Annotated in this window: 50 protein-coding genes, 1 pseudogene and 1 riboswitch (2 of these 52 running past the window's edge); of the genes and pseudogenes, 17 read left to right on the forward strand and 34 right to left on the reverse strand. The window is 42.3% G+C overall.

Going from position 1 to position 57,671, the window contains the following annotated elements; genetic code table 11:
• Positions 1–170 carry the 5' portion of a DUF2062 domain-containing protein gene (locus tag F612_RS0101585; RefSeq protein ID WP_019555989.1) on the reverse strand. 358 nt of this gene lie to the left of the window's left edge, so only the first 170 of its 528 coding nucleotides appear in the window; its start codon is at positions 168–170; its stop codon lies beyond the left edge, outside the window.
• Between F612_RS0101585 and F612_RS0101590 the strand changes: the two genes are divergently transcribed.
• Genes F612_RS0101590 through F612_RS0101610 form a run of 5 tightly spaced genes read left to right on the forward strand, consistent with a single transcriptional unit; the run spans position 169 to position 5,106 of the window.
• Positions 169–2,784: a DNA internalization-related competence protein ComEC/Rec2 gene (locus F612_RS0101590; protein WP_019555990.1), complete on the forward strand. Its 2,616-nt coding sequence runs from the start codon at positions 169–171 to the stop codon at positions 2,782–2,784. The genes F612_RS0101585 and F612_RS0101590 overlap by 2 nt on opposite strands.
• Positions 2,781–3,881, forward strand: a complete 1,101-nt coding sequence (gene lpxK, locus F612_RS0101595; RefSeq protein WP_019555991.1) for a tetraacyldisaccharide 4'-kinase — start codon at positions 2,781–2,783, stop codon at positions 3,879–3,881. The genes F612_RS0101590 and lpxK overlap by 4 nt, the downstream gene beginning before the upstream one ends.
• The gene (locus tag F612_RS0101600; RefSeq protein WP_019555992.1) at positions 3,882–4,079 is read left to right on the forward strand and encodes a Trm112 family protein; all 198 of its coding nucleotides are present in this window, start codon (positions 3,882–3,884) and stop codon (positions 4,077–4,079) included.
• A gap of 46 nt (positions 4,080–4,125) precedes the next feature.
• Positions 4,126–4,899, forward strand: coding sequence for a 3-deoxy-manno-octulosonate cytidylyltransferase (gene kdsB, locus F612_RS0101605; protein WP_019555993.1), 774 nt, complete (start codon positions 4,126–4,128; stop codon positions 4,897–4,899).
• Entirely contained in the window at positions 4,900–5,106 is a 207-nt protein-coding gene (locus F612_RS0101610; RefSeq protein ID WP_019555994.1) for a hypothetical protein, read from the forward strand. It abuts the gene before it with no gap.
• A 158-nt stretch (positions 5,107–5,264) separates the two neighbouring features.
• On the opposite strand, the gene F612_RS11955 is transcribed toward F612_RS0101610, so the two are convergent.
• The 10 genes and pseudogenes from F612_RS11955 to F612_RS0101655 all read right to left on the reverse strand — a co-directional run bounded on the left by F612_RS11955 (position 5,265) and on the right by F612_RS0101655 (position 16,439).
• On the reverse strand, positions 5,265–6,218 hold the full coding sequence (locus F612_RS11955; RefSeq protein ID WP_019555995.1) for a cobalamin-binding protein: 954 nt from the start codon (positions 6,216–6,218) through the stop codon (positions 5,265–5,267).
• Positions 6,211–7,173 carry an adenosylcobinamide-phosphate synthase CbiB gene (cbiB, locus tag F612_RS0101620; protein WP_019555996.1) on the reverse strand — a complete coding sequence of 321 codons (963 nt, stop codon included), beginning with the start codon at positions 7,171–7,173 and terminating at the stop codon, positions 6,211–6,213. The genes F612_RS11955 and cbiB overlap by 8 nt, the downstream gene beginning before the upstream one ends.
• On the reverse strand, positions 7,173–8,288 hold the full coding sequence (locus F612_RS0101625; protein WP_019555997.1) for a pyridoxal phosphate-dependent aminotransferase: 1,116 nt from the start codon (positions 8,286–8,288) through the stop codon (positions 7,173–7,175). Before F612_RS0101625 ends, cbiB begins: the two co-directional genes overlap by 1 nt.
• Positions 8,281–8,964, reverse strand: a complete 684-nt coding sequence (locus tag F612_RS0101630; RefSeq protein WP_019555998.1) for a Dph6-related ATP pyrophosphatase — start codon at positions 8,962–8,964, stop codon at positions 8,281–8,283. The genes F612_RS0101625 and F612_RS0101630 overlap by 8 nt, the downstream gene beginning before the upstream one ends.
• A 35-nt stretch (positions 8,965–8,999) precedes the next feature.
• Positions 9,000–9,644, reverse strand: coding sequence for a cob(I)yrinic acid a,c-diamide adenosyltransferase (cobO, locus tag F612_RS0101635; RefSeq protein ID WP_019555999.1), 645 nt, complete (start codon positions 9,642–9,644; stop codon positions 9,000–9,002).
• Positions 9,645–9,746: 102 nt separating this feature from the next.
• Complete coding sequence (locus F612_RS11960) at positions 9,747–11,990, reverse strand: cobyric acid synthase (protein ID WP_157760443.1); 2,244 nt, start codon at positions 11,988–11,990, stop codon at positions 9,747–9,749.
• A 3-nt stretch (positions 11,991–11,993) separates the two neighbouring features.
• Complete coding sequence (locus F612_RS0101645) at positions 11,994–13,835, reverse strand: TonB-dependent receptor plug domain-containing protein (RefSeq protein ID WP_019556001.1); 1,842 nt, start codon at positions 13,833–13,835, stop codon at positions 11,994–11,996.
• A gap of 152 nt (positions 13,836–13,987) precedes the next feature.
• A riboswitch (cobalamin riboswitch) is annotated at positions 13,988–14,212 on the reverse strand.
• Positions 14,213–14,322: 110 nt separating this feature from the next.
• Entirely contained in the window at positions 14,323–14,685 is a 363-nt protein-coding gene (locus tag F612_RS13305) for a pentapeptide repeat-containing protein (RefSeq protein WP_245539507.1), read from the reverse strand.
• 66 nt (positions 14,686–14,751) lie between these two features.
• Positions 14,752–14,868: pseudogene (locus F612_RS13425) on the reverse strand (pentapeptide repeat-containing protein); the annotation flags it as partial.
• A gap of 185 nt (positions 14,869–15,053) precedes the next feature.
• Entirely contained in the window at positions 15,054–16,439 is a 1,386-nt protein-coding gene (locus F612_RS0101655) for a leucine-rich repeat-containing protein kinase family protein (protein WP_019556003.1), read from the reverse strand.
• 283 nt (positions 16,440–16,722) lie between these two features.
• On the opposite strand from F612_RS0101655, the gene F612_RS11965 reads away from it, so the two are divergent.
• Complete coding sequence (locus F612_RS11965; protein WP_019556004.1) at positions 16,723–17,964, forward strand: GAF domain-containing sensor histidine kinase; 1,242 nt, start codon at positions 16,723–16,725, stop codon at positions 17,962–17,964.
• A 61-nt stretch (positions 17,965–18,025) separates the two neighbouring features.
• On the opposite strand, the gene F612_RS0101665 is transcribed toward F612_RS11965, so the two are convergent.
• The 3 genes from F612_RS0101665 to F612_RS0101675 all read right to left on the reverse strand — a co-directional run bounded on the left by F612_RS0101665 (position 18,026) and on the right by F612_RS0101675 (position 19,668).
• The gene (locus F612_RS0101665; RefSeq protein ID WP_019556005.1) at positions 18,026–18,721 is read right to left on the reverse strand and encodes a class I SAM-dependent methyltransferase; all 696 of its coding nucleotides are present in this window, start codon (positions 18,719–18,721) and stop codon (positions 18,026–18,028) included.
• A gap of 113 nt (positions 18,722–18,834) precedes the next feature.
• Positions 18,835–19,176 (reverse strand): DUF6172 family protein, encoded by a 342-nt coding sequence (locus tag F612_RS0101670; RefSeq protein ID WP_026329569.1) that lies wholly within the window; start codon positions 19,174–19,176, stop codon positions 18,835–18,837.
• 213 nt (positions 19,177–19,389) lie between these two features.
• Positions 19,390–19,668, reverse strand: coding sequence for a peptidylprolyl isomerase (locus F612_RS0101675; RefSeq protein WP_019556007.1), 279 nt, complete (start codon positions 19,666–19,668; stop codon positions 19,390–19,392).
• A 94-nt stretch (positions 19,669–19,762) separates the two neighbouring features.
• On the opposite strand from F612_RS0101675, the gene F612_RS0101680 reads away from it, so the two are divergent.
• Entirely contained in the window at positions 19,763–20,443 is a 681-nt protein-coding gene (locus tag F612_RS0101680; protein WP_019556008.1) for a lysophospholipid acyltransferase family protein, read from the forward strand.
• Positions 20,444–20,508: 65 nt separating this feature from the next.
• On the opposite strand, the gene F612_RS0101685 is transcribed toward F612_RS0101680, so the two are convergent.
• From F612_RS0101685 to F612_RS0101700, 4 genes are all read right to left on the reverse strand, one after another.
• Positions 20,509–23,451: a bifunctional diguanylate cyclase/phosphodiesterase gene (locus tag F612_RS0101685; RefSeq protein WP_033394394.1), complete on the reverse strand. Its 2,943-nt coding sequence runs from the start codon at positions 23,449–23,451 to the stop codon at positions 20,509–20,511.
• Positions 23,452–23,690: 239 nt separating this feature from the next.
• Entirely contained in the window at positions 23,691–25,229 is a 1,539-nt protein-coding gene (locus F612_RS0101690) for a sensor domain-containing diguanylate cyclase (protein ID WP_019556010.1), read from the reverse strand.
• Between the two features lie 272 nt (positions 25,230–25,501).
• Entirely contained in the window at positions 25,502–28,114 is a 2,613-nt protein-coding gene (locus tag F612_RS0101695; protein ID WP_083917264.1) for a CHASE domain-containing protein, read from the reverse strand.
• A gap of 92 nt (positions 28,115–28,206) precedes the next feature.
• On the reverse strand, positions 28,207–29,895 hold the full coding sequence (locus F612_RS0101700; RefSeq protein ID WP_019556012.1) for an ATP-binding protein: 1,689 nt from the start codon (positions 29,893–29,895) through the stop codon (positions 28,207–28,209).
• A gap of 387 nt (positions 29,896–30,282) precedes the next feature.
• Between F612_RS0101700 and F612_RS0101705 the strand changes: the two genes are divergently transcribed.
• Entirely contained in the window at positions 30,283–31,173 is an 891-nt protein-coding gene (locus F612_RS0101705) for a DUF808 domain-containing protein (protein WP_019556013.1), read from the forward strand.
• Positions 31,174–31,304: 131 nt separating this feature from the next.
• On the opposite strand, the gene F612_RS0101715 is transcribed toward F612_RS0101705, so the two are convergent.
• The 3 genes from F612_RS0101715 to F612_RS0101725 all read right to left on the reverse strand — a co-directional run bounded on the left by F612_RS0101715 (position 31,305) and on the right by F612_RS0101725 (position 32,957).
• Complete coding sequence (locus tag F612_RS0101715) at positions 31,305–31,619, reverse strand: peptidylprolyl isomerase (protein WP_019556015.1); 315 nt, start codon at positions 31,617–31,619, stop codon at positions 31,305–31,307.
• A 33-nt stretch (positions 31,620–31,652) separates the two neighbouring features.
• Positions 31,653–31,967 (reverse strand): hypothetical protein, encoded by a 315-nt coding sequence (locus F612_RS0101720; RefSeq protein ID WP_019556016.1) that lies wholly within the window; start codon positions 31,965–31,967, stop codon positions 31,653–31,655.
• Between the two features lie 519 nt (positions 31,968–32,486).
• The gene (locus F612_RS0101725; RefSeq protein WP_019556017.1) at positions 32,487–32,957 is read right to left on the reverse strand and encodes a hypothetical protein; all 471 of its coding nucleotides are present in this window, start codon (positions 32,955–32,957) and stop codon (positions 32,487–32,489) included.
• Between the two features lie 500 nt (positions 32,958–33,457).
• Here F612_RS0101725 and glnS point away from each other — a divergent pair, with 500 nt between their 5' ends.
• From glnS to dbpA, 3 genes are all read left to right on the forward strand, one after another.
• Positions 33,458–35,128 (forward strand): glutamine--tRNA ligase, encoded by a 1,671-nt coding sequence (gene glnS / locus F612_RS0101730; protein ID WP_019556018.1) that lies wholly within the window; start codon positions 33,458–33,460, stop codon positions 35,126–35,128.
• On the forward strand, positions 35,125–35,577 hold the full coding sequence (locus tag F612_RS0101735; protein ID WP_019556019.1) for a DUF3010 family protein: 453 nt from the start codon (positions 35,125–35,127) through the stop codon (positions 35,575–35,577). Before glnS ends, F612_RS0101735 begins: the two co-directional genes overlap by 4 nt.
• Positions 35,578–35,672: 95 nt before the next feature.
• Entirely contained in the window at positions 35,673–37,103 is a 1,431-nt protein-coding gene (gene dbpA, locus F612_RS0101740; RefSeq protein WP_019556020.1) for an ATP-dependent RNA helicase DbpA, read from the forward strand.
• A gap of 184 nt (positions 37,104–37,287) precedes the next feature.
• Here the strand turns inward: dbpA and F612_RS0101745 are convergent, their stop codons facing one another.
• Complete coding sequence (locus F612_RS0101745) at positions 37,288–37,752, reverse strand: peroxiredoxin (protein WP_019556021.1); 465 nt, start codon at positions 37,750–37,752, stop codon at positions 37,288–37,290.
• 251 nt (positions 37,753–38,003) lie between these two features.
• Here F612_RS0101745 and F612_RS12820 point away from each other — a divergent pair, with 251 nt between their 5' ends.
• Both F612_RS12820 and F612_RS0101755 read left to right on the forward strand, forming a co-directional pair.
• On the forward strand, positions 38,004–40,607 hold the full coding sequence (locus tag F612_RS12820) for a sensor histidine kinase (protein WP_019556022.1): 2,604 nt from the start codon (positions 38,004–38,006) through the stop codon (positions 40,605–40,607).
• Complete coding sequence (locus F612_RS0101755) at positions 40,604–41,746, forward strand: PP2C family protein-serine/threonine phosphatase (protein ID WP_019556023.1); 1,143 nt, start codon at positions 40,604–40,606, stop codon at positions 41,744–41,746. The genes F612_RS12820 and F612_RS0101755 overlap by 4 nt, the downstream gene beginning before the upstream one ends.
• A gap of 67 nt (positions 41,747–41,813) precedes the next feature.
• On the opposite strand, the gene F612_RS0101760 is transcribed toward F612_RS0101755, so the two are convergent.
• The 11 genes from F612_RS0101760 to metG all read right to left on the reverse strand — a co-directional run bounded on the left by F612_RS0101760 (position 41,814) and on the right by metG (position 52,496).
• A complete protein-coding gene (locus tag F612_RS0101760; RefSeq protein WP_019556024.1) occupies positions 41,814–42,323 on the reverse strand; it encodes a ribonuclease H family protein in 510 nt (169 codons plus the stop codon).
• Positions 42,323–43,240, reverse strand: a complete 918-nt coding sequence (locus tag F612_RS0101765; RefSeq protein WP_019556025.1) for a sulfurtransferase — start codon at positions 43,238–43,240, stop codon at positions 42,323–42,325. The genes F612_RS0101760 and F612_RS0101765 overlap by 1 nt, the downstream gene beginning before the upstream one ends.
• Positions 43,241–43,256: 16 nt before the next feature.
• Entirely contained in the window at positions 43,257–43,688 is a 432-nt protein-coding gene (locus tag F612_RS0101770; protein ID WP_019556026.1) for a DUF1841 family protein, read from the reverse strand.
• A gap of 215 nt (positions 43,689–43,903) precedes the next feature.
• Positions 43,904–44,539 carry an endonuclease III gene (gene nth / locus F612_RS0101775; protein WP_019556027.1) on the reverse strand — a complete coding sequence of 212 codons (636 nt, stop codon included), beginning with the start codon at positions 44,537–44,539 and terminating at the stop codon, positions 43,904–43,906.
• A 32-nt stretch (positions 44,540–44,571) separates the two neighbouring features.
• Positions 44,572–45,357, reverse strand: a complete 786-nt coding sequence (locus tag F612_RS0101780) for an electron transport complex subunit E (RefSeq protein WP_019556028.1) — start codon at positions 45,355–45,357, stop codon at positions 44,572–44,574.
• Positions 45,350–46,009 (reverse strand): electron transport complex subunit RsxG, encoded by a 660-nt coding sequence (gene rsxG / locus F612_RS0101785; RefSeq protein WP_019556029.1) that lies wholly within the window; start codon positions 46,007–46,009, stop codon positions 45,350–45,352. The genes F612_RS0101780 and rsxG overlap by 8 nt, the downstream gene beginning before the upstream one ends.
• A gap of 11 nt (positions 46,010–46,020) precedes the next feature.
• Positions 46,021–47,073 (reverse strand): RnfABCDGE type electron transport complex subunit D, encoded by a 1,053-nt coding sequence (locus tag F612_RS0101790; protein WP_019556030.1) that lies wholly within the window; start codon positions 47,071–47,073, stop codon positions 46,021–46,023.
• Positions 47,074–49,173: an electron transport complex subunit RsxC gene (gene rsxC / locus F612_RS11975; RefSeq protein ID WP_019556031.1), complete on the reverse strand. Its 2,100-nt coding sequence runs from the start codon at positions 49,171–49,173 to the stop codon at positions 47,074–47,076. It abuts the gene before it with no gap.
• Positions 49,170–49,745 carry an electron transport complex subunit RsxB gene (rsxB, locus tag F612_RS0101800; protein WP_019556032.1) on the reverse strand — a complete coding sequence of 192 codons (576 nt, stop codon included), beginning with the start codon at positions 49,743–49,745 and terminating at the stop codon, positions 49,170–49,172. The genes rsxC and rsxB overlap by 4 nt, the downstream gene beginning before the upstream one ends.
• A gap of 18 nt (positions 49,746–49,763) precedes the next feature.
• Entirely contained in the window at positions 49,764–50,339 is a 576-nt protein-coding gene (gene rsxA / locus F612_RS0101805; RefSeq protein WP_019556033.1) for an electron transport complex subunit RsxA, read from the reverse strand.
• Positions 50,340–50,408: 69 nt separating this feature from the next.
• Entirely contained in the window at positions 50,409–52,496 is a 2,088-nt protein-coding gene (gene metG, locus F612_RS0101810) for a methionine--tRNA ligase (RefSeq protein ID WP_019556034.1), read from the reverse strand.
• 283 nt (positions 52,497–52,779) lie between these two features.
• Here metG and F612_RS0101815 point away from each other — a divergent pair, with 283 nt between their 5' ends.
• Positions 52,780–53,088, forward strand: coding sequence for an STAS domain-containing protein (locus tag F612_RS0101815; protein ID WP_019556035.1), 309 nt, complete (start codon positions 52,780–52,782; stop codon positions 53,086–53,088).
• Positions 53,089–53,157: 69 nt separating this feature from the next.
• Here the strand turns inward: F612_RS0101815 and apbC are convergent, their stop codons facing one another.
• Positions 53,158–54,282 (reverse strand): iron-sulfur cluster carrier protein ApbC, encoded by a 1,125-nt coding sequence (gene apbC / locus F612_RS0101820; protein ID WP_019556036.1) that lies wholly within the window; start codon positions 54,280–54,282, stop codon positions 53,158–53,160.
• Positions 54,283–54,574: 292 nt separating this feature from the next.
• Between apbC and zntB the strand changes: the two genes are divergently transcribed.
• From zntB to mutL, 3 genes are all read left to right on the forward strand, one after another.
• Positions 54,575–55,561, forward strand: coding sequence for a zinc transporter ZntB (zntB, locus tag F612_RS0101825; protein WP_019556037.1), 987 nt, complete (start codon positions 54,575–54,577; stop codon positions 55,559–55,561).
• A 128-nt stretch (positions 55,562–55,689) separates the two neighbouring features.
• Positions 55,690–56,250: a mechanosensitive ion channel domain-containing protein gene (locus F612_RS0101830; RefSeq protein ID WP_019556038.1), complete on the forward strand. Its 561-nt coding sequence runs from the start codon at positions 55,690–55,692 to the stop codon at positions 56,248–56,250.
• 198 nt (positions 56,251–56,448) lie between these two features.
• On the forward strand, positions 56,449–57,671 hold the 5' portion of the coding sequence (mutL, locus tag F612_RS0101835; protein ID WP_019556039.1) for a DNA mismatch repair endonuclease MutL. The gene runs 706 nt beyond the window's last position; the window shows 1,223 of its 1,929 coding nt (coding positions 1–1,223); the start codon lies at positions 56,449–56,451; the stop codon falls past the right edge of the window.

Consider the following 57,671-nt stretch of genomic DNA (forward strand, 5'->3'; position numbering starts at 1 on the left):
ATGGGGATCGCCATCCAAAAAAGTCCAATAACAAAGGCTTTAGAGACAGAGTGACGGTGCAGGTGCCAAATGCCTGGGTCGTGTAATAAAGTCCCCAAAAAGCCTAAGCCCTTCATGTTTTTGATTTTATCGGGTGTGGGAATGTAACGTTTAATGAGTTTTTTTGGCATGTTTCTTCATTTTGTTTTGGCATTTCTGTTTGCCGTGTTGATATTCTATCAACTCGTTACGTTTCCACCTTTATGGTGTGGAGTTGCCGCCGTGTGTCTGGCAATAACGATGGCTTTGATAGTGCGCTTTAGCCCATTGCTGGCAAAATTGAGCCAGAAAAAAAGAGGCTTTCAACAGCGTGTTCATGCCGTATTAAATATTCTATTTGGACTTATTATAGGCTTGAGCTGGGCGTTTTGGCACTCTTTTTTTATGCCTGTCATTCCTGAGAACCTTTTAAATCAGCCCGTATGGATCTCTGGACAAATCATTGAATCTTCATCGCAACCTTCCTTCGCTAAAAAATCTAGATTTACTTATAAAATTCAAGTCAATAGAATTCAAACTGACCCTGATGGAGAAACCGCACCCATCAGAGATGAACTTTTACATGATGATAATGTCACAAATGAGATAAATTACCAGGCCTGGTCAAAACCTATTGTTGCTATTAATTGGTATCTTTCTAAATCAGAGCGTTTAGCTTTTGAATCTCTGCCAGCATTAGGGGAGGTGTGGAAAATGCGCGTTAAACTTAAAGCGAATCACTACTCTCAAAACCCTGGAGGTTTGGATTACGAAGCTTGGTTATTTCAGCAGCATATCGTCGCTAAAGGTTATGTCAAAAATAACAGACAAAAAAGTCGATATTCTGCAAATAATTCTCAAAATACTGTTTTACAAAGGCTCAACGAGCCTTCAGTATTTGGCATTTATGCGTGGCAAATATGGGTTTCAGCACGTTTAAAAGCGGTGTTTTCACACAGTGCGTTTAGCCCTTTCTATAAGGCTTTAACACTGGGCGACAAGTCGGCCGTGTCAACTGAAGAGTGGTCGTTGTTACAGAATACGGGCACGATTCATCTATTGGCTATATCGGGCTTACATATGGGCATTGTAGCCACTTTAGGTTATCTGATTTTCAAAGTGTTGTGGTGGCTGGGTGTTTACCGTATTGAGAAGATAAATCTACCAAGTTTAGCAGCGTGGGGTGCATTATTGTTTGCCTCTTTGTATTTAATGCTGTCAGGTTTTTCAATTCCCACGCAAAGAGCGTGGCTCATGGTTGTAGCCGTATTGGGTTTTGTCTTCATTAGACGAACCTTTCAACCTTGGTCAGCATTAGGGTTTGCAGCACTGTTAGTTGTGGTGTGGGATAGTCGCTCGGTATTGAGTCTGGGCTTTTGGTTATCGTTCATAGCGGTGGCTTTGATTTTCGCCACAATGCCGTATCTACGTAACCGTCCAAAATGGCAACAGTTATTGTGGCTTCAAGGTGTGCTAACGTTGGGATTGGCGCCATTTTTGATTTGGGCGTTCCATAGTTTGCCGCTCTATAGTTTTATCGCCAATTTAGTGGCCGTACCTTTTGTCAGCTTCATTGGCTTGCCGTTGCTATTTTTGAGTTCGCTTATAGGCATGATGTCCATTGAATTGGGGCAGCTTATGATTGCGTGGCTCGATGAACTATGGGGCCTATTTTGGCAGTATCTACAGTGGTTAGGAAGCTTGCCACAAAGTACCGTTGGATTTACAGGCACTTCTTTGGTTTGGTTACTCTCAATGTATACCTTTATCTTTGCCTTACTCATTTTTAAGTCCAGAAGACACAAGACAATCGCTTTTTTTGGGCTTTTACTGACAATAATGAGTTTAGGTTTGGCTGTCAATCATCGCCCGCAATCTGACCAGGCCTGGTTGACCGTATTAGATGTCGGTCAGGGACAGGCCGTTGTGGTCGAAACGAAAAACCATGTTTTAGTTTATGATACGGGTCCAAAAATAGGATCAAGGATGGATGGCGCAAAGTTGGCAGTTCTCCCTTATTTGAAATCTCAGGGTTGGGATAGAATTGATACTTTGGTGGTTAGCCACAGTGATTCCGATCATGCAGGGGGCACTTTAAGTCTTATACAAAACATGCCTGTAAAGGAAGCTCTCAGTGGTCAGCCCGAGATTATGAATCAACGCTTACAAGGCCAACTTTACAAGCGGTATGACAAGGAGGCGAAAAACAGCCCACTTTTTTCACTGTGTCAATCAGGGCAGTCTTGGCAGGTCGATGGGGTTTTGTTTGAGATCCTCTCACCAGACGTGGCTGAAATAGGGAATATACTAACCTCTGATAATGATTTGTCCTGTGTCTTAAAAATCACTGCCGGTCAGCAATCGGTTTTAATGACGGGTGATTTAAGTCAAAAAGGCGAAGCTCTGTTAATCAAGCAGTTTGCCAAAAATCCACAAAAAATAAGGAGTGATTTGTTGATTGCAGGCCATCATGGTAGCAAATCATCCACTAGCCAGGCCTGGCTAAATCAGGTTGCACCAAATAAAGTTGTATTTTCTGCAGGCTATTTAAATCGTTATCACTTTCCCAATAAAGCGGTGTTAAAACGTATTGAAGATAAGAGCGAGTCTAGGCCGATTCATTGGTGGAACACGGCTTGTTCTGGTGCACTGCAATTTGAGGTAACGAAATCCGCTATTAATTTGCGGGAAGAAGCACGCAAAAGTCAGCGTAAATGGTATCATCATGCCTGTTTACACTCTCAGCAAGGACATCTATTTCAATGAGTTGGCCCACCTTTTGGACACAGAATACCTGGCAGACTAAATTACTTTCACCTCTGGCTAAATTAGTCTGTTGGGAAGCGTCTCGGCGCCTGCAAAGATTTCAGCAACAACCACCGCTGCGCCAAACTCAAGCGAGGGTGATTGTGGTCGGCAATATCGTCGTCGGCGGCAGTGGTAAAACGCCGTTTATTATCTGGCTAACGTTGCAACTGCAAGCCCAGGGGTTAAAGGTCGGCATTATCAGTCGGGGGTATGGCGGTTGTTCTAAAAGCTGGCCACTGTTGGTGACCCCAGAGAGTGATCCTCGATTAGTGGGGGATGAGCCTGTTTTATTGGCTAAGCAACTGGGTTGCCTTATCGCGGTTTCCCCTAAACGGCCGCAAGCCATTGAACTGCTCAATCAGCAAGTGATATTAGATAGCCAAGCTAAGTTAGATGTCATTATCAGTGATGATGGTTTACAGCATTTTGCAATGGCGCGTGATATTGAAGTGGTTCTGATTGATGCACAGCGCCAGTTTGGTAATCAACGTTGTCTGCCAGCTGGCCCCTTAAGAGAGCCGATGAACCGTCTTAATCAAGTTGACTTCTGTATTTGGAATGGCTTAAAGGCCGATGAAGAGTATCCATTGATCTCGGTTAAGCCTGTTATGCAAGCCTCTCAGTTTAAAATGTACTTATCTCCGCTCTGCTTTAGACAAGTTATGAATGCCAGTGAAATCCGTTCGCTAGAAAGTTTTGCGAAGCAACCGGCTTATGCCATTGCGGGGATTGGTAACCCTCAACGGTTTTTTGAAACCTTGCAAACATTGGATATTTCAATCACGTCACAGCCCTTTGCTGACCATTACGCTTATCGTTTGACCGATTTTGAAAGTTTTGATGATGAAAAACCCTTACTTATGACAGCAAAAGATGCGGTAAAATGTAGTGAAATTGCTCAAACCCATCAAAAAACGAACTGGTGGTATTTAGACGTTACCCCCATCTGTGATGCGGGAGATAACCAGCTGTTAACACAGCTATTGCAGCAATTAAAGCCAGAATTTGATGGCACCCAACTCATAAACTCGACCAGCCTAAATAAAGAGAATTAAATGGATCCTAAATTATTAGAAATTCTAGTTTGCCCAGTGAGTAAAACGAAATTAATTTACGACAAAAATAGCCAAGAACTCATCTCTACGGCCGCTAATTTAGCGTATCCGGTAAGAGATGGGATTCCTATTTTGTTAGAAGATGAAGCACGCGTTTTATCCGCAGAAGACACTGAAGCTTACCGTAAGCAGAAGTAAATTAACGTCAAACAATGTAAACGTTCGCAAGAGAATACAGCCCATTATGTCATTTACCGTCATTATCCCAGCCCGTTTTGAATCCAGTCGTTTGCTAGGCAAACCATTGAAGGATATTCATGGCAAACCTATGATTCAGTGGACTTGGTTACAAGCCAAAAAATCCGGCGCAGAGCGTATTATCATTGCCACCGAATCTGCGGAGGTTAAAGCCATCTGTGAAGCCTTTGGTGCTGAGGTTTGCTTAACCGCAGAACATCACCAATCTGGTACGGAACGGATTGCAGAAGTCATTGAGCTGTCAGGATTGCCGGACGATGAGATTATTGTCAATGTGCAAGGTGATGAACCCATGTTGCCACCGGACTTGATTCACCAAGTTGCGCAAGGCTTAGAAGCACATCCACATATTCAAATGGCGACCCTGTGTGAACCGATTGATGACGTTGAAACGGTATTTGATCCGCATGCCGTTAAAGTCAGTAGAGATGCCAAGAATTGTGCGATTAATTTCAGTCGTGCGCCGCTCCCTTGGTCGAGGGATACCTTCTTGAAAAACAGTCAAACCCTCCCTGAAAACTGGGCGTATAAACGCCATATTGGTTTATACGCTTATCGTGCCGGTTTTGTAAAACAGTATGTGGCCTGGCCAGCGTGCGATTTAGAGTATGTCGAAAAACTCGAGCAATTACGGGTGTTGTGGCATGGCGAAAAAATCCTGGTATTGGACGCCTTGTGCCATGCGGGCGTAGGGGTCGATACTCCAGAAGATTTGACTCGAGTTCGTCAGCTCTTGTTGGCCAGTTTAGGTCAGATATAGATGTTAAAGTTCTTAACGTTATTGGCTGTCATCTATTTGCTTTACTACATTGTTAAGCAGAAAATCCGTAATCGTAAGTTGGCGCAACAGGGCATTGTTGTTGAGCAGAAAGGTCTGCGGCCGATTACGCTGATGTCGATAGTGATGGTCGTTATGTACGGTGGTTACATGATTTATTTTTTCTTAAGCGGTTCATCCATTCCGTAAGCAGGTTCATATCTGCGATAAGAACGCTCGAGTACTCTTCGTACACTCCCTTGTTTTGTCTTGAATAGGCAAACTTAAGAACTTCAAAACTCACTTAATCTACAATTCCAAACCCCGTTAATTCTGCTTCATAAATAATTTTTAAGTGTTCTTAAAGTCTATTTAAGTACTTGCGTTTGATAGTGCTTTCTAGCCATTTCTATCTTTTGACATAAGTCTGGTAAGGCATTGATTAACCTGGCGGTTGGGCGTTGGTAAAGGTTGTTGTCGAGTAAGTAGATCTGTTGGTGTTTCACCGCTTGCAAACTGGAGTACTTTTGCCATTGTTTTAACCAAGCCTTCTGAAAGGCTTGTTGACCACCCAGCAAAAAAACTTGAGCGTTACGTTGTAAAACACTTTCTAAACTGACTTCGGCTGTTAGAGGTTTTAGGTCGGCATATACATTCGTTGCACCACAGATGTTTACAGCCTGACTGATAAACTGGGAGCCATTCATGGAGATAATCGGTTGATTCCAAATTTGATAAAAGCTGGTGATGGGACGTGCATGTTGATAGTGTTGACGGATCTCACTCAACTTTTTTCGTAACGTATCTGCAATGGCCATTGCATGACGTTGTGTACCTGCTAATTGACCTAAGCGTTCAATCTCATTGGGAATGTCATCAAGTGTTGTGACATCACTTTGCAAAACCTTAAAGCCGAGTTCTTTTAGGCGTTGAATGTCTTGTAAGCGGTTGCCTGATTGCCAGCCGAGTATTAAATCGGGATTGAGTTGAATGATTTCTTCTAAATTAATGGCATTGTAACTACCGATAATGGGCAGGTTTAAGGCGGCTTTGGGGAAATCTGAATAAGACACTACGCCGACAATTTTATGCCCTGCACCTGCTGAATAAAGCATCTCCGTAATATGAGGTGCTAACGAGATAATACGTTGCGCAGAAGCCGCCGAAGCGGTATTTACCGCGTTAGTTTCACTGGATATAATAGCGTTATAAGCAAGCGGTTGTGGATTTGACCAGGCCTGGTGAAAGGCCAAAAAGCAAAAGAGCAAACTCGACTGAATGCTGAACAGATAAACCTGCTTTGTTTGAAAGCATTTAAACATGATGGGATCCAATAAAAGCAAAGATGTTGCCTATGATTATGCTAAAAATAAGCAGACCATAAAGCAGATTGTCGATTCGTGTACGATTTGATAAACAGTCTATAACATGGGCTTTCTGAATGACTTTTGAGGAGGTCTCATCACCAAAGAAAGCTTTTCGTTTGAGTTTGCCAAAGTAGATGGTATCGCCTCCCAATTGACAGTTTATATTGAGTGCCATCGCGGTAATCGGGTGGCCTGCATTCGGGCTGTCGTGGCGTTTACCTTGTTTATAAAAGCCCCATAACGGCCACTTAACATTCACCAACATAATCAATAGGGCGGTCATACGGGCGGGTACCCAGTTAACCAGATCGTCCAATTTTGCAGATACTTTTCCATAATGTTCATAACGTTCGGTTCGATAACCGACCATTGAATCTAAGGTGTTAATCGCTTTGTAAACTAGAATTCCTGGCAGACCGAACAATAGTAGATAAAACAATGGGGCTATGACACCATCACTGAGATTTTCGGCATAGGTTTCTATGCCCGCTTTATAACAGTCGCTTTGACTAAGGTTTTCGGTGTCACGACTGACCAACATTTGCAGTGCTTGTTGAGGCCGATCTGTATGCAATAAATTCAACACACTGTCGTGTAACATTCGATGCGCTAATAAGGTGGACGCCAACACGGCTGTAATAATCAGTGTGACCAGACCGGGTAGGTTGCCTAATGACCACTGTAAAAACCACTGGATCGCTAACCCAATGAGTCCGGCGCTCCCAACAATAAAGAGCGTGAGTAAAGCTCCTCGCAGAATAGAGGGCTGGTAGAGGTGCTTTTCAAAAGCGTTAATGGCATCACCAATCAGGATGACTGGGTGACGTATGTAAGCAAACTCACCGACTAAGCGGTCAATCAATAGTGCCATAAGCGCAATCAATACAATATCCGTCCCTGAAAATAGCATTATTTAGACTCACTTAATAATGGTTCAGTCGTCATTAACCATCGATTTTGATGCAGGGCTTGAACAAGTTGATGGTTGTTTTCTGTAGACTGAATGGCGATGCGGCAGGTGTACTGACCCAGGCCAAAATTTTCACAATCACGAATTAAAATATTGGTGCTCGCTAAGCATTCGACTAATCTATAGGCTTTAATGCGGGTTCTTACCAAGACAAAATTAGTCATTGAATCTTCGACAGATTCAATCAGGTCACAAGTGCTCAGAGCGGTGATAAATCGCGGTCGTTCAGTTTGCAGAAAGTCACGCGTGTTCCCCTCGTGTCGTGGGTCGGTCAGTGCCTGCAAAACAAATTGTTCATCCAATACGGAAAGTGGCCAACTTGGCCAAGTCATTTTATCTAAGGCATGAGCAGCGGTAAACAGAGCACCAATACGAATGCCCGGACAGGCATAATATTTTGTTAATGATTGCAAAATAACCATCTTAGGATGGTGCTTTAATTGGCGACGAACACTGTAATGTTCAGAAAAACCAATAAACGGCAGAAAGGATTCATCCACTAAAACCCAACAATTTTTATGGCGTAATAGCTCCAGTAGCGGCTCTAAGGCTTCTGGTGACTGATAGTGCCCCTGCGGCGTATTTGGGTTGACTAACACCGCAACGCTGTTCTCAGTCAGGCCATGAATCTGCTGCAACAGGCTTTCAGAAAGTCCCTCTTCGAAACCATGTATGACCTCAATGGTGTTGTCAGAATAGCGTTTAGCGGCACGTCGATATTCGCTGTAAATCGGCGTAAAGAGCAGGGTGGTATCCGGTTTGAGTTCATTGAATAAGCTGATGATGGCACTTGAAATACCGTTCGTTAACGTAATCTGCTCAAGCGGCAGTTGAAAACGATGACCAATAGCCTCTTTAAGCACCTGTTGTTGTGAATCGGGGTAGTGTTGCACTGCAATTTGAGCGTGTCGGATAATGGCTTGCCAATCCACATCTGGCTGAATCGGATTAATGCTGGCGGAAAAGTCCAAAATATGGGCCAATGCATCTGCAATCGGTGTATTTTGCTCTCTAGCAAATTGATAGATCTGGCCACCGTGCGAAAAATCAGACATCTTTTGAAAAATCCAAATAATGATAGCCGTAGTCACCCGTGGTACATAATTTAGCATTGCATAAATCAAGTTCAATCGGCTGAGAAAACAGTGGGCCATCTGTGACCACTGTATGAAATTCACCGCCTTCGGCACACACATCAATTCCTAATGACTCCAATTGCGTCATCGTTTCTAAGTTTAAAGATTTGCCTAAAAAATCACTCGGCACTTTATCTGGCAAAATGGCGATAATCGTCGCTTTAAAGCCAGCCTCAATGAACTGTTCAACCAGCCCTTTATGGTTTTGGAGCCACAAAGGAAACAGTACCGTGATCGCTGTCTCTTGGCCTTGTTGCATTTGCCAATCTCGATGCGCTTGTAAATCAATATCGCCTAACACCAGATAATCAATGCCTTGCTGTTTACAGTCCTGCAAGGCCGACTGGTAGTGAGTTTGATAGGCTGATTTTGTGGTTGCCTGAGTCACGCAGTGTAGGCCTAATGCGTGCGCTTGTTGTTCAATAAAGGATTTAGGCAAATGATGCGCACGCGACAGGGTTCCAGTTTCATTCATCATCGTCAGCAAACCTTGTGGCGTATGGCCTTGCTGAACCATTATATAGAGTGCCAGGCAAGCGTCTTTACCGCCACTCCATGAGCAGTAGAAATCGACTGGTTGTGTCAGTGTGTGCATAAAGATTCCCTAAAAACCATCTGGGGGTTAAATAATTATAAATCGAAGCCTTTCTGAGCTTTGATGCCACTTTGATACGCGTGTTTTTCATCCTTTATTTCGGAGACGGTATCGGCTAAATCACGCAGTTCGGCAATGGCCGATCGGCCGGTGACGACGACGTGCTGCATCTCTGGGCGCTCACTAAGGGTGTTGAGAACCACATCTTTATCTAGATAGTCGTAGCTAAGCAGATAAGTTAGTTCGTCCAAAATCACTAAATCAAAACTTGGGTCGGTAAGCATTTTAGTGGCTATATCCCAGCCTTTTTTAGACGTCGTGATATCCGCTTCTCGGTTTTGTGTGTCCCAGGTAAAGCCATCACCTAATACATGCCATTCGCAGTTGGGTTGTGCGTTAAAAAAGGCTTCTTCACCCGTATCGGTACGGCTTTTAATAAATTGGCAAACCCCCACTTTTTGGCCATGACCTAAGGCGCGCGCCACCATGCCAAATGCAGAGGTTGACTTGCCTTTACCATTACCGGTAATGACCAACAGCAAGCCTTTTTGGTTGTCGGCTCGTGTAATCGCCGCATCAATTTGGGCTTTTTTGCGTTCCATGCGCACTTTGTGATAATGGTTTTTTCGTTGCTCATCAGACATCTGTTGAATCATTTTCTTGGTTATCGTTTGCGTCATGGTATGAGTCCTTTTAAGCGTCAGTATAGATTTGTGTGCAATTTGTCCTGATCGAGTAGGACAATTCACGACAGTGAACGTGTATTATAAAGATTTGGTGTTTCATAAATTTTTGTTAATTTCAGGGGTATGATTTTCGGATGTATCGCCCTGGCGCCATTGATTAAAAAATATGACCTGTTCTTTGGGCAAGGGATGACGCCAATTTTCTTGTTCCAACATCGGTTTTTTATAAAATTCCGCGACATGACCAATGCATAGAATGGCAATGGGTTTACCACCATCATACCCGCTTGGAATCTTTAGGCAATCTGCGACCTCTTGTGGATCAAAAAGGGAGACCCAGCCGACCCCAATCCCTTCGGAACGCGCGGCCAGAGACAAGTTTTGAATGGCACAGCCAACAGAGGCGATGTCCATTTCAGGCAGTGTTCGGCGACCAAAGATATGCTGATCTCTTCGGTCAGTGAGTGAGACCACTAAGAGTTCTGCACACTCCAACATCCCTTCAACCTTAAGTGTCATAAACTCGTCTTCACGCTCGTTTAAGGCTTTGGCGGTTAATAGGCGTTCCTTCTCGACGATTGTATGCAACGTTTGTTTAAGCGCAGGATCGGTAATGCGGATAAAACGCCACGGCTGCATCAGCCCAACACTCGGTGCATGGTGCGCTGCTGACAAGAGTCGATCAAACACCAACGGATCAATTGGCGCATCGATAAAGTGGCGCATATCTCGTCGTTGTTCAATCGTTTGATAAACCGCTTCGATTTGATGTGGTAAGAATGCATGATGAGAAGGTTTAATTGTGGCGCATTCTAATGGTAAGGCGGAGACTTCAGAGGCCTGCAGTATCTCAAAGAGTGAGTCCATATCAAGATGTGATTCAAACGTATCGGCTAAACGCTCAAGCTGAATTTCTCTTATCTGATCGATATCAATGAGGGTTTTAGAACACAGTCCCGACCAGTTTAACAGAGCTTGTAATGCAGGTGCCTGGTCAAACAGACCGTGTAAATAACTGACAAGCAGCTGATTGTCACCGGATATGGCTCCATCGGTTTGCCCGTTATCCAGGTGAATAGCCGCCTGAGTAGGAAAACCTGTCGTTTCACCGGCGTGGATTTCATAACCGCCAACCGTTATGACCATTTGTTTATCTATGGCATTAATGGCTAACTGCCCGCTCACGTTAGTGAGTGTTTTATGCGGTTTTAGAGTGGTTTCATAATCAAACAGACCCAGGCCTGCTTGTTTGGTGACTTGACCTTCGATACCGTCAGGATCATGAATCCATTGCCCCAACATTTGCAGTCCACCACAAATGCCAATGACTTTACCCCCATAACGCAGATGTTTTTGTATGGCTTGTGGCCAACCTTGGCTTTTTAACCACTGCAAATCGCTAATGACATTTTTACTGCCGGGTAAAATAATCAGGTCGGCATCGGGAATAAAAGAAGGGGTATCTTGCTGATACTGGATGTATTGAACATCAACCTCAGGATGCAATCTCAATGGTTCAAAATCAGTGTGGTTACTCATATGTGGCAGCAGTGGAATAATGACCTTGAACTTCGGTCGAAGGTCGGTTTGTGATTCCGCCTTCTCAGATTGAGACAGCGCATCTTCAGCATCCAGATGCAGTCCATGGAGATAGGGTAAAACGCCTAATACCGGTTTGCCAGTTTTCGATTCTAACCAAGATAGTCCATCTTTCAACAGTTTAATGTCACCACGAAAACGATTGATGACAAAGCCTTTAATGCGGGCTTGTTCAGATTCTGTTAGGCAGGCCAGTGTGCCGATAATGTGAGCAAATACGCCGCCTTTGTCAATATCGGCAATGAGAATGACCGGGCAATCCACTTGCTCGGCAAAGCCCATATTGGCGATATCATTTTCTCTTAAATTGACTTCGGCTGGGCTACCAGCACCTTCCACCAAAATGGTGTGAAACTGCTGAGAGAGAATATCGAAAGATTCCAGTACCGCCTGATTGGCGAGCGGTTTGTAATGATGATAGTCCATCGCGTTTAAATTGCCCACGCTATGGCCTTGTAGAATAACTTGTGCGCCGGTATCACTATTGGGTTTAAGTAAGACTGGATTCATATGCACAGAAAGGGGCACTTTGGCGGCCATGGCTTGCAGGGCTTGTGCTCGTCCAATTTCGCCGCCATCGGCCGTTACGGCACTGTTGAGTGCCATGTTTTGTGGTTTGAACGGCGCTACCGAAAGGCCGCGCCGATAAAATAGGCGACACAATCCTGCTACTAAAGTACTCTTGCCTGCATCTGAGGTGCAGCCTTGAATCATTAGGCACTGAGCAAGTGATTTATTCATCGGTTAGAGTTGGCCACGAAGACCGATAAAAAACTGTCGTCCACCATTAGAATAGACATAGTTTGCAGTGGAGCCCGTTGCATTCGCAACATTATCGGTATATTGATCATCCATTAAATTAGTCACTTTCGCATAGAATGTAAGGGTTTTACTCATCTCGTAATCGGCTTTTAGATCCGTTACAAAATACTCACCAAGTTGCACGCCTGCATTATGATCAGCAGAATATTGTCTGCCAATATAACGCGTTTCTAAACCAAGGTGAGTTTTAGATAAACCATAGTAATCAACGTTAAGATTCGCAGTATGTTCTGGTCTATATTTTAAGGACTCACCATTTTCATTTCTGGCTGATAGCCATGTAAAATTTAAACCTAGATCTGTCTGAATCGTCTTAATAGATCGTTTATAACTGGCTTCTATACCATCCGTAAGAACTTCTTGTGCTGCATTCTCATAGTAATAAGGTGTAGGATAAGGCTGAGGAACGTATTCAATTAAGTCTTTCGTTTTATTATAAAAATAGGTTAATTCAAGTCCATATGCACCCAGGGTCATATCGTAGCTTTGCGTTTTTTCAGGAACGAGTGCGACAGGATTTGGACGCGCCAGTTGCGATAGTAAAGGTGCATTGTATGCAGTGCCGTAATTGGCACTGGCAAATACATCTGAATTGAGATAGTGTTTAACGCCTATTTTTCCGGTAACGACATTATCAAACTTATCAAAGTCGTCATAACGTAACGATTCAGTGACGATTAAATTATGGGTAATATTATTTGTATTGCTAATGGCAAACCCGTGGTTCGTGTAATTGTTGGATGAGCTGTCAAACACTTTGCGATTGGTTAACACACTAATATTATCGGTACCTCGATAGTCATAACCTAACTGAGCACCTATCTCTCTTACGTTTCCATTATATAGGCTGGAGTAGCTTGGATATTCACGTTCTACCAGGTTATCTCTGATAAAGACTCTTGTCTTTATGGGACCCTTAGAATAACGGTATTGAAGGCTTTTAATTATATTAGTATATTGATTGGTTGCTTTGTTATCATCAGGTGCAGGCAAATAAAGTGGGGAACCTGTTGTGCCATCGAATTCGTTGTCTGCGGATGAGGTTTTAATGAACGTTTCAATTCTGTGGTGTTTGGCAAGATTTATTCCAAACTTTAAAGAGATATCTGTTTGTTTAAAACCGTCATCTTCAAAGTTTGTATGCGAGATATTGGCGGCTCTAACCGCTGAAAAACCATCGGTATTTAATGTTGAAAAGTGAACAACAAAGTCACCTTGTTTATTGCTATCTCCTAATGTTGTCGAAATTTTACGCGTATTATTAGAGCCTATTTGGAGGTTAACAGAGGCTTGGTGTCCGCCTTTTTTGGTAATGATGTTAATCACACCTGCGGTTGCATTCGCACCCCAAACACCGGACTGAGAACCCTTGATGATTTCAATACGTTCGACATCAGATAATTGAATGTTCTCAATGCGAGCTCCACCAAGGCCTGCGGCATCTGTTAAATCGACACCATCTTGCAATATTAAAATATGAGCTTGCGTATCGCCGCGCATATACATTGAGGTCGTTTTTCCTAAACCGCCTGAACCTTTAAGCATAATGCCAGGAACGGTTCTAAGTGCATCCGCTAAGGTTTGGTACTGTTTTTCTTCGATTTGTTCAGCGGTAATAACCGTCATGTTAGAGGTCACTGAACGAGCGGATTGTTCTGTATTGTTTGCGGTCACAATAACTTGGTCTAACGAGGTGTTCTCTGCAAATACGCCAGAAGAGGTGGTTGCAGCTAAAAGTGCTGCGGATAGTGTTGAAAGTTTCATGATTTTCCTTCGTAATTAAGTACATTACAAAGGCAAGACGGACTTGAGGGATGCTGTGGTTGACACAGGCATGTGCAAGCAAAGATAAAATTTGAGATTTACCTTCCGTATTACCCACCGTAATCGGTTGCGAGGGAGTGTTCCAGGTAAACACTCACTCAACTTTTCAGGCCGGTATCCGGGCTTAAGAGCAATTCACAAACGCCTTCTCAGAACACAGTTCCAATGGCTTTCTTGCTTGATTTTCTCTATCACCGTTGCGGGGGCAGCGTTGGATTTAAAACATGAATCGTTTTTTTACCAAACTTCCCGTTTAACTTCGATCGCTTTTAAAATTCATTAAAAGGAGTCAAAGCACCTGAAAGGATGGAATTCTACTGTGTTGAACTGAAATGGCAAGTATTAAATGTTCTAGGATTAAAATAACCAGGCCTGGTTATTTTGATTCAATTGAGTTTTTTGAGAGCACTGCTCAGTGGCATGGTGATCAATCAACCAGTTCAATATCCAAACTATTGAGCAGCCTGCTTGCTTCATACCGGCTGAATTTTGCCTTGCTGATTTTGTTATTAAAAATATCAATATCGTAATGAACAGCTTCTGAAAAATCAGCACTGCTCAGGTCCGTTTTACCAAAGAGACTGCGCGTAAAGTCGGTTGCTGTGAAAATGGCTCGACAGACGTTTGCCTCTCTGAAATCAACATCATGCGCTTTACATTCTTCAAGTACCATTTCATTCAAAGTGAGCCCCAAAAATGAGGAGCCATTTAGAATGCATTGATGAAAGTGTAAGGCGGTGGAAAATGTTAATGGGGGCCAGGCTGCGTGGCTCCAATCAATACCAATCATTTTACATTCAAAAAAAGCAGTATGAGTGAACTGACTTTGCGGTACTTTAATGATGCTTAAATTGCATTGGTTGAAGGTACAGTTTATGAAGGTGCACTTTTTAAAAATAGCCCCCGTAAAATCGCAGTTTTGAAACTCACAGTTTTCAAACTCGATATTACATAGTTCACGATTCGGTTCCACTAAGTGGCTAAATGTTTTGTCGCAATGCTCTTTTTGATGGTTAAGTGAAGTCAAAAGATCACCTCATTCTCCTCATTCTGTTATATAGAAGGGTTTAATTGATTTTGCTTTAGGTGAGCAGAACAGAACGTCGTTAATGAGTACATCTTAAAACTGATTGTATGTGATCTACTTCATCAATAACCTTACCAGAGATTACAGTAACTCCAAGCTTTCCAACCAGCCAATAGTTGGGACTTTAATTCAGAAAGAGTCAGTTTTGGTTCACGTTGACTATTTGAATTAACCAATTGAAGATGAATTTTGCGAAGCGCCTTAACGACTCTGGGAGCGTTATAGGTATCGTTACAGACCGTTAATAAGTCTTCCAGAAGGTGTCCCAACGCGCGTTGTTCGATTACTTGTAGGGCAGTCTGTTGGTGTTGTGCCAGGTGTCCAAAATGTGACGCTGCGCCAAAATCACTCAGCAATACGGAGGCGTCATGATCGATCAATATATTGTGAGCATACAAATCACCATGACAGAGTTGTTTTTCATGGAGGTGTTGCAGAGCATCCGTTACTTTCAGTAGAATTTGAACCAGGTGTGTTAACGACAAACTCAATTGGCTATCAAAATGATCTCGAGTGCAGCTTTCCAAAGTGGGCGGTTGACCTAGATTGAAAAAGTGATTCGGAATTAAGTTCATCACCAAGCCTTTTTGCGAGACATTCTGCTCATTCAAGCCATCCACTTCTGCCATGATGCTGACTAGGTTTGGATGAAACCCCGCCGTAATACAGGCGTTTAATTCGTCTTGTGGATAGCCATCACTGGTGACTTCGCCTTTAAACAACTTGACGGCCACTTCAGAATTGAATGTATTGTCTGGCAGGGCACTGTCTAGCATCGTTGCTTTATAGATAAGCCCAGATGCACCTTGCCCTAATAATTCACCTAATACATAATCCTTCAAGGAGACTTTAGGTAGGGAAGACTGAGCCGTATTCAATGTGGCTGTCTTTCCTAAATTACACAGGGGATTACCAGAAAACGCCAACCACGAAAGCTTAGGCAGATACAGCAACCAGTCGGGCAAGCAGGTTAATTGATTGGCAGAAAGACGAACCAATTGCAGGTTCTCGCATTGCGTCATGCTCTTAGGCAGTGTTTGGAGTTGATTACCCGCTAACATCAATTTTTGCAGACGGCTCAATTCCCCCATACTCTCAGGCAAACGGGTGAGCTTGTTATCAGTCAGAATCAACCACCGGGTCTTCTTAGGTAAGGCATTTTCGGCGATGGTGGCAATTTGATTGGCTTTAAAACCAATCATCTCTAAGTTGGGGCATAGACTTAATACTTCAGGCAGATACTCAAATAGGTTATTGGAGGCAAAAAATATCTTGAGCTTATGTAATCGACTAAAGTCATCAGGTAAGGTCACAAGTTGATTGTTGGATAAATCCAATACCTCTAAACTGTCGGCAAGCGTGTAAAGTTCCGTGGGAAAGACCGTTAGGTCTTCGGCAATCTTCACATGATTCGCATGTTTGAGTTCACCTGATTGTAGTTGCGCCAAAGTATGCAAAAGAGAGTCCTAAGTAGATCCAGTTAAAGATTCATATCATATTACAAATTGACAATGCATTGATACCCCATTGACCTTATCAGGAAAGAGAGTTGGCATAAAACTGTGGGTAACACTCATTATGAGTATTCTTTATCTTAATAATGCCGTAATATCATAGTAAAGTGCAATCGTGGAATAACAGCTCAATGGTCATAACGTCATTATTCAGTGGTTGTTAACAAATGCTCACGTACAGGTGATTGTCTATAAAAATTTAAGGTAAATAGAAGAGAAGGTAACAATGATTAAGGCCGCTATTCCTGAAAACGAAGTAGAACGTTTAAGTAAACTTGTCGAATTGAATATTCTGGATACCCTGGAAGAACAAGCTTATGATGATTTGACAGCACTGGCCGCAGAGATTTGTCACACACCTATTTCATTAGTCAGTCTGATTGATGATAATCGGCAATGGTTTAAGTCTCATCATGGTCTGGATGCTAGAGAAACTCCTCGTGATTTAGCTTTTTGCGCCCATGCAATTTTAAGTGATGATGTCTTCATTGTTGAAGACTCTGCGCTAGATGAGCGCTTTCATGACAACCCTTTGGCAACGGACGCGCCGCATGTAAAATTTTATGCAGGTGCACCTTTGATTCTGGAAAATAATATTAGGGTAGGGACCTTGTGTGTGATCAGTAATGAAGCACAAACAATCTCAACCATTCAAAAAGAAGCGCTTCAGGCATTGGCTCGTCAAGTCGTAAGTCAATTTGAGTTGCGATTAAAAGTGAAATCATTGCAGTCTTTGGATTACGCCAAAGATGAATTTATCTCAATGGTAAGTCATGAGTTAAGAACACCCTTGACCGCCATCTACGGAGCACTCGCTTTATTGAAAAACAAGGTGGATGAGAACTTAAGTACACAACAGAAAAAATTGGTTGATATTTCTTATCGTAACTCAGACCGCTTACTGTGTTTGGTAAATGATATCTTAGATTTGGCCAAATTAGAATCAGGTAAGTTGGATATGGCCAACGAGCCAGTCAATATGCAATTGCTATTAACAAAATCACTTGAACTGAATGAGTTGTATTGCCACAAATGCAAAGTCAATCTTCAATTCGATGCTCTTGATCATCAACGTCCAGTCATCGTAATGGGGGATGAGCAAAGATTATTACAAGTGATGAGTAATCTCATTTCTAATGCGGCCAAGTTTACATTTGAAGGGGACATGATTGAGATTCACCTGTCAACGGCCAATGGATTTGTGCAAGTGGATGTCACCGACCATGGCGCAGGTATTCCTTTAGATCAACAGAGTTTGATGTTTACCAAATTCAAGCAACTTGATAATCAAATGAATAAAAAAATGCCTGGTACCGGTTTAGGACTTAATATCAGCAAGATGATTATTGAATTACAGGGCGGTAAAATTGGCTTTACGTCGACTCCTCATCTTAAAACAACGTTTTATTTTAAGTTACCGATGATTGAAGTCGTTTCCGTCTCATCTGAAATGAATGCTTTGACCTAGATCAAAATAGGGGGGCTTGGTTTTCATTATTTATGAGATCAAGTCCCAAGTACAATGACGCTTATTTTTCTACCACTAAACGAATGAATTTACCCTTCAGGAGCGTGCTGTTATCAGCTACCTTAAAGCCTGCGGACTCTAATAGATAAATCAAATCTTCAGCATGGTAACGGTTGTGTTCCAAAAAGTATTCAAAAGCGTTCTCTAAGGCTTCTACAGACGTTTCATCTCCCCACAGTTGCTTCTGAGAATAAGCTTTATCAAATTGTTGCTGTAAGGGTTGGCGAATCGGATCGATAATACAAAAGCGACCTCCAGGCTTTAACCATTGATAAGTCGCTTTAAACATTTTGATGGGCTGGGTCAGTTCATGCACCATATTATTGGCCATGACCATCCCCAGACTGTTTGCCGGAATAGCCGCTTGCGGTGAATTCAAATCATCGAGCAAGATTGTTGCATTATCAGGCAAGATCACAGCATCATTCACCATATAAGTGGCCGCATCTATCCCGTAGACAGAGGATTCTGGATAACGGTTGGCACAATCGCGCACAAACTGGCCAATACCGGCCCCTAAATCTAACACACCATCCCCAGACTGATAATGACAAGCCACCGTTTCATCCCAAAACTGCCAAAAGGCATGGTCGTGGCGAACGTCATAACTGTTGGCAATCATCAAGCTGGCTTGGTAACCATTCCCACCATGATGTTTTAAAAGTTGTGCTTGCGTTTTCTCAATTTGGGATGACATATTCATGGCTTTTAAAAAGGGAAAATAAATAGACGTTATGCGCCATGCTTATCCGTCATCAAGACAAGGTAATAAACGATGACCTTGGTCAGAAGGTTTCTTGTTAAAGCTTACTATTCTTCGTATGCAAAGTCATCTTCATCGATCACCTCAGCAGACTTAGCACTGGCTGGTTTGTGGGTTCTAACCGCCGGTTTTGCAATGATTTCCAAATAAAAAGAGTCCAATTGGTCGGCTTCGGCTTTATCAATGCATTTACTCACTTCTGCCAGGTGAATCGTTGTGCTCGACTCTGCATCAGGGCCAAATTTGCAAGCGAAATCCCAAAAGTCAGCATCCTTAGGTAAAGCGTGCTTTCGCTCTCTTTTGATGTATTTTTTAACTTCACTTTTAATGGCATCCGCTAAACGAGCGGGTTTGATTTTTTCATGAGTCAGTTTAAAGATTTTTTTCATAGTGTTCTCAAGTAAGGAAAGGGGGCTGATGATAAAAGAATTATAAAGTATTTTCGTTTCGGGAATCATCCGATTGCACATTAGCCGTTAAGAATTCATCTGTTTGCTCATCACGAAATCACACAAGTCCAAAGTGACCCTACGTCAACATGGTTTGGTAAAGCCGAAGGACATACTAACAGGCCTGGTCACTCTGAATATCAGTCGAATGGATTAGTTTCGATAAATCGTCTCGATCAAATGAAAGCCAAATTTGGTTTTAATGGGACCATGGACGGTTAATACCGGTTTTTTAAAAACCACATTATCAAATGCCTTGAGCATCTTACCAGGACCGAATTCACCTAGGTTACCGCCTTTTTTAGCGGAGTTACAAAGAGAGTGTTTCTTAGCTAAATTTGCGAAGTCAGCGCCTCCTGCCAATTTTTTCTTTAACATTTCGGCTTCTTCTTTTGTTTTTACCAAAATATGTCGTGCACATGCCGTCGCCATTTATGATTCACCTCGAATGCGTGTTTTTTTAAGTGGTTTATTATAGTGTTTGTACTTTTAGTTATATACTATTGCCCACAATTTAGGGATACAGATGAACTTTAAGAAAATTAAACTCGCAATCTATTCACTGCTTTTAACCAATTGGTATGGATTAAAGCTCAAAGGGATTAAAGCGCCACGTGAAAAAAAACAGGTGCGGATACGCTATGCGCAGAAGCTGGTGACTAAATTAGATCTCGTTATTGAGGTAAAAAATCCAGAGAATATACCCACAGAAGGGCAATACCTTGTGCTGGCTAATCATAGAGGTATTATAGACCCAATCATTATTGAACTTGCCTTAGAAAACACCGAACTTTTTGGATTATGGGTTGCCAAAAAAGAGCTTTATAACTCTCCATTTTTCGGACTCTTTGTGCGTAATGCGGGGTCGATCTTGCTGGATCGAGAGCAGAGTCAGATGCGTGGTTTCTTTAGTGAGATTAAAAGTGCAGTTAAAGAAGGTAATTCTATTTTCATCTTTCCTGAAGGCACGCGCAATAAAAGCGAAAATTCGTTGCTTGATTTTAAAGAGGGTTTTCGAATTATTGCACTCAAAAACAGATTGCCTATTTTACCGATCTATATTGAAACGCACAGTGATAAAGCGTTACACAATGCCTTAAATGATAAACACCACCAAACCATCAGTATTGTGGTCGGAGATTTAATCGATTACAAAGAGAAAGCCAATATTGAAGGGCTTTATAAAAGCATGTTTGATATAGAGTGAATGTACAGCATACTAGACCTGTTGCGCTTCGAGCTGATCAGGCCTACTGCTGAGTATTGAATCGTTTAGCTGTGATGACCCTGTGTGGCAAAGCTCGCAAATTCGTCTGCAGGAAGCGCTTTACTAAAATAAAAACCTTGTATTTCATTGCAATCGTGCAAACGGAGAAATTCCAACTGTTCGACAGTCTCTACACCCTCTGCTATGGTTTGCATTCCTAGGTTTTTAGCCATATCAATGATCGCGTGTACAATCGCTCTATCATCAGAATCATACGCAAGGTTTCGAATAAACGATTGGTCAATTTTAAGTTTGTACACCTTAAACTGCTTGAGATAGCTTAGGGAGGAGTAACCTGTACCAAAGTCATCAATCGACATTCGAATGCCTTTTACGTGAAACTGATTCATGATACTAATGGCCATTTGTGGATCATCCATGGTGATGGCTTCGGTGAGTTCCAACTCTAGGTGCTCATGTGCGAGCTGAGCTTCATTTAAAATGCCAGTAATCATCTCGATTAGGTTGGCTTGTTTAAATTGAATGGCAGACAAATTGACTGCAACGACCATGGGCGCAAGCCCGTCATTTTGCCATGCCTTCATTTGATGAATCGCAGTTCGTAGTACCCACTCTCCTATTGCAACAATCTGTCCGCTGCTTTCCGCAATGGGAATGAACTCAGCAGGAGAGATTGTTCCCAGCTCAGGATGGCTCCAACGCAGTAGCGCTTCAGCACCAATGGTATGACCATCTGCTGCTGAAACCTGTGGTTGATAGTGTACTTGCATTTCATTACGTTCCAAAGCATGTCTCATTGCATTAACTATTTTTAAGTTGCGTTTTAAATGAATCTGCATCTCTGGAGTGAAAAAGTGGAAGGTATTTCGACTATATTTTTTGGCTGAAGACATCGCTGTATCGGCATTTTTGAGCAAGGTTTCAAAGTTTTTACCATCATTCGGATAGATGGCAATACCGATGGTGGGTGTCACCACCAGTTCATGCTGTGCCAAAAGACAAGGTAGAGAAACGGCTTCCATCAGTTTTTTAGCGATAGACATGGCACGGTCGGCATTGGTGTTATTGAAAAGTAAAATAAACTCATCGCTGTCAAGCCGCATAACAGCATCTTCATCTCGGATGGATGATTTAAGACGTTTTGCTATTTTGATGAGGAGCTGATCGCCGATAGCGTGTCCTAAGGTATCATTGATATTTTTAAAATGGTCAAGATCTAGAAACACCACCGCTATTGGAGTCTTATTACGTTCTGCAAGGTTAAACAGACATTTGATTTTATCCTTAAGCATAAAACGGTTTGGTAGCCCTGTCAGTTGATCAAAATTGACCAAGGTTTCCAAATGCTCTTCGGCCTCTTTTCGCTCCGTAATATCCTGGATGGTGCCTTTCAAAAGGGTGGGGTTCCCTTGATCGTCAAACTCGAATTCACCCAAACCGTGTAACCATCGTTCAGCTTGATCATTTTGACGTTTAATTCGATAGGCTTGATTAAAGGATTTGTTTTGAGCAACGACATGTGTGTTCCAGTAATCGTTCATTCGAGAGCGATCTTCAGGGTGGAGCAACCGTTCCCATCCTTTGATGGTCCGTTGGTAATCAGCATCGATGCCAAACAGTTCATCTAATATCTTAGAACTCAGCCACTCTCCACTGCGAAAATCAAAAACATAGCTTCCTAAACCTGCAATTCTCTGAGATTCTCTAAGAGAGTGCTCACTTTCTTCAAGCGCCTTTTTAGCGGCGTTGCTCTCAGTAATATCTTCTGAAATACCCAGTAGATATTTGGGCTCATTAAACTCATCAGTGATGATTAATTTTGTGGTGGAGACCGTGCGTTTTCCAGAAGGGGTCTCGATGGTCTCTTCTGGAATTTTCAGCAGGGCACCTTGTTGAATTGTTTCGCGATCTTTAGAGGTAAAAAAGTCTGCTTGTTCTTTTGGAAAAATATCATAATCATTTTTCCCCAAAAGAGTATCTCGATGCGCACCGACTAATTTTTCTGTAGATTTATTGATAAGCACATACCGTAAATCTTTAACATCTTTCATAAAAATGACATTGGGTATGTTCTCAATAATGTTATCAAGTAGCTGGTTTTTTTCGCGAAGTTGAGTTTTTGCTAAGGCTAAATTGTGATAGGGCTTCTCAATGACCGTGACAAAAATTGCTCGATAAATAAAGAGGTAGGCAATGACCTTATAGACATGACCCAATATGTTATATATATCTGTGACACTGCTGTACAGCGTGAAGAAAAATTCACTCATTGCCATAATACATAACGCGGCTAACAGAGCAGATGCGTGATAGGGTTGCGGTCGGCGCATACTGTGCAATAGCAGCAGTGCCGTGAGTAAGTTTAATCCGATAATAACGTATTCAGTATTGATTTTAAGGGCTGTGAGTCCTTCACCTTCGATAAAGAAGTTATGGGGAAGCAGATCATAATTAATGAGCACTAACCAGTGCACAACACCCGTCACGATCAATACCAATGCCAGAATAAGGTAGCGGGGCAGGTTAAACGTTAACGGCCGAATCGACAGTATCACGAATATAAATATCCCTACAGAAGAGAGTATTCTTGCTGCAAGCCAAAAGTCTATCGATTTATTAATGCTGCTCGGAGTGACATAATCTGGCATGCCTTCGAAGGAGAGTATATGGGAAAAATCGAGCAGGCTGACGCCCAAAAATACAGAGGCAAGCAGGAGAATATTGCCGGGTAAGTGACGATCCTTGGCTGTCCAGCCAACCGCAAATATTAACATCGCGATAATGATGGCAATCGTTTCAAGTGCCGTGTGCAATGGTAAGTAATTTTGCCAGCCGCTTACTTTCATAAAAGGTTGCAGGAAAATGGCCGTAAACAGTCCGATTGCCATTAAGGCCGTCAGGAAAATGGCCTTCCCTATTGAGGGTGAGTGACTTGGGTGAATATAGGTAAAATCTTTGTATATTGATAACAATCTGTTGCTAAGCAATGCTAGGTCCTCGTAACTCGTAATCTAAGCTTTTAAGCAATTTTCTAAAGTGCTATATTCAGTAGGGTTTTGTATTGTACAAAACATTCTAACCCATGAAAATGGGTAGAATTATCAGTTATAAACAGGGCGCTCAGGCCTGTAGGTTAAACGGTGTAAATGCCTAGCTATTAAACGCATTTCATCTAAATAAATAGATCTGCTTCGCTTAGAATGAAACGCCTCTCTTCGAAACTATATCAGTCATTAATCCACTCTTCTGAAAACTCGCAAAATTGACCTTTTCCAGCACGTTTTGCTTGGTACATAGCAAGATCAGAGGCTTTAAGAAGGGATTGACGATCAAATGACTGTTGAGGGTAGTGTGCAATCCCAATGCTAGAACCAATTTTGACTTGGTGACCTTTAATGTCAAAAGGCTGCTTGAGTTTGTCGGTAATCTTTTGCGCAATTTCGGTGGAAGACAAAGGACTTAATGCTTTCTCATAATAGAATACAAACTCATCTCCCCCTACGCGCGCCAAGACTGAATTATTAGGAATAAGTTGACTAATTTCTTTACCAACGGCTTTCAATAGTAAATCGCCAATGTCATGACCGAGGGTATCATTGACGTTTTTGAAGTTATCTAAATCTAGAAACATCAGAGTCACTTCGTTTTTAGACTTTAAAGCCATTTCTAAGATGTTATAGAGTTTGTGACGATTTGCGAGACCGGTCACACTGTCAATATTTGCAAGCGTATCCAGTGCGGATTGAGTTTTCTTTAGGTCGGTAATGTCAGAGTGAATAAAACTGTAATGTGTACTTTGCGTGGTATCGTGAAAGATTTTTTGAATGCTGATACGGCTGGCCAGGCAAATTTCATTTTGTTCATCAAACAGGTTTAATTCGCCTTGCCAAGAACCTTCTGTTTCCACTTTATCTAAGATGGAGTCATCAATTTTGGTCTGTAAACCATTCAGGATTGTTTGTAAATCGGAGCTTTCAATCTCTAATCTATCTTTTTTTAATGATCTGCAAAGAGCCTGGTTGCAGCGTTTTATCTGCATATCGGCATCAATGACGGCAATGCCTTCTGCCGCGTGTTCTATTATGATTGAGTCGACCTCTAGTTCGTCTTCAATCCACTTCTGTTCGCTGACATCCAATCGAATGGCTAACACTTTTTCCATTCGGCCATCTTCACTCATAAATACTTGGCCTTTATCATGTACCCAGATGTAATGGCCATCGACATGTTGAATCCGATGTGTACACTCAAATAATTTCTGTGCACCGCTTAAAATTTTTAAAAATTTTTGTTGGACGCTTTCTTGATCTCTAGGGTGAATACGTTTTTGAAGATCGTTTAAGCTGGTAAGCGATTCATCCTCGGCAAGACCAATCATTTTTTTCCACTGGGGAGAGTACTTCGCTTTTTTAGTTTGGATATTCCATTCCCAAAAAGCAAATTGTTCATTTTGCATTAAAGCTAGGATTTGACTGTTTTCAACTTGGTGCTGTTGCTTGAGTGCTTTAAGCTTTTCTTTATGCTCTAAATCTTGCTGGTCCAATGCTTCCTTAAGTTTACGATTCATGCGGGGACTGATGATGGATAAAAGCCAGAGTAAGATAAACAGCACGATCACCACTTGCCCAGAAGACCATGGGATTGATTGTGTTTGTTTTTCGATGAAAGGAATAGGTGTCACTGTATATAAAATTGCAATAATCAAACTTATCCATACTAAAGAGATCACTAAAGGTCGCGTTATAAAGAGTAAGGCTTGTTTCATTGTTTTACACATATTCAATTTGGGTATGAAGATTATAGCGTGCTGATGGTGAAAGGTGATGGATTAAAGATGGGTAAGCATAAAAGAAATTTGGGTTGGACGGTTCGACAGTCCCTTCATTGAATTTCATGAAAGGAGATCGAAGCGATTTTAATGATCCTTTTGTTCAATCGCTGTCTGCTGTATTCACTCCATAGATCGATTACAAAGTAAGCTTTATCGCATAAAAGGAGGACTGTTCGATTCATTTAGACCGTTTCAGATGCCAGGACTTAGTTCGAGTTTTTTACCATCGGTAGGTCAAAGTAAAAGGTTGCTCCTTGTCCTGGTATGCTTTCAAACCCTATATGACCGCCATGTTTTTCAATGAGTGTTTTAGTAATGGCCATACCCAGGCCTGTTCCCCCAACACGACGTGTGTCTGAAGAGTCCGCCTGTGTAAATTTATCAAAGACTTTATTTTGAAAATCGAGTGGTATACCTGACCCTGTATCGGTGATTGATACCCGAACCTTATGGTTGTGATGGTGGGTTGATATTTCTACTTGCGCGCCTTTAGTCGAATATTTCACGGCATTTGATAGCAAATTAGATAAGACTTGCATTAATTTATTTTCATCACCATGGATGTAACTTTTTTCTTCGGAAGGCTTCCATAGGTAGGAGACGCCATACTTATCTGCGTACCCTTGATTGTAAAGAACCGCTTTATCTAACAGAGTGTTGATCTCAATAAGCGATGTTTGAAGGGGTGTGTCCAAAGACTGATTTTTATTGAAGTCAAGTAAACCATTGATGAGCTGTTCAAGACGTCCACAGTTTTCATAAGAGATGGCCAACATCTCTTTCAACTTTTCAGGGCTTTTATCGAGTATACCTCCCAAGATAAGTCCCAATGACCCTTTAATAGACGTGAGTGGGGTGCGAAGTTCATGACTGACCGTAGAGATAAATTCATCCTTCATACGGTCTACTTTTGTACGCTCGGTCAAGTCATGAATGATGACGGTATAAAGGGTTTTATCGTTAACGTCTAAGGTACTGATGGCGAGCTCAACAGGGAGTCTAGTGCTGTCTTTTCGGACGGCATATGAATCACGTCGACTGCCTGAAAGAGTGAATAACCTTGAAACATCGCTTTCGCTCTCCGATTGAGGCAGAAGTTCAGGCACAATCATACTGATTGACTGTCCAGAAATTTCAACAGATGAGTAGCCAAAAAGGGCTTCACCCGCAGGGTTAATCGATTCAATATGACCGTTTTCATTGATGGTCATAATGGCCTCAATCGCACTGTTTAGAATGCCGCTGAGCTCAGCGGTTCGGCGAGTTACTAAGTTTTCAATTTGAAAAGACCGCCCACTCATTGCAAGCAAAAATGCACCAAATATGCTTGTAAATACTAGACCGCTAGCCAGTGCCGCCCATGCTTGCCAACCACGATGAGTCGTTAAAAAAGAGGGGGAGGCCCAATAATTAACTCTCCATTGTCGGCCGCCAACGTCAAGCGTATTGGTTATTTTAAATACCGCTTTTTCAAATTGCTGTGACGTATCAGGTCCATAAAGATGCGTGGACGTTTTAGTATTCACGTCATTGATGCTGACAATAAACTGATCATCTGAGTGATCCTGTAACACGGCATTTACAATATCATCAACTCGAAAGACACCCACCACAAACCCGATCAGGTTTTTTTTACGCTCTTCGAGTGTGGCGTGCCTGCCTCCTTTATATACCGGTTGCGAAAGTAAAAATCCTGCTTGATTGCCATTTTCTTGAACTAATGTAATGCGTTCTGTAGCGATAATTTTTCCGCTCAGTTGTGCCTGTAATAACGCCGCACGGCGTGCAGAATTAGACGCTACATCAAATCCAAATGCCTTTTCATTGCCAGACATCGGCTCGATATACTTAACGGGGATATATTCATCTCGGTTGTTCGCCGTGATTAATTGACCTTGATTGTTGCGCTGGGTAATTTTAAAGTCTGCAAAACCTTCTTCTCGAATATTTTTCTCAAACTGTTCACGTTGAGTCTCGGAAACAATGGGGTTCCAACTAAAGCCATTAATACCGGGTTTAGTATTTAAGGTATGGTCAACAAAGTTACGAAAATCGACTCTTGAAACATTTGAAGAGCTCGAAAAAAAGCGTTCTATATAAATAACGGAATCTTGGTAATTTTCAAAGCTAGAACGTAATTTTTCGTGGGTGTCATTTGATACTTCCTTAAAATCCGCTTTCGCTTTCCCCGACTCTAATTCACTCACCCAAAAAAAGAGGACAATAATAATCGTCAACATAAATAACAATGGCAGTGCGACTGAGTATATACGTCCTCGCCAAAGGGGTTTTGGTTGAGCAAAAGCGATGAGAATGAGTGGCACAGTGATCAGTACCCCAATGGTGTCACCGATCCACCAGGTAAGCCAGCTGTAGGTATAATCGGACAGCGAAATAATACCCGTTGCATATAAGCCCGTGACGCCAAAAATCGCACTGATGATCGAGGCCACAGGGCCGGTCAATATCATAAACGATACAATATCTTTTCCTTTTGATAAGGTCGTTGGGAAGCCGACGAAGCGACGAACCAACCAGGCGCCAGCCAGCGCTTGCAGGGTGGCACCTATTGAGGCGCTCGTAATAAATTCTAAGTTGGTCAGTGTTAGAGGTGAGTGTTCTAGCGTAACCCAGAGGTTTAACAAGAGGGAGCCGAGAAAGACTCCTGGTAACAGACGATAGCCCCAAAGTAACAAGGCGGCCAGCGCAATACCTGCAGAGGGGAAAATAGCGGTAGCGTAACCCGGAGGAATCGCCAATAGCAAGGATATATAGCCTACTAGCGCATAGCTAAGCCCTAGTGCTAGAATGCCAACCACTCCAAGCGGTATTGTTTTTATAAGACTTATTTTGTATTTAATTCTAATGCCCTCGTAGCTAATTTAATGTCTTTGGTCTGAACAAGACTGTGTCAGTCAAGCTTTACAGGGTCGCTCTCATGCTCAATTTGCATGGTATCAAGTTCAAAATAGAAGCTTGCACCTTCTCCAGGTGTACTGGTAAAGCCAATGCGGCCACCTAAGCGTTCAATAATTTCTTTAGAGATGGCTAAACCAAGACCCGTACCACCTTTTTCACGCGTGTCGGAAGAATCCGCTTGCGAAAAATGTGAAAAAATATGTTTCTGAAAGTCGGCTGGAACGCCTTTTCCTTGATCGGTTACCGAGACACGTACCTTCTGGTTTTTACAGATGAGGTCGATGTGGACAGAATCACCTTTAGGTGAATACTTAATCGCATTTGAGAGCAGGTTCGCAAAAACCTGCATTAAACGGTTTTCATCGGTGAAAACCATTGCCGACTCACAGTCATTCATTGCGACATCAAATGATACGCCAAACTGATCGGCATAATCTTGATTAGAGCTGATTGCGTATCGGACAAGATCGCCAATGATGACGTTTTCATTGTGAAAATCCATTTTGCCAGCAAGCAATTTTTCAATGTCCAAAATGTCATTAATAAGTATGATCAATCGATCACTATTTCGGTTAGCGATGTTAAGCATCCCCAAGACGTTTTCAGGCAGGTCTGCAACTCGACCACTCACCAATAACCCCAGTGCACCCTTAATTGAGGTGAGTGGGGTACGTAATTCGTGGCTCATGACAGAGAGAAATTCTGATTTGGCCTGATTGGCTCTATCGGCTTCATTTCGAGCTGTTATAGCCGATTTTTCGGCTCGTTTTCTCTGGTTGACTTCTCGCGCTAGTTTGCGGATGTAGAAATAGAATAAACCTATAATAAGTGCAAAAATGGCGAGACTTTTCAAAAATAAATCGTAATTCAAGCTATGCTCATACCTAACTCCGATCCATTTATTATGGATTTCCTTACGTTGTTTACTGGTAATGGAATCAAGTGCTTTTTGTAAAATGGGAATGAATTCTGGCCAGTCCTTGCGCACCGCCATGCCGAGTTCATATCGTATTGGCATCTCACCGGAAATTTTAAGATTGGTCAGGCCTTTGGTCTGCATGAGACTGGTTGCCGTCGCGATATTGTCTACAAAAACTTGAATTTTTCCTTGTGAAACCGCTTTTAAGCCTTCTTCAGCATTATCGAAAAGCGTTAATGGGATGGTGGGTCGGTTTGTCTTAAAATATTCGTGGGTGGCATAGTCTTTAACGACACCCACTTGCAAGTCAAGCAAACCTTTGATGCCATCAATATGACTAATTTCAGTAGTTGTCACCATGACCATTGGAAAAGAAAGGTAGGGACGAGTAAAATTAACGTATTCTAGCCGGTCTGAATTCTTTGCCACACATGAGAACATATCCAATTGATGGGTTTTAACCGCGGCAACGACTTCTGACCAGGGTTTTTCTCTCTCAACGACAAACTCAATGCCCAACTTTTTTTCTACCAAGTGTATATAGTCTGCAGCAATCCCTTGATATTGTTGGTCACCGTCGACCCATTCAAAGGGTGGCCAGGCGATATCTGGTGCAAGTCGAATGATGGAATGATTCTCTAACCAGAGTTGTTCGGTCTCACTCAGACCTAACTCAGGGCTGGGTTTTGCAAACACGATACTTGAAAACAGCGTGATAATGAAAAATGTTGTCAACAGGCTGTTTAGAGTACGTAAGTGCAAATGAATAACGTCCTTATAAATTGATGTATAAACATACTTGAACAAAATCCATTTTGCTTGAAGATAAGTTGTACTTTTAACGGTGTTTACCAGCACCTACATACAAAATATCATACATATTTTTTATTGGGTACTATAATCATTATTAAACATGTTTATTAGGGAGTCAATGTTTCTTAAATTAGAGCTGTATGCTTCTGTATATGAGGCTTTTCGTATGCAGCCATAAAAATAAATAATGGTTTATTCACATAATATTTGAGACCTCTTATTAGCGTTAGAGCAGACCTGATTATTCTGAAAATAACTATTATAGTATGATGCTGATAGGCGATTAAATTTCGAATGTGCACTTAATTTAACGAAGATGTTATTTAAAGGAATGATATGGCAACCGGTTTTTTTGTAATTTTAGATGACATAACGGCGATTTTTGATGATGTTGCAACCATGGCAAAAGTGGCGACCAAGAAGACGGCCGGTGTATTAGGGGATGATCTGGCAGTCAATGCCGAAAAAGCTTCAGGATTTAATGCTACCAGAGAGCTGCCCGTTTTATGGAAGATCACCAAAGGCTCTTTGCTAAATAAACTCATTATCCTGCCGTTTGCCTTTATCCTTTCCGCGTTTGCACCGTGGTTAATCGTGCCTATTTTGATGATCGGTGGCATTTACCTGAGTTATGAAGGTGCAGAGAAAATTTACGAAGTATTGTTCCATAAGGGTTCCAAAAGCCCTGACAATATGAATGATTCGATCGATGATGACGTGAAACAGGCATTAGAAACCAAAAAAATTAAATCGGCGATTATGACCGATTTTATTCTCTCGATTGAAATTATTATGATTGCACTGGGTGCGGTGGCACAAGAGCCTATTTTAGTGCAAATTGCGGCGGTCACCTTCGTCGCGATTTTAGCGACCATCGGTGTTTACGGCATAGTCGCTTTACTGGTGCGCCTGGATGATGCTGGCTTTAGCTTGATTGAAAGCGCCCATAGACTCAGCGGTTTTAAAAAAACCATGATGGAAAAAACGGGTTTACTGCTGGTGGCATCACTGCCCAAAATCATTAAAACACTTTCAGTGGTGGGTACCATCGCCATGCTGTTAGTGGGGGGCGGTATTTTTGTCCATAATGTCGAGGCCATTCATCATGCCATTGAATTCATGCCTCCACTGCTCGGAGAGTTGATCATTGGTTTTGTGGTGGGTCTGCTTGCCTTGGGCGTTGAGAAATTAGCGCATCCACTGGTTCAGAAAATCAAGAATCGTTAATCATTTTGAGCGCATGGTTAGGCGAGCCGTTTGAATCAACTGATGTTTTGATTGGTTGTTGGGCATTAGGTCCCATAAAAATAAAGGCTATGGCCATGGATAAAGGGCTGACGCTTATTTTTTACTGCAAATTAGGCACTTGATTCAGGAGGGATCAAAAGACGTTTTTTAATCCACAGCAGGTGATAGCCATGTACTGTTTTAATTGGGCCAATTAACGTTTCGAGTGGTTCATTAAAAATAGCCTGTTCCAATTCCTCAACCACAACACCGGGTTTAGTGAGCCCTAAGTCGCCACCGATTTTGGCAGAAGGACAGGTAGAATGGGTTTTGGCCTTCTGCTGAAAATCGTCAAGACTATTGATTTCAGACATGAGTTTTAAGCACTCGGCTTCGCTTGCCAACAAAATGTGATGTGCCTTGGCACGTGAGTCAGGGTGGAGCATATTTTTCTCAATCAAAGGGCTTGGTTAGTCATTTCAACTATTCGGTAAACGTTTACCATTCGGATTAGGGCGCATCGTTAACAAGTTTTCAACTTCATGTTCAGCATACCCACGAGTCAGGGCATAACGTGCTAAATCATTGGCTCGAGTCTGTAAGTCTTGAACGTCCATGCCGTTCTCAATCGCTTCTTCCAAACAGCTAGACAACATCTCTAACGTATCAGTTTCAATTTCATCGGCATATAAACCGCTCTCATTTAAGCGCGTAAGATTCAGGTCAAAGCGTTCCAGTAACTGGCGTGCTTTTAAAGTTTGTTTGATATCAATGACCGTTTCGTTGTGCTGCATAAAAACCTCGATAAACAAATGTGAACGTTAAGTTTTTTGTAAAAGTGTGAACCAATTTATAGTTTAACTTAATTGGCGAAGTTTTTTTAGCGCGGACTTTAAAGTGACCAGGCCTGGTCAAATTTAAAAGCCTGCAACAACACAAACTATAAAACATAAGCTGACGTATAAAACCTCCCTCCTGAAAGCAATCGTCATTGAACTTAGTGAAGAACGCGTTTAAACATTCCCTATGTTTGAGCGTAGCGAGTTTAGGGAATGTCAGCGGACAAGCTTAGTGAAATAGAGGGCATCAGCAGGGTGCCCTTGTTTGGTTACTTTATTAGGCAAGTAATAAAGTGACGGGAAGCCGAATAAAGGAATTTAGAAAGAATTATTGAGATAAAAAGGCTTCTCAACAACACATGAAAATTAACTAATAAAGCTACGAGACTCTGTCTTGTCGAATGATATTGATAGTGTTGTACTTAGTGCTTGAATCTAAGGCGTCCCTTGTTTACTTCTTTTTTACTAAGTGTTTTAGAAGATTAAGACCTGAGAGCCTGTACCTATATTATTTACGCTTACTTGCTTTGCTATTGTCTTTGCTAGAGATAACTGTGCACCTGTTCCTGATAAGTTGATGAATAATTTCTGATTTCTAGGCAAGTAAATAACCTGCTCAGCACCAGTTGATGATATTGTTCCACCTCCAAATGGGAAATTTAGTTCACCTTCTTCAATTCTTACGTTTGCCCCAGTTGCAGAAATATCCAGATTCACTGTGTCTCGGGTGTGGAGGGCTGATACAACCAAATTACTTTTAGGTAAGCTATATACTGTTGAAATTTTGGGCTTCATCATTGAATAAACAGATGAACTCAAATTTGATGCGGTAATGTTTTTAGGATAGCTTTCATTAGGTTTTACTAAAGAATAAACCCCAACTGTAATGCCTATTACGGTGACGAGTATACTTATGACCGTCACTTTGAATTCGACTGTCTTCATGGCATTTCCTTTTGTCTAACTTAGGCATGTAAACCCGTATTCAAAATAGGTTAACTATTTTTAAAAATCTTAATATAAACTTATTGTGGATTGTAATTTAGTATTTTTTCGACGTTTCATGTAAATAATTAGTATTTAATGTCATGAAGCTTTTATGGTAAGTGATTGATTATTGTTGTATTAATGTTGATAGATTGTTTTTTATGTGTATCAAGTAAAACTGGATAAAACTATGTTTTACATTATAGGGTTTAGTTGAGTGATTTAAGCCACGTTGCATATGAAAAAGTCGGTTTTTATAGGCAGAAATCAGCGTTTAGCGTTCAAAAGTTTGAGGGTTTGGATTTATATTTAATCGTATGGTATCAGTGGCTTTGTTATTAAATAAGGCAAAAGATTAATATGCTATAATTCGCACTATTTATGCCACCCTAAAATAATCGCGTTAAACGCGGGTTTTAGAGGGCAATTTCACACGATATTTATAGGTTCTATCAAGCATGAGCAAAGTCGAAACAGTCGGGCGTCCCGCCAATTTTATTCGTAATATCATCAACGATGATTTGGCGAATCATAAGCATGAGATGGTGCATACCCGTTTTCCACCAGAGCCAAATGGTTACCTGCATATCGGCCATGCAAAATCCATCTGTTTAAACTTTGGGTTGGCTGAAGATTACCAAGGCCAATGTAATCTACGTTTTGATGACACGAATCCAAGCAAAGAAGATATGGAGTATGTCGATTCCATCAAGAAAGATGTTGCTTGGTTGGGTTTTGAGTGGGCGGGGGATATCCGTTATTCGTCTAACTATTTTGATCAGTTCTACGGTTACGCTTGTGAATTGATTGAAAAAGGCTTGGCGTATGTCTGTTTCTTAAACGCCGAAGAGTCGCGTGAGTTTCGTGGTACTTTGCGTGAAGCGGGCAAAAATAGCCCTCACCGTGACAGTTCACCTGCGGAGAACCTAGATCTGTTTGCCAAGATGAAAAATGGCGATCTCAAAGAGGGCGAGTGTGTTTTAAGAGCTAAGATTGATATGACCTCATCGTTCATGTGTCTGCGTGATCCAACCTTATACCGCGTGCGTTTTGAGACGCATCACCAAACGGGCGACAAGTGGTGCATCTACCCGATGTATGACTTTGCCCACTGTATTTCGGACGCGATTGAAAACATTACTCATTCTTTATGTACGTTAGAGTTCCAAGACAACCGTCGTTTGTATGACTGGGTACTGGATAACCTGAATGACTTTAATAAACCAGATCGTCCGCATCAGTATGAGTTCTCGCGTTTGAACTTGGAATATACGGTGATGTCGAAACGCAAATTACATCAGTTAGTCGATGATAACTTGGTCTCAGGTTGGGATGATCCACGTATGCCGACCATTTCTGGCTTGCGTCGCCGTGGTTATACCGCTGCCGCTTTACGTGACTTTGCCGAGCGTATCGGTATCTCTAAAGTCGATAGTATGACAGGCATGGATATTTTAGAAGCGGTGATTCGCGATGACCTCAACAAGATTGCGCCGCGCACAATGGCGGTGATGGACCCGATTAAGGTCGTAATTGAAAATTACGAAGGTGAGTGTGAATCTATCCAAGCGCCGATTCATCCACAGAACGAAGCCATGGGCAAACGCGAGATTTTCTTCGGTAAAGAGTTGTATATTGACCGTGCGGATTTTGCAGAAGTCGCGCCAAACGGTAAATATCAGCGTTTAGCGTTAGACAAAGAAGTGCGTCTACGTAATGCCTATATCGTGAAAGCGGTCAGAGCCGATACGGATGCCGAGGGTAATTTCACTACGATTTACTGTACTTATGACCCTGAAACCTTGGGTAAAAACCCGGCAGATGGCCGTAAGGTTAAGGGGGTAATTCACTTTGTCGAAGCCAGCAAAGCATTACCCGCCGTCTTTAGAATTTATGATCGTTTGTTCAGCGTGGAAAATCCCGTGAAAGCAGACGATTTTGAATCGGTTTTAAATACCGATTCGTTAGCCGTAAAACAGGGGTTTGTAGAACCAGGCCTGGCCAATTCAGAAGCAGAGAAAGCTTATCAGTTTGAACGTGAAGGCTATTTCTGTCGAGATAACCAATCGGGCGACGTGCAGGTGTATAACCGTACCGTTGCTCTTAGAGATACTTGGGGAACAAAATGATTGAGAGTAAAGCGCAAAGAGTTTGTGGGGTTGAGATCGCCGGTAACGAAGCCATTATTACGATTTTATTGATGGAAGATGATATGTTCTTTTTGCCAGAATGCCGTGTCAACCGCATTGCTTGCAAAGATCCTGACAATGTCAGTGAATTGAAATATTTTCAAAAGACTTTTATGAAGTTGGCAGAAGATTACAAAATTAATCACATCGTCATTCGTGAACGCCAGAAAAAAGGCAAGTTTGCCGGTGGTGCCAATGGCTTTAAATTAGAAGCCGTTTTACAAGTCGCCCCTGGTTTAGATGTGGTTTTAATGAACCCAACAATTCAAAAACAGCATTTAAAGCATTATCCAATGCCGATTACCTTTGCTGAAACCGGTTTGAAGAAATTTCAAGAGCCATCTTACACAACGGCCTTTGCTTTTTTTGCCGGCAAGCACGAGTGGTAATAAGCGATTTAGCTTTGAACTACCAATAAAAGGGTGCTTTACAGCGCCTTTTTTTAACCCCCATTTATTTGTACCTTTTGAACATTGAGAACCTTATGTCTAACTCTGACAAAAAACCTTCTAAGCCTTTAGCGGATATTCCATCGAACGACTCTTTTTCACATTTGGATTTGCCTTTAGCGCAACTGAATAACTTAGAGTCCCTGGGGTATACCAGCATGACGCCGATTCAAGCGGCGGCTTTGCCATTGGGATTAGGCGGTAAAGATTTGATTGCCCAAGCCAAAACGGGCAGTGGTAAAACTGCTGCCTTTGGTATTCCCGCATTGAATAAAGTGGATGTCAGCAATTTTGCAGTTCAAGTCTTGGTGATTTCGCCAACGCGTGAATTGAGTAATCAGGTGGCAGACGAATTAAGACGTTTGGCGCGTTTTCAAGCCAACCTTAAAATCGTAACGTTATGTGGTGGTGTGCCAATGCGCCCACAAATCAACTCGTTAGAGCATGGTGCACATGTGGCCGTTGGTACGCCAGGTCGTTTGCGAGATCATATAGAGAAAGGCCATTTAGACTTAAGTCAAGTACATACCGTCGTGTTGGATGAAGCGGACCGTATGTTGGAGATGGGTTTTGTCAACGAGATGGTTCATATTTTGGGCTTTACTCCAGAGAGTCGTCAAACTTTATTGTTCTCAGCGACGTTTCCAGAAGATATTGCGGGGTTGAGTCGCCGTTTTCAAAAAAATCCAATGCAGATTGCGGTGGAATCCCATCATGATATGGCCACCATTGATCAGCAGTTTTATATTTGTCATCATAAAGAAAAGCTGGAAGGTTTGGTGAAGATATTAAGCTTTAACGCCTTTGAGCACGGTATTATTTTCTGTAATACCAAGAAGCTGGTACAAGAGGTTACGGACTATCTTGAAGATCGTGGTTTCAGCGCTTTGGCGTTACATGGTGATATGGAACAGCGAGAGCGTGAGCAGGTGTTGATTCAGTTCAAACATCACAGTGCGAACTTATTAGTTGCCACCGATGTTGCGGCGCGTGGCTTGGACATAGAAGCGTTGCCTGTGGTGATTAACTATGAATTACCTTATGAGAAAGACACTTATGTGCACCGTATTGGTCGTACAGGGCGTGCTGGACTGGAAGGGGTTGCGATCACCTTATTTACTGAAAAAGAGAGCTATAAATTGGCGCGTTTAGGGGAGCATCAAGGACAGGCTTTGTCTTATGAGTCGATTGACTTGATTCCGAATAGCCGTAATAAACGGGTGCAGCCTAAGTATGTGACGTTATATATTTCGGGTGGCCGTAAAGATAAGGTCCGTCGAGGCGATGTCTTAGGTGCAATCACGCAAGGTGCAGGCATTGATGGTAAACATATCGGTAAAATCGATGTGGTTGAACATTCAACCTATGTGGCGATTGAACCTGAATTTGCACAAGAAGCGGTCAGTAAAATGAACCAAGGAAAAATTAAGGGACGTAAGTTTAAAGTCGGTCGTTTAATTGCTTAAATTTGCAGATAAACTGATTTAAGGATTGTATTTCAATCACGAATCTAACGTTTTAAATGTACAAACCCAAATGACCCTACGCTTACATGGTTTTGCAAAATCGCAAGACATGCCAGTACTGGTCATTTGGGTTTTTTTATCTCTCAATATAAGTCGTTGAAGCGTATTACAATCTAAATAGCATTTATAGGGCTTGAACGGCTTCTAGCATCGCTTGCGCATGTCCATCCGGTGAAACGCCATAAAGTGCTGCTTCTAACATCCCGGCCTTATTGATAATAAAAGTCGAGCGAACAATGCCCATCTTTTTCTCACCATTTTTCTCTTTCTCTTGCCATACGCCATAATCTTCACAGACTTGCCCAGAAGTATCTGCCAGTAAATCGACTTTTAAACCAAACTTGTCAATAAAGGCTTGATGACTTGCACATGAATCTTTGCTGACGCCGATGACCACAGAATCGGCCGCGGCAAACTGCGAGGCCAGCTTGGTAAACTCATTGGCTTCAATGGTGCAACCTGGCGTATCGTCTTTTGGATAGAAATAGAGCACAACATTTTTTTGGCCCTTAAATTGACTTAATGTAATCATTTCATTGTTTTGATTAGGGCTGCTGAATTCAGGTGCCGTTTGATTTTTGTCTAACATGATAGAGTCCTTGCTTAATAATAATGATGAACGTGTCTTAGCATCATAACCAAACTGACGCTAAATTTCTTCCATGAATCGAGTAAGGTAATTTAGTAGAATAAGCTAAAAGTCTTAGTTATTGCAAATAATCACTTATTTAAGTGTTATTTTAAACGCTTAAGGCAAAGCATTGAGGTAAAATGAAATCCTACTTTTAGGCCTGCTTGTCGTCATTAATTACCCATTCAATCCGTTGTGAGTCATTGTAAATGCTAGCATCATTAGATTTTAAAAAAATTATTCTGGCCAGTTTTTTGGTATTTATATTGGGTCTAGTCATTACGAACCAGCGCTATCAGGCACAATCAGATAGTTATATTCATTCCCTAGAAAAGCAGTTTCAAGAGTATTCTGTCAATGCCCATTTTTCTTTTCAACAATCGGTCCAGCGCGAATTACAGCGTTTACAAAGTCTGGCGATGGTTTTTAAACTCTCAGAGACCGTATCATACCAAGCATTTGTACAGTCCTCCAAAGTATTACTAGCGGCTGATGAAGGGGTCTGCATTTTAGAATGGGTTGAAAATGTTGATGATAAAAATCGTCAAGCGTTTGAAGAGTCCATGAGTATTGAGGGCAATAAGTTTGAAATTCAGAACTTGAAAGATGGTCGGTTTGTCAGGTCTCCAGAAGCACCGAAATATGCCGTTATTAAGTATATTTATCCTCTGAAAGGAAATGCGGAGGAGTTAGGTCTAAACCTCTATTCCACAGGCATTTTGGATGCGACAAGTGCTTTGAAAAAACCCATTAAAGACACGGTGGCATCCATGCCTTTTAAATGGGGTGAAGAACCAATTTCGGGCCGCTCAATTCTTTTTTACCATCCTGTCATGAATACAAAGGGTTCCATCAAAGGGTATGTCGCTTTGGTTTTTCACATGAATGATTTTTTGGACTTCGTGCGTAAGAATGCAAATTTAGAACCGAGTCTTAAGTACAGCTTGAAAGACACCCACACTAATGAACAGCCCTTTGCAACCCTAGGCCCTGACTTCAGTTCCACTCTGCCTTCCAATATGCGTGAGTTAACGTTTAACATCCAAGCCGCTGGACGCACATGGGAGTTGACCACTGAAGTGGATTTAACCCAACTTCCAGGTTATGACGCTGATCAATTGTATAAACGTCATTGGCCACTGTGGATTGGGTTAGGGTTGAGTTTATTATTGGCATTTTTTACCTATTTTATTTTACGATTGAGATGCGAAAAAAAACAAAATAAACAGTATCTTAGAGACCAAGCAAATCGCTATGAAGAGCTGATTGAACAAGGCTCAGATGCCTTTTTCTTACTGAATTATGAAGGTGAATTTGTTAAATTCAATTCACAAGCGATCAAACGCTTAGGCTATTCAAAAAATGAATTATTAGGCATGAATATCAATCAAATTGATACGGGCTTGGTACCTTGTGAACTCAAGGATATCTGTGCTGATGTTAAAAATGGTAACAAACGCATTTTTGAAAGTCGTTATCGGCGTAAAGATGGAACGACTTTTCCAGTCGAGGTCAGTGCTGCTAAATTTATTCTGGGCGACAAAGAGGTCTGTAGCGCATTTGTCCGCGATTTAACCGACCGATTCATAAAAAAAGCCCTCAGATTAGACAATACAGAAATGCAGCAAGCCTTAAAAAAGTATACCCATGAATTAGAAGAACAGAAATTAGCCTTTGAGATGGTATTTGTAAAATCAGCCGATGGAATTTTTATATCCGAAGGCCGTCATGTGATCGACTGTAACGAAGCTACGATTCGTATATTTGGCTTTGAGTCAAAAGCAGACTTATTACGTGCGCCTAATAGTGTCTTTGCTCCGAAGTTTCAGCCTGATGGAGAGAGTTCACTGCGTAAGGGTTATAGAATGCTACAAATATGTTTAGAGAAGGGGCGTCATCGTTATGAGTGGGTCAATAAAAGACTGAATGGAGAAGAGTTTTGGTCGGATGTCGTTCTGACACGTATTGAATATCTTGGTCGTTCTGTGATCCATATTGCTTTTCGCGAGATATCGAAAAGAAAGAAGTTGCAAGCTGAATTGGTTGCGGCAAAAGAAGTAGCTTTGCAAGCCAATCAGGCAAAAATTGAATTTTTGGCTAAAATATCTCACGAAATACGCACACCTTTACATGGTATTTTGAGTTATAGCCAAATGGGAATGACTCGGTTTGATAAAGTGGATGTAGAAAAATTAAAACGTTATTTTACGAATATAGAGACCAGTGCCGACAAGCTACTATTACTCTTTAACGACCTTCTGGACGCTTCGAAATTAGAAGCGGGGATGATGCGCTTTGATTTTGTCTGCCAAGACCTTAGACCCGTCATTAAAAATTGCGTTCAGGAACAGGCGGTTTTAGCCAGTGAAAAACAAGTTGAGATTATCTTGGTAGGTCATGCGCTGATGGCCTATTTTGATGCAGCAAGGGTGTCTCAAGTGATCTGTAATTTATTGAGTAACGCGATTCGTCTGACAGAGCCAAATAAAAGTATCCTCGTTAAAATTGAAGGTCTTGACTCAACACAAGTTCAAGTGACGGTTTCAGATGAAGGTCCTGGAATTCTAAAAGATGAAATGAACGACATTTTTAATCAGTTTGTCCAAAGTCGTCAGAAAGAGTTGAATACGGGCGGTACAGGCTTGGGTTTAGCCATTAGTCGTGAAATAATTTCTGCGCATCGCAGCCATATCTGGGCTGAAAACAGAATTGTGTTAGGGCACTTATTAGGGGCCAACTTTAAGTTTACCTTACCTATTCATAAAGACGATTGGGTCAATAATGCCACGATAGAACCGATGGGCGAAGTATGAAAATAGCTGAATTACCGAAAAATAAACCTTATGTTTTAGCGATTGATGACGAATTGATTAATCGTTTAGTCTTGGAAGATTTGTTAGAAGATTATTATGAGGTGACCTTACTCGATAATGGTAAGAGTTGTTTTGCCAGTATTGCAAAACGTCGTCCAGAATTGATTTTATTGGATGTCAATATGCCTGATCTAACTGGCTTTGATCTTTGTCGGCAATTAAAATCACATCCGGGTACGGCCAATATTCCTGTTATTTTTTTGACGGCTAAAGTGGCTATGAATGATGAACGCTTAGGTCTGGAGTTAGGAGCCGTTGATTACATTACCAAACCTTTCTCGGAAAGTATTTTATTAGCGCGTATGAGAACCCATTTGAGTTTATCTCAGACCCAGAAGTTACTTGAAAAAAGCCACGCAAAATTGAAAAGAGAGCGTGATTATATCGAGTATATTATCATGTCGATGCGAGATGACCGCCGCTATCAAACCGATCATTTGACGACCTTGGTTGCACCGGTTGAGAAAAGTAATGGCGATTTAGTGTTGTCCGCGTCTACTCATAAGGGTCATCGACACATTTTATTAGGTGATTTTACGGGACATGGCCTATCTGCTGCGGTGGCAGGGCCTTTAGTGAGTTCACTTTTTTACTCACGAGCCGAGCAGAATTTTCCGTTAGGTGAAACCGCCGCATTGATTAACTATGAACTGTCTCAAAAGTTACCTCCCGAAATTTTTATGGCGGCACTTCTGATTGAATGGAATTTGGAAACGAATAAATTAAATGTTTGGAATTGCGGTATGCCGCCTCTGCTGCATTATCGTAATGGCTCATATGTACAAGAACTTAAGTCGGATGGATTGGCATTAGGGATCATCGACCGTTTTCCTCGAGAGAATGAACCGAAAGTAATTGAGCTCTGTACAGGTGATCTATTTTTTGGCTACTCAGATGGCGTGCAGGATGTGGTCACTCAAGGTCGTGAACATTTTGGCGACACTCGAATTCGCAAAGTATTACAGACGATCGCTAAGGATAAACTGTCGTTAAAACATCTGTTATATACACTTGAAAGTTATGCCGGGACATTAGATTTTTCGGATGATGTAACCCTTATTCAGTTAAAAATCCCTTAAAACGTGAGAGTTTAAGAATCGAGAGACGATTTTCGTTGCAGCACTACGTTTTGGTCGTTGTTATTTACTAATGGTTCTGACTTAAACGGTTCATCACTGCTTCGCGGGCCAAGCCATCAGCAATGGCATTGCCTTTATTACCACTATGGCCTTTAACCCATTGCCAAACGACTTGGTATTGATGAGTCAACCGTTCGAGCGTTTCCCAGAGAGTTTGGTATTTCACCGGGTTACCGGATTTATGAATCCAGTGGTTCTGACGCCACAAGTGGATTTTTTGAGTGAGGCCTTCTATCAATATCCGCGAGTCGGTATAGAGTGTGACCTGGTAGGGTGTCTGGATTGGCTCGATTTTAGTCTGCAATACATCAAGAGCATTAACGGCCGCTTTAAGTTCCATTTCTAAACTAGAGGTCTTCTTTTGCCAGTCTGAGACGCGTTCAATCTCCACATTTTGTTGAAAAATAACCGACCCCCAACCACCGACATCCCATTTCTCAAAATAGCCACCGTCAGTATAGATTTCAATGTTTACCACGTTTGACTTACTCGACTCTTGGTTGGAAGATAACTTCATTAAGGCTTTTCCCCAACACGCAGTGGCAAGCTCTTATCAATCGCATACTCTTGCATCGAACCATCGTAGAGTTTAACGCGAGTAAACCCAAGGCTGTCTAGCATTAAAAACAGTCGCGCGGCACGATGTCCGGTGTGGCAGTAGGTGATAATAGGTTGGTTTTTATCTTTAATGCCCAGTGTTTTTAAATGAGCCAATAAGGTATCAGATTCAACTTGGCGAAACCCATTTTTGATATCAACTGCCCACGACCATTCAAAGAAAATTGCGTTGGGGATATGGCCCGAACGTTTCTGTTTGGGATCTCCGACATATTCATCAAAAGAACGTGTATCAATCAATACAATAGATGGGTTTTGAATGGCCGCACGTATATCCGTTTTATCTGCGGTCAAGCTGTTTGTGAGAGGGAGTGTCGCTTGAGGGTAAATCGTTTTAGTAGGATGTTGAGGTTGTGTTTGAGTCACTTTGAACCCCTTTAAAATCCACGATACAATGCCGCCATCTAAAATATTGACCTTATTGTGCTTGAGTTTTCTAAGCTCCCAGTAGAGTCTACTGGCGTTGAGGTTGCCCATATCATCATAGAGCACGAGGTGCACGTCAGGGGTAATGCCTTGTTGGGAGAGCAATTTGCTTATATACGCCACACCGCCACTTAACGCCAGACCATTTTGCGGTTTGATGAGCCAGTTATAGTTTATCCACTGAGCATTCTCGATATGCAGTTTTTGATAACTCGCGTGTGAACTTAAATCGATAAAAAGGATGTTTTTCTGGTTTTTTTGTGCCCATTCAGGCGTGACAAAAACTGAATTTAGACTGTTTGAAGTGGGAGCCGCATTGGCGGTCAATATAAAGCTGCTAAGCAAGGTGAACGCTAACATTGAGAGTAACGATAGACGTCTGCTTAGCATATTAATTTTGATCTCTTTATTTAAGGAGTAGCTGTTGTAAGTGGCGCAGATACGCTTGCTCGTCTGGTTCTACTTGATCACGCTGGGCAATCCAAAGAGATTCACCTAAGCATTCCATCATCGCATGCTCCGTTTCATGGACGTCACGCAGTTTTTCACCGAGTTGCTGATACACGGCTTGAATACCAAGCGGACGGTCCATAGAGACTTGCTCTTGTAGCCCTAAATGCATGCCCATGTGGAGAAATGGGTTAGTTTCGCCATCTTCGGGCTTATATTCATTACCCAAGTGTTTTTCATTGTTAAGCATTGAATGATATTCCGGGTGCAGTTCTATCACACGAGCCACCATCTGCTCCATGGCGTCCATTGGCAGATTAAAGCGGACTTTTTGCCAAGTATCTACATAAAACTGGCGTAACTTGTCTCTTTCTGAGGTATAAAACATAATCTACGTTCTTTAAATGTGATTAAAAATAAAGGGGCCTTCAGCTCACACAGTTGTGTAAAACCGCAAGGCATGTCAGACCTTGGCCTGGTCAAAGCAATTGTTTGCCTAAAAATTATATCATTTAGTGATTTTAATAAGGTAGCCAGTCAGACGAAACCAAGGCGAAAAAATGAGTTTACAAGGCAAGCAAGTGTTGTTGGTCGCTTAAAGCCCTAACCCTCGGTTTTGTCTTTATATTCACATAAGTCATAAATACAGCAGGCTCCGCAACGTGGTTTACGGGCAACGCACGTATATCGACCATGTAAAATCATTAAATGGTGTGCTGGAATAAGATATTGAGTTGGAATATTTTTAAGGAGTTTTTTTTCAACGTCTAAAACGTTTTTACCGGGTGCCAATTTAGTACGGTTTGAGACCCGAAAGATATGCGTATCGACCGCCATAGTCGGGTGACCATAGGCCGTATTTAACACCACATTCGCGGTTTTTCGGCCAACGCCCGGCAGAGCTTCTAATGCTTCTCGATTATCCGGAACCACAGAATTATGCAGTTCTACCAGCATCTTACAGGTTTTAATCACATTGGCGGCTTTGGTATTAAACAAGCCAATGGTTTTGATATAGTCCTTTAATCCTTCAACGCCTAATGCATAGATGGCTTCGGGTGTATTGGCAACCGGAAACAATTTATCGGTGGCAATGTTGACACCTTTATCAGTGGCTTGTGCCGATAAAATAACGGCAATCAATAATTCAAAGGGTGTGCTGTAATGCAGTTCCGTTTCTGGGTTTGGAATGGCAACACTTAGGCGTTCAAAAATTTCTAAACGGTTCTGCTTATTCATAAGTAACTCATCAATAGATTAGAAAACATGACTTATTGACCTATTTTAATGGGTGAACTGACGGAGACTTGAATGTCGATGTCCTTCCCCAGAGGATTTTTTTGCTTAGCGACTCTCTTAGCATCTATATAGTTCTTAAGGGCAATTAACAATCCCAAACCAATGAAAGCACCGGGCGGTAGAACGACTAATAATACGCCTTGATATTGGTCGCTAAAATGCAGGGTCCAATTACGCGCACCTTCTCCAAACATGAGATAGGCCTGGTCAAACAGCGTGCCGTTACCAATCATTTCACGCAATGCACCTAATAAGACCAAGATGAATAAGAAACCAACCCCCATAAAGAAACCGTCGATGATGGCTTTATCGACACTATTTTTTGAAGCATAGGCTTCAGCACGGCCTAAAATGGCACAGTTGGTTACAATCAAAGGAATAAATATACCCAAAATACCGTGCAGAGTATGGAAGTAGGCATTCATTAACAGATCAATCGCGGTGACAGCAGTGGCGATAATGGCGATAAAGACCGGGATTCGAATTTCATTGGAGACATGATTACGAATCAGCGACACCAAAACATTTGATACCAGCAAAACAAACAATGTTGCCAGACCTAAACCCAGTCCATTGACCGTATTGTTGGAAACGGCAAGTAGCGGGCATAGTCCTAATAAGGCCACCAATGCTTGGTTATTTTTCCACAAGCCGTTATCCATAATGGCTTTATATTCTTGCCAACGAGAGTTTTCGACGTTGTCGGCTAGATCCGTTGTAGCATCATCAGTGGACGCCTTGTCTGATAAATTACTCATATAAACTGTCTCCGTGTTCATTGATGAACATTAGGGCATTTTTCACTGCACCGATCACCGCGCGTGGCGTAATGGTCGCACCGGTAAATTGATCAAAATCTCCGCCATCTTTTTTCACCGCCCAGTTAGAGTCATTATCATGCCTTACATTACGGCCATTGAATTCAAGTATCCATGGGTTTTTATTTAGTTCAATTTTATCGCCCAGGCCAGGTGTTTCTTTATGTTTTAAAACACGTACACCAGAGACGCGGCCGTCGGGCAAAACACCGATTAGTAGAGTGATATCGCCGCTATAACCATTTGGTGCTGTGACAGTAAAAATAAGGCCAGCTGGCTGTTTGTTTTTTCGCGCTCTGTAAAAGGTGACCGGACTTTCAGCGCCTAATCGGGCTAACATAACAGGGTTCGTGATTTTTTTAGTATCAGTCAAAGGGTCATTATTATACAAGTCGATCGGCAACACCTGATTGAACGTATTGAGCAAAGTCTGGTTTTCGGCCAAGGTAATCACTGGCGAAGTGAAATAGCGAACCGTGAGTAACAGCATAATGCTGATCAAAACAAATAGGCTCAATTTATAGGCTGAGCCAAACATGCTTTTGATTAAGGCACTCACCATTGTTTGTTGCGAAGAGCTCGACTTATTCATTCGTCATTATCCTAGTGTTTGTGACCAAAGACACGCGGTTGAGTATATTGATCGATTAAAGGCACGGCAATATTCATCAAGATAATTGCAAATGCGATACCATCTGGAAAAGCACCCCAGCTACGAATCACATAAACCAATACACCAATCCCACATGCATAAATAAAGCGGCCTTTGGGGGTCGTGCTCGCCGTAACAGGATCCGTGATAATAAAGAAAGCGGCCAGCATTGTGCCGCCCGACAGCAGGACGAAGTCTACCGGCGGATAGGTGTTAGGATCGATTGCATGGAAAATAAACCCCATGAGAGCCAAACTGCCTAAAAAACCGACCGGAAACTGCCAGCGAATCGTGCGACTATACAGCATCCATAGTCCACCCAGTAGGAACGAGAGATTCACCCACTCCCAGCTACTAAACCCAAACATAAAATGTACCGATCTATCATTAGCACTCAATAGAGGGTTAAGGGTTTCTGCCACCGTCACGCCTTGAGAGATTCCAATACGCATTTCATTCAAGGGGGTAGCACCGGTAATAGCATCCATTGATATATCAGGGATGTGTCCCATGAAGACTAATTGGAGGGCATCCATAAACCCCATATAATAGCCTGCGATTTCAGAAGGGACGATCCATTGAGTCATTTGAACCGGGAAAGAGATGAGCAGGAATGCATAACCGAGCATGGCCGGATTAAATGGGTTGTAACCTAATCCACCATAAAGGTGTTTCCCGAAAATCAAGGCAAAGGTGCTGCCGCTGACAATGATCCACCAAGGTGCTCCAGGTGGAATACAGAAGACCAGACCCGTGATGGTGATTAACGCACTCATATCGGTAATGAAAGGTATAACCGGGCGGCCTCTGAGTTTGAGCATGGTATATTCGACCACCAATAAAGTGGCTACGGCCAATAACCATTGCACCACAATACCAAAACCAAAAATATAGATATGCATTAGCAGTGCTGGGAAGGCTGCAATCTGAACCTGGAGCATCAACTTACGGACATTTTGATTATTATGTACGTACGGTGAGGATGAGCGTGTCGGTTGGTTCACTTAATTCGTCTCCGGTGGCTTAGCTTGGCGTTCACGAGCACGTTTACGAGCGGCTTCAATCGCTTTTTGACGTTTGTTTTGGGTAACATCATCAACCTCTTTGGTTAATTTTTCAGATGTTGAGTCTAGGGTTAAATCAGGCGTCTGTGTTGACTGTGACGCATCTGTTACGTCAGGAATGTTGGCTGCTCTTTGTTCTGTTGAGGTTGCCGTAGACGTTTCATTAGGTCTGTCATTAGACTCAAAAGGGGGGGCATCAACCTCTTGTTTTTTCGCCAATGCACGTTTTTTAGCGGCCGCCATCGCGGCATTTTTGGCCGCTGTCTTTGGATTTTTTTCAGTGCCAGCGGCTTCACTGGCTTTTTGAGCCGCTTCGATGGCTTTTCTACGCGCGGTAGGCATCTTTTCTTGAACGGGCGTTTTCGGAGAGAGCTGATCAGACTCAGGCTCGTTATGATCCTTGGTAGAAGTCGCCTTCGACTTAGCCGCGCGACGAGCCGCGGCCGCTCGAGCCGCCAAAACAGCAGGGCTTGATTTTTGAGTGGGTGCAACAGCAGATTCAGGGGAGTCACCCGCCTGAGCTAACTTATCAGCCACTTGCTTTTTAACGGCATCTTTTTTGGCTTGAAGACGTGTTTCACGTTCTAGTTTTTCACGCTCAATTCGCGCCAATCTGAATTCATGGCGCTGTTTAGCGATTTCAGCTGCTTTGACCTCTGCATGAATGACTTTAATCTCGGATTTTGCATGGCGATAGTATTGCACTAAAGGAATATGGCTTGGACAAACATAACTACAACAGCCGCACTCAATACAATCGGCAATATTGAGTTTTTCAACCTTATCAAATTCGTGTGATTGACTGTACCAATACAGTTGCTGTGGCAGTAAGTTAACAGGACAAGCATCCATACACTCGCCACAACGAATACAAGGCATTTGCATTTCGATGGGCTCAGGCGGATTCGCCAGAATACAGTTCGTAGTTTTAATGACCGGTACTTGATTGTCTTGGACTTGAAAGCCCATCATGGGTCCACCCATCACCAGAGGATAATCAATTTCAACTTTAGGTTGAGCGGCATTGGCAAGAACGGCGAATGGCGTGCCTATTAAGGCTTGGATGTTAAAGGGTGATTCTAACCCTAAGCCTGAAACCGTCACCAGTCGTGAGGTTAGAGGTTCTCCAAAGGTGACTGCGCGATAAATTGCGGCATAGGTGGCTACATTCATCATTAACAGACCCAAATCGACGGAATGTAAATTATGAGGCACTTCAATACCCGTTAATTCTTGAATCAACTGTTTTTGACCGCCCATCGGGTAAACCGTTTGGACGATATGAATTTCTACCCGTGTCTTGGCGGCAGCAGTTTGCATCGCCTGAATGGCTTCTGGTTTATTTGATTCAATGCCACAAAGGAGTTTGTCCGCGCCTAATGCGTCGGCAACTATCACGGCACCTTGAATAATTTCATGCGCTTTGGTCTGCATAAGCAGATCATCACACGTGATAAACGGTTCGCATTCTGCACCATTAATCAGCAGTGTATGTATCTTCCCTTTTTCTTTAGGCAGTTTTGCATAGGAGGGAAAACCAGCGCCTCCCATGCCAACAATACCCGCATGAAAAAGAATTTCTTTAATGGCTTGAGGCGTTTCTGGGAGGGCACCATTGACGTTTAAAACATTGTCGATAGCATTCTCTTTATGGTCTGGTTTGATGACGATTGACATCGCTTTAAGGCCTGAGGCATGCGGTAATGAGTAGGCTTCTATGGCCTCAACAAATCCCGACGTCGGTGCGTGAACAGGCACCACCAAATCTTTATTGGCATCTTTATGCGATTGTGCAAGCAGTTGATTCTTTTTAACATAACTACCTACTTCAACTAACAGCTCTGCTGGTTGCCCAACTTGTTGTTGCAGTGGCAGAATTAGGCGATCTGGGATGAGTTGTGGTCGTATCGGTTGACGCAAGGACAACGACTTATGATAGGGGGGAAAAACCCCACCATGAAATCGGTATAACCAACGTTTGGCTGTCGGATAAACTAAGGCAATTTTTTGGATGAACCGTTGCGCCAAGGAGGTGTTCATTTTTCACTTCCTTGATCGGGAGTGATTGCCGCAATCGCAGCGTCGGCTGGGTCAGGCCATTGCCAGTTAACAGTAGTGGTTTCAGCAGGGCGCATTTCAATGCAGTCTACTGGGCAGACAGGTACACACAAATCACAGCCAGTACACTCAGATTGAATCACGGTATGCATTAGCTTGGTTGCCCCTAAGATAGCATCCACAGGGCAGGCTTTGATGCATAAAACACACCCAATACAGATGTCTTCATCAATAAAAGCGGTTGTTTTTATCTGAGTATCTTCATCCGGGGCATTCATCTCTTTGGGTTCACGGCCAGTGATCTCCGAGATGAGGATCATGACTTCTGTGCCCCCAGGAACGCACAAATTAACCTCGGCTTCACCCTTAGACAGAGCATCGGCATAAGGTTTACAGCCAGGATAACCACATTGACCGCATTGAGTTTGCGGTAGAACATTATCAATCTGGTTTGAAAGTGGATTGCCCTCTATCTTAAAACGGATAGCCGCATAGCCTAGCAGTAAACCAAATAGCAGTGCTAAACCAATAAATATAATAAGTGCTTCAATCATAGGATCTACCAGGTTCGCCTATACCAACCCGCCAAAGCCCATAAAGGCCATGGACATGAGTCCGGCGGTAATCAATGCAATCGGGGCACCTTTAAAAGGGCCGGGTACATCGGCGACATCAATACGTTCACGAATAGAGGCGAAGAGCACCATGACGAGAGTGAATCCGATAGCGGCTCCAAACCCAAACACGGCCGATTCAATAAAATTATTTTTCTCGCCAACATTTAATAACGCCACACCCAGCACAGCACAGTTTGTGGTGATTAAAGGTAAGTAGATGCCGAGCACTTGGTAAAGCGCAGGACTGGTTTTATGAATCGCCATTTCAGTGAAGCCAACCACAGCGGCAATCGCCAGAATAAAGGCAATAGTTTGTAGGTATTCCAACCCGAAAGGTTGCAGTAAATAGGTGTAAATGACGTAACTTAAGACCGAGGAAAGGGTCAGCACAAAAGTGGTCGCTAACCCCATACCTAATGCCGCATCGGTTTTTTTAGACACGCCCATAAAAGGGCAAAGTCCTAAGAACTTAACCAATACGAAGTTATTGACGAACACGGTGCTTATCAATATCAAAACGTAATCTTGCATAGGTTATCCTCCTTTTATAAGCGAATTATAAGTTAGCGATAATGGCAGCGGTTAGCGAGTAAACTTGAATTATTTAACACGCATACCTGGCGTTGCACCCTCGTCCGGAGACAAAATGTACAAATCATTGCCACCTGGACCAGCGGCCAAAACCATGCCTTCCGACATCCCAAAACGCATTTTGCGCGGTGCTAAGTTAGCGACCATGACCGTCAACTTACCGATTAACGCTTCTGGTTCGTAGGCCGATTTAATGCCCGCAAACACCTGGCGCTGTTCAAAACCGATATCCAACGTTAATTTAAGCAATTTTTTCGCTTCAGGCACGGCTTCAGCATGGATTATTTTAGCGATACGTAAATCAATCTTGGCAAAATCATCAATATTGATTTCTTCAGCAAGCGCTTCAAACTCAGGCTTTACGGCTGTTTCTTTTGCAAGTTTGACTTTCTGATCTCCTTTTTTACCATCAGGTGCTGTACTTGCCCCATTAAGTGAGGAGGCTGAAGCATCAACCATTTTCTGGATAGGCTCCATCTCTAAACGTGTCAATAATGCTTTGAATTTGCTGATCTCATGGTTCATTAATGGCGTCTTAATATCATTCCACTGGCCATCTGGAAGATTTAAAAAGGCATTAGATTTCTCTGCTGTTACGGGCAATACGGGTGATAAATAACTCATCAGCACACGGAATAAATTAAGGCTGATACTAACACATTCATGTAACTCAGCTTCTTTCCCTTCGGTTTTAGCCAAGACCCAAGGAGCCGCCTCAGCAATGTATTCATTAGCCTTATCCGCGAGGGTCATAATTTCTCGCATGGCATGACCATAATCACGTGACTCATATAAGTTGGCTATTTCTTCCGACTTATCGATAAAGCTTTGATATAAAACCGTTGTTTCTGGTGTCCACTTATTATTCAGCTTGCCATCAAATTTTTTCATGACAAAGCCTGCACTTCGGCTAGCAATATTGACGACCTTACCCACTAAGTCTGAATTGACACGTTGGGCAAAATCTTCCAAGTTCAAATCAATGTCATCAATGCGACTGGTTAATTTAGCGGCATAGTAATAACGTAAATATTCAGGATTTAGGTGATCTAAATAGGTTTTAGCCATGATAAAGGTGCCACGAGATTTAGACATCTTTTGGCCATCAACCGTTAAAAAACCATGTGCAAAAATGGCCGTTGGGGTTCTGTAATTGGCACCTGACAACATGGCTGGCCAGAATAGAGCGTGGAAGTTGATAATGTCTTTGCCAATGAAGTGATACAGTTCTGTCGTGGAGTCTTCTTGCCAATATTCATCAAAATTAAGGCCTGATTTATCGCAGTAAGCTTTAAAACTCGACATATAACCAATCGGTGCATCTAACCAAACGTAGAAAAACTTACCGGTTTCACCCGGGATTTCAAAACCAAAATAGGGTGCATCACGAGAAATATCCCAGCCACGTAGGCCACTTTCAAGCCACTCATCTAATTTATTGGCAATCTGCTCCTGTAGATGACCTTCACGTGTCCATGTTTTCAACATCTCTTCGAACTGACTCAGCTCAAAAAATAGATGGTCGGTGTCTTTTTCAATTGGAGTCGCGCCAGATACGGCCGATTTCGGGTCAATTAAATCCGTCGGACTGTAAGTGGCACCACAGACTTCGCAGTTGTCTCCGTATTGGTCTACCGCTTTGCATTTTGGACAAGTCCCTTTAACAAAACGATCGGGTAAAAACATCTTTTTTTCTGGATCGTAATACTGAGAGATGGTTTTACGTGAAATGTAACCTTTGTCTTTTAAACGCAAGTAAATATGTTCTGCAAGTTCTTTGTTTTCAATTGAGTTGGTGCTGTGATAATGGTCAAATTCAACATTAAATCCAGCAAAATCAGCTTGGTGCTCTTCAGATGATTTGGCAATCAAAGCTTCTGGCGTAATGCCTTCAGCTTGAGCGCGTAACATGATGGGTGTCCCGTGCGCATCATCAGCACAAACATAAGTACATGTATTGCCGCGCATTTTTTGAAAGCGCGACCAGATATCAGTTTGGATATACTCCACCAAATGTCCTAAATGGATAGGGCCATTTGCATAAGGCAGGGCACTGGTGATCAAAATTTTTCTAGGCGTTGGTGCTATATCTGACATCTGTTTTCTACTTTATTCGTAAGGGGCTTTTCTTGATGCGCGCTTGTCTATTTAAGGCGCTTAAATTAACCCATTATTATAGTCGTTTTATACCCAAAGTGTGACTCTCTTGGCTTTGAAAAAGCAGGGTGTTCGATTTGTATTGTTGAGGGTGACTTTAGTGGTGATAAACTTTGGGAAATAAAGTGTTAGTATTTCGTCATTTCGCGCATTGTGCGATTTATCTCTGTGGACTATGATGAAACATAGTAAATGAATAATGCTCACTAATTAAGGTATCGTTATGAGTTTAAATACAATGGTCAATGGGAATGTCGTCACCCTCTCTATTAATGGGATTTTTGATGTCAGTGTTTATGAACAGTTTAAAGAGTATTGTCGTGTGCACTTAAACGATGACGTGCATTTTGTCATTGATATGGATAACACCACCTATATGGACAGTTCTGCTTTAGGAATGTTACTGTTATTGCGTGAAAAAACTCAGGGTGATAAAGATCGCGTAAAGCTGATTAATGTAGGTGAAAATGTCTTGAGTGTTTTAGAAGTTGCCCAGTTTCAGCAACTATTTGATATTCAAGCGAAAGACTAAACCGCTCTGTTTCTCGTGCTGTTGCCTCCCCCTTACCGCGAGAGGTCGACAAAAACGTTGGACTCGATTTTAAGTGTTCTGAATGACAATATTAGGGAAGAGATTAGCGTAGTTGCGTTTTTGAATACCTACTGTGCTACTGATTTTGTGCGCCATCGTGCGGTACTTTTGTGCAATCTCACTGCTTGGCTCTGCCGTAACCGTTGGCTGACCTTGATCCGCTTCTTCACGAATTCGTTTGTTTAAAGGCAACGAGCCTAAAAAATCGACTGAATATTGTTTTGCCATAGCCTCCCCCCCATGTTCACCGAAAATAGCCTCTTCATGACCGCAGTTAGTGCAGATATGTGTGCTCATATTCTCGATAATGCCAATCACTGGAATTTCCACTTTCTCAAACATTTTGAGAGCCTTTTTGGCATCTATCAGTGAAACCTGCTGTGGTGTCGTGATAACCACCGCGCCCGTCACAGGGATTTGTTGTGCTAAGGTCAGTTGAACATCGCCTGTGCCTGGCGGTAAATCAATGACTAGGTAATCCAGGTCTTCCCATTTGGTTTCTTTGAGGAGTTGGGTGAGTGTTTGAGTGACGATCGGTCCACGCCAAATCATCGGGGAGTCTTCTTCAATGAGTACGCCGATTGACATGACTTGCAAACCATAGGCATTCAGTGGCTGCATGCTTTTCCCATCTTCAGAGTGCGGTTTTTCCTTGAGATTTAGCATCGTTGGAATACTTGGACCATAAATATCTGCATCTAAAATACCGACTTTGGCACCTTCTTGTTGTAATGCTAAAGCGAGGTTAACAGCAGTGGTGGATTTACCGACGCCGCCTTTGCCGGAGGCGATGGCAATGATGTTTTTAATGCCAGGAAGTGGTGCCACACCTTTTTGTGCATCGTGGCTGACAATGGCCGTTTCAAAGGTTGGATTGACGGATTCAATGCCTTCAACTTGCCCTAGATAATGTTTCAAAGATTGTTCTATGCTTGGCCACAAGCTTTTGCACGGGTAGGGCATGGAGACATTAAGGCTTAAAGCCCCTTTTTTAAGTTGCAGATCCGAAACCGCTTTAATGGCTAATAAGTCTTTTTGGCTGGTAGGGTCAAGGCAGGCTTTTAATTGGAGCTCAATCTCTTTTTGCAGCGTTTCAGAAATGCCATTGCCAAATAGCGTATTAAATAATCCCATGTAACTTCCTTTAGGTGGCCGCTATGCAACAGCGCATAGCTAAGTAATGGGAGTATTCTATCAGGTATGTCGGGTAGAAAAAATCCATAAAATAAAAGGGATTTAGGGTGGGCAAGTAAGTCTTTAAACAATCAGGCTTAGTTGTCCTGAATCGTGCTTTTTAAAATAAAAAATTTAATGAGTGGTGAATATTCGACGGGCAGGTCTATTAATTTTAAATAAAAAATACCGAATAGGACTTAAAATAGAAAAAGTATAAATTACAGATTTTAAATGGATAGGGGTAGAGCACATGATGAATGATATGGAAGCCACTGAAGGGCTTTTGCATGCTTATTTATTTGACGGTAAAGGTGGTGGCCGTTATTTAACTTGGTCAGAAGTGGAAGTTTGGGATGCCTCTATGGGACGAATTTGGCTGCATTTTGATTACACAAATGCAGAGGCTCAGGATTGGGTGAGGAACCGAAGTGGTTTAGAGTCGATTGTTAGCCATGCGTTATTGACAGAAGAAACTCGCCCACGTGTCGCGGCGATTGATGACGGTTTACTCATAGCCTTACGGGGTGTCAATCTAAACCCAGGATCAGACCCCGAAGATATGGTTTCAATTCGTCTCTGGGCAACTGCTGATAGAGTCATTAGTACCCGTAAACGTGCTTTATTGTCAACCCAAGATGTTCTGTCAAAATTAAAACGAGGCACCGGCCCTAAAGACAGTGCTGAGTTGATTGTTCAGCTGACCGATAGTTTGATTTGGCGTATGAGTGACACGGTGGATATGCTTGAAGATAAAATGGCCGAGTTGGAAGATGGTTCACTGTCAGAAAGTAGATCTACTTTGCGGTTTGAGTTGGCCAGCTTGCGACGCCAAACCATTTCATTAAGGCGTTACCTTTCACCTGAAAGAGAAGCCTTGACTCGGTTGATGATTGAAAAAGTCAGCTGGTTTGATCATGATAATCATATTAAAGTTCGTGAAGTAAGTGACCGGCTGATCCGACACCTTGAAGACATCGATGCGGTAAGAGAGCGTGCAGCCGTCACTCATGAAGAGCTTTTGAGTCGAATTTCTGAGCAACTTAATGAACGGATGTATGTGCTCTCTATTCTGTCAGCTGTCTTCCTACCGCTTGGTTTTTTTACAGGTCTGTTAGGGGTTAATGTGGGCGGCATTCCGGGTGCGGAAAATACAAGTGCTTTTATGATTTTTGTCGGTATCTTAGTCGTGATTGTCTTGTTTCAAGTGTGGTTGTTTAGACGTAATAAGTGGTTGTAATCATACGCTGTCATTATGATATGATGCGCGCTTTAAATGCCTGATTATCTGCTCAACAAGACTGCAAGATGATTTGTATAGGCGTCACATAAAGTCTTGATCGACACCTCTTTTAAGGATGTTTTGAAATGTCGGATCTACCTCTTTTTCAATTTGTTTTAACGCTCGCAATTATGGTCACTTTCCTGATTGCGAATCGTTTAAATATTAAGATAATGAATCGATTAGGAGCTTATAAAGGCGTACCGGAATCCCGAGTCATTAATGTTCAGAAGTATTTTAAAACACTTATGTTTTTGATTGCGCTCATTGGTGTCTTAGCGATTTGGGGCGTGGATTACCGTGGCGTATTGATATTTGCATCGTCGATCATCGCTGTATTAGGCGTTGCTTTATTTGCACAATGGTCACTTCTATCGAATATTACCGCGGGTGTGATTATCTTTTTTGCTTTTCCGGCGAGAATAGGCGATAAAATTGAAATCATTGATGGGAGTGATGTGATTACAGGAACCATTATTGAAATCAATATTTTTCAAATGTTATTGAGAGATGAAAATGGTTTTGATATTTCCTATCCCAATAACCTGGTTTTGCAACGTCCAGTCCGTCGACTATTAGCGACCAGAGAGGTTCAAAAAGATCACAAAACATCTGTCTTGAAATCCCGCTTTAAAGGCCGTGGCTAACATCACGTTTATAACATGGTATTCCGTTATATTATCTCACCTTGGTTTTACTCATAGCTCTCAGAGTTTTATCGAAATAATGTAATCCAGGAGACTCATGATGGACAGCTGTTCAAGCTAATTTAGTTTTGATGCTATAATTCCACTCCTTAATTTTAACCGTTTTAAATAACTCGACTCTAAGATGAACACACTTAAATGAATTCAGTCACTCGACAGTCTATTGAACAGCTTCCGTCTTATTTAGCGGATCAGATCGCCGCCGGTGAGGTCGTTGAGCGGCCAGCCTCGGTGGTAAAAGAGCTATTAGAAAACGCATTGGATTCCGATGCGACCCAAATCGACATTATGATTGAGGAGGGAGGAGAGAAGTCGATTGTGGTGATCGATAACGGCAGCGGCATCCCGAAGCAAGAGTTGTTATTGGCGGTCAGTCGACATGCCACCAGTAAAATCAAAACCGGTGAAGATTTGGCCGCTGTGGCAACACTTGGATTTAGAGGTGAGGCGCTGGCGAGTATTAGTTCGGTTTCTCGATTTGAGATGAGTAGTCGACATCCGTCGGAGAAGGCTGCGTGGCAGCTTAATTCAGAAGGCGAGGGTCGTTGGAGTGAACTAAAGCCCGCTGCGGGTACGATGGGTACACGTGTCAGTGTGATCGATCTGTTTTTCAATACCCCGGCTCGAAAGAAATTTTTGAGAACCGCTCGGGCTGAGTTTATGCAGATCGATCAACTGGTCAAACGGGTAATGTTAAGTCGGCCTGAGGTGAGTTTTAAACTCATTCATAATCACAAAGTCACACGCCATGTTCTTGCCGTAACCGATGAATTGAGCCTCAAAAAAAGATTAGCGCAATTGATGGGCGCACCTTTTGTCCAACAGTCATTAGAGATCAGCTTTGAAACGCAAGATATTAAAATATCGGGTTGGCTCGGTCAGCCGACGTTTAATCGCAGTCAGGCTGATATGCAGTATCTGTTTGTGAACGGCAGAATTGTTCGTGATCGCTTGCTCTCTTATGCCGTCAAACAGGCCTATGCAGATGTGCTATATAATGGTCGACACCCTGCTTATTTACTGTTTTTAGAGATTCCGCATGAGCTGGTGGATGTCAATGTGCATCCGTCAAAATATGAAGTGCGTTTTGCCAATGGCCGCTGGGTATATGATTTTTTACGTCGTTCAGTACGCGAGTCTGTAGCGCGTCCGATTGCAGCCGAAACGGGCAGTGGTGTCCAGCTAGATTCGTCAATGAATCCAGTTTTGGAAGGCCGCGCAAGGCAAGCCTATTTTGGCACTGGTTTTTCACCCGATGGACGTTCACAAATAGATGTGCAAACCGCCATGGCGTTTCAACAGCCTTATGAGGCTGATCAGAATTTAAGCCAGAATTCGCAGCAAAATGCACAGCATCAGGC

The organism is Thiomicrorhabdus arctica DSM 13458 (assembly GCF_000381085.1).
Classification (GTDB): domain Bacteria; phylum Pseudomonadota; class Gammaproteobacteria; order Thiomicrospirales; family Thiomicrospiraceae; genus Thiomicrorhabdus; species Thiomicrorhabdus arctica.

Excerpts from the sequence above, each read along its gene's own strand:
- F612_RS0101590 (WP_019555990.1), top strand. The coding sequence starts at position 169 with ATGTTTCTTCATTTTGTTTTGGCATTTCTGTTTGCCGTGTTGATATTC.
- lpxK (WP_019555991.1), top strand. The coding sequence starts at position 2,781 with ATGAGTTGGCCCACCTTTTGGACACAGAATACCTGGCAGACTAAATTA.
- F612_RS0101600 (WP_019555992.1), top strand. The coding sequence starts at position 3,882 with ATGGATCCTAAATTATTAGAAATTCTAGTTTGCCCAGTGAGTAAAACG.
- kdsB (WP_019555993.1), top strand. The coding sequence starts at position 4,126 with ATGTCATTTACCGTCATTATCCCAGCCCGTTTTGAATCCAGTCGTTTG.
- F612_RS0101610 (WP_019555994.1), top strand. The coding sequence starts at position 4,900 with ATGTTAAAGTTCTTAACGTTATTGGCTGTCATCTATTTGCTTTACTAC.
- F612_RS11955 (WP_019555995.1), bottom strand. The coding sequence starts at position 6,218 with ATGTTTAAATGCTTTCAAACAAAGCAGGTTTATCTGTTCAGCATTCAG.
- cbiB (WP_019555996.1), bottom strand. The coding sequence starts at position 7,173 with ATGCTATTTTCAGGGACGGATATTGTATTGATTGCGCTTATGGCACTA.
- F612_RS0101625 (WP_019555997.1), bottom strand. The coding sequence starts at position 8,288 with ATGTCTGATTTTTCGCACGGTGGCCAGATCTATCAATTTGCTAGAGAG.
- F612_RS0101630 (WP_019555998.1), bottom strand. The coding sequence starts at position 8,964 with ATGCACACACTGACACAACCAGTCGATTTCTACTGCTCATGGAGTGGC.
- cobO (WP_019555999.1), bottom strand. The coding sequence starts at position 9,644 with ATGACGCAAACGATAACCAAGAAAATGATTCAACAGATGTCTGATGAG.
- F612_RS11960 (WP_157760443.1), bottom strand. The coding sequence starts at position 11,990 with ATGAATAAATCACTTGCTCAGTGCCTAATGATTCAAGGCTGCACCTCA.
- F612_RS0101645 (WP_019556001.1), bottom strand. The coding sequence starts at position 13,835 with ATGAAACTTTCAACACTATCCGCAGCACTTTTAGCTGCAACCACCTCT.
- F612_RS13305 (WP_245539507.1), bottom strand. The coding sequence starts at position 14,685 with ATGATTGGTATTGATTGGAGCCACGCAGCCTGGCCCCCATTAACATTT.
- F612_RS11965 (WP_019556004.1), top strand. The coding sequence starts at position 16,723 with ATGATTAAGGCCGCTATTCCTGAAAACGAAGTAGAACGTTTAAGTAAA.
- F612_RS0101665 (WP_019556005.1), bottom strand. The coding sequence starts at position 18,721 with ATGTCATCCCAAATTGAGAAAACGCAAGCACAACTTTTAAAACATCAT.
- F612_RS0101670 (WP_026329569.1), bottom strand. The coding sequence starts at position 19,176 with ATGAAAAAAATCTTTAAACTGACTCATGAAAAAATCAAACCCGCTCGT.
- F612_RS0101675 (WP_019556007.1), bottom strand. The coding sequence starts at position 19,668 with ATGGCGACGGCATGTGCACGACATATTTTGGTAAAAACAAAAGAAGAA.
- F612_RS0101680 (WP_019556008.1), top strand. The coding sequence starts at position 19,763 with ATGAACTTTAAGAAAATTAAACTCGCAATCTATTCACTGCTTTTAACC.
- F612_RS0101690 (WP_019556010.1), bottom strand. The coding sequence starts at position 25,229 with ATGAAACAAGCCTTACTCTTTATAACGCGACCTTTAGTGATCTCTTTA.
- F612_RS0101705 (WP_019556013.1), top strand. The coding sequence starts at position 30,283 with ATGGCAACCGGTTTTTTTGTAATTTTAGATGACATAACGGCGATTTTT.
- F612_RS0101715 (WP_019556015.1), bottom strand. The coding sequence starts at position 31,619 with ATGCTCCACCCTGACTCACGTGCCAAGGCACATCACATTTTGTTGGCA.
- F612_RS0101720 (WP_019556016.1), bottom strand. The coding sequence starts at position 31,967 with ATGCAGCACAACGAAACGGTCATTGATATCAAACAAACTTTAAAAGCA.
- F612_RS0101725 (WP_019556017.1), bottom strand. The coding sequence starts at position 32,957 with ATGAAGACAGTCGAATTCAAAGTGACGGTCATAAGTATACTCGTCACC.
- glnS (WP_019556018.1), top strand. The coding sequence starts at position 33,458 with ATGAGCAAAGTCGAAACAGTCGGGCGTCCCGCCAATTTTATTCGTAAT.
- F612_RS0101735 (WP_019556019.1), top strand. The coding sequence starts at position 35,125 with ATGATTGAGAGTAAAGCGCAAAGAGTTTGTGGGGTTGAGATCGCCGGT.
- dbpA (WP_019556020.1), top strand. The coding sequence starts at position 35,673 with ATGTCTAACTCTGACAAAAAACCTTCTAAGCCTTTAGCGGATATTCCA.
- F612_RS0101745 (WP_019556021.1), bottom strand. The coding sequence starts at position 37,752 with ATGTTAGACAAAAATCAAACGGCACCTGAATTCAGCAGCCCTAATCAA.
- F612_RS12820 (WP_019556022.1), top strand. The coding sequence starts at position 38,004 with ATGCTAGCATCATTAGATTTTAAAAAAATTATTCTGGCCAGTTTTTTG.
- F612_RS0101755 (WP_019556023.1), top strand. The coding sequence starts at position 40,604 with ATGAAAATAGCTGAATTACCGAAAAATAAACCTTATGTTTTAGCGATT.
- F612_RS0101760 (WP_019556024.1), bottom strand. The coding sequence starts at position 42,323 with ATGAAGTTATCTTCCAACCAAGAGTCGAGTAAGTCAAACGTGGTAAAC.
- F612_RS0101765 (WP_019556025.1), bottom strand. The coding sequence starts at position 43,240 with ATGCTAAGCAGACGTCTATCGTTACTCTCAATGTTAGCGTTCACCTTG.
- F612_RS0101770 (WP_019556026.1), bottom strand. The coding sequence starts at position 43,688 with ATGTTTTATACCTCAGAAAGAGACAAGTTACGCCAGTTTTATGTAGAT.
- nth (WP_019556027.1), bottom strand. The coding sequence starts at position 44,539 with ATGAATAAGCAGAACCGTTTAGAAATTTTTGAACGCCTAAGTGTTGCC.
- F612_RS0101780 (WP_019556028.1), bottom strand. The coding sequence starts at position 45,357 with ATGAGTAATTTATCAGACAAGGCGTCCACTGATGATGCTACAACGGAT.
- rsxG (WP_019556029.1), bottom strand. The coding sequence starts at position 46,009 with ATGAATAAGTCGAGCTCTTCGCAACAAACAATGGTGAGTGCCTTAATC.
- rsxC (WP_019556031.1), bottom strand. The coding sequence starts at position 49,173 with ATGAACACCTCCTTGGCGCAACGGTTCATCCAAAAAATTGCCTTAGTT.
- rsxB (WP_019556032.1), bottom strand. The coding sequence starts at position 49,745 with ATGATTGAAGCACTTATTATATTTATTGGTTTAGCACTGCTATTTGGT.
- rsxA (WP_019556033.1), bottom strand. The coding sequence starts at position 50,339 with ATGCAAGATTACGTTTTGATATTGATAAGCACCGTGTTCGTCAATAAC.
- metG (WP_019556034.1), bottom strand. The coding sequence starts at position 52,496 with ATGTCAGATATAGCACCAACGCCTAGAAAAATTTTGATCACCAGTGCC.
- F612_RS0101815 (WP_019556035.1), top strand. The coding sequence starts at position 52,780 with ATGAGTTTAAATACAATGGTCAATGGGAATGTCGTCACCCTCTCTATT.
- apbC (WP_019556036.1), bottom strand. The coding sequence starts at position 54,282 with ATGGGATTATTTAATACGCTATTTGGCAATGGCATTTCTGAAACGCTG.
- zntB (WP_019556037.1), top strand. The coding sequence starts at position 54,575 with ATGATGAATGATATGGAAGCCACTGAAGGGCTTTTGCATGCTTATTTA.
- F612_RS0101830 (WP_019556038.1), top strand. The coding sequence starts at position 55,690 with ATGTCGGATCTACCTCTTTTTCAATTTGTTTTAACGCTCGCAATTATG.